Here is a 56,435-nt window from a genome sequence, read left to right on the forward strand (position 1 = left end):
GAACAGAGATCGCGCAAGGCCGGCAGATCCTTCACAGGACAACCCCCAACCGAGAGCGTCAGCATCCTTCCGGGCCAGACCCTCCACAACCTCCATCCACACACATCATCATCACTGCGTCCTTCAGCGCGGCCAACGCACTGATGGCGTCCTTCAGCTCATTTGCCGGACAGTTCGGCGACGACCGGAGCGAAGCTTTCCAACGCCGGTTCGAACACGGTGATGTAGGAGAAGCCGTAGCGTTCGCGCCGCGCGACGAGCTGCTCGACGATCTCGTCGACGGTGCCGAGCAGCAACTGTGGTGCCTCCAGTAGTTCGTCGACGCCGAGGTTGAGCCACGGGATGTCGGCCGCCCACGCCGCGGCGGCCGCGCGCCGGTCGTCGGTCACGGTCACCTTCTGTACGAGCATGTTGGCCTCGACCTCGCGGCCCACCGCCCCGGTGCGAAAATGGCCGACGCGCTCGTCCATCGTGGCGGCGTCGTCGAGGACGAACGTGCCCGGCGGCTTGCCCGGCGCCTGGCGCAGACCCGCGAACCCGACGATGTCGGCGTGGGCCGCGGCGAGGTCGAGGACGCCGTCGCTGTTGCCCGCGATGAGCAGCGGCGGGGCCTCCACGCCCTCGTCCTCGAAGTGTTTCTCCAGCGCACCAAGGCTTTCGCCGAGGTAGGCGATGCGTTCGCGGGCGGGGCTCCACGGCAGCCCGGCGTCGTCGAACTCGTGCTTCATGTGCCCGGCGCCGAGCCCGAGGTCGAGCCTGCCGCCGGTGAGCTTGACCGTGGTCGAGACCTCGCGGGCGAAGAGGCCGAGGTTGTAGAACGGCACGTTGGACACCAGCGGCCCGAGGCGGATCCGTTCGGTGACCGCCGCCGCGGCCGTGAGCGCCGGGAACGGCGCCATCCGGCCCGTGCCGAGGTGGTCGGGGACGGTGATGGCGCCGTACCCGAGGGCCTCGGCCCGGCGGCACTTCGCGATCCACTCGTCCTGGTTTTCCAGCGTCCGCAGGCCGATTCCGAACCTGAATTTCCCCATGCCGCAGACGTTAGCGGCCCATGATCCCGGGGTGGCGGGATTTCGCGCCCAGCGGACGTGTCCACAGTGGACTCAGTGGTCCGTGAATGCCACATTGAGGGACTCAGAGTCCCTCAATGTGGCATTCACGGACCGGCGAAAACCTACGCGGCGCCGTCGAACAGTGAAGTCACCGAGCCGTCCTCGAAGACCTGCTGGATGGCCTCGGCCAGCATCGGCGCGATCGAGAGCACGGTCAGGCCGGGGAAATGCTTCTCCGGCGGGATCGGCAGCGAGTTGGTGACGATGACCTCGCGCGCCTTGCAGTTCGAGAGCCGCTCGGTCGCCGGGTCGGACAGGATGCCGTGCGTGGTCGCGATGACGACGTCGGCGGCGCCCTCGGCGAGCAGCGCGTCGGTGGCCTTGACGATCGTGCCGCCGGTGTCGATCATGTCGTCGACCAGCACGCACAGCTTGCCGCTGACCTGCCCGACCACGCGGTTGGCGACGGCCTGGTTCGGCTTGTCGGGGTCGCGGGTCTTGTGGATGAACGCGATCGGCCGGTCGCCCAGCTGCTGGGCCCACTTCTCGGCCAGCCGCACGCGGCCCGAGTCCGGCGAGACCACCGCGATGTCGGAGCCGCCGTAGGTCTTCTTGATGTGCTCGGCCAGCACATTCTGCGCCATCAGGTGATCGACGGGGCCGTCGAAGAAGCCCTGGATCTGCGCGGTGTGCAGGTCGACGGTCATGATCCGGTCGGCGCCCGCGGTCTTGAACATGTCCGCGATGAGCCGCGCCGAGATCGGCTCGCGGCCCTTGTGCTTCTTGTCCTGCCGCGCGTACGGGTAGAACGGCATGACCACGGTGATCCGCTTGGCGCTCGCCCGCTTGAGCGCGTCCACCATGATCAGCTGCTCCATCACGAACTCGTTGATGGGCGTGGTGTGGCTCTGGATGACGAACGCGTCGCAGCCGCGCACCGACTCCTCGAACCGCACGAACAGCTCGCCGTTGGCGAAGGTGTGCGCGGTCTGCGGCGTGATGCTCACGTCGAGGTACTTGGCGACCTCGTCCGCGAGATCCTTGTGCGCGCGGCCGGAGAAGAGCATCAAGTTCTTCTTCGGCGTACCGGACTTCTGACTCATGCTGGCGACTCCCCGTCGTTTCCTGCTACTGGATCGGACACAACGGTGGTGTCCTGCTGTGCGGCGAGCGCGGCTTCCGCCGCCTCGGCCGCGGGCGTGCCCGGCCTGCGCCGGATCGCCCAGCCTTCGATGTTGCGCTGCGGTCCCGCGGACACCGCGAGCGTGCCCGGCGGCACGTCCTCGCGAATCACCGCCCCCGCCCCGCTGTAGGCGCCGTCACCCACCTTGACCGGCGCGACGAACGTGTTGTCCGCGCCCAGCCGCACGTAGGAGCCGATTTCGGTCCGGTGCTTGTTGACCCCGTCGTAGTTGACGAACACGCTCGAGCACCCGATGTTGCTGTGCTCGCCGATGACCGCGTCGCCGACGTAGGTCAGGTGCGGCACCTTCGTCCCGGTGCCGATGTCGGCGTTCTTGGTCTCCACGAACGCGCCGAGCTTCCCCTGCTCGCCCAGCTTCGTGCCCGGCCGCAGATAGGTGAACGGCCCGACCTTGACGCCGTCGCCCAGTTCGGAGTCCGAACCGTGCGTCCGCACCACCGACGCGCCCGCGCCGACGGTGACGTTCTCCAGCGTGCTGTCCGGGCCGACCGTGGCGCCCTCGCCGACCGACGTCGTCCCCTTGAGCTGTACGCCCGGCTCGACGACGACGTCGCGGGAGAGCGTCACGCCCGCGTCGATCCACGTGCTGCCCGGGTCCACGACGGTGACCCCGGAACGCTGCCACCCTCTGATGATCCGGCGGTTCAGCTCGGCGCCCAGCGTCGCCAGCTGGACCCGGTCGTTGATCCCCTCGGTCACCCACGGGTCGTCGACCACCAGCGCCCCGACGCCCTTGCCGTCGCCACGCGCGATGGCCAGCACGTCGGTCAGGTACAGCTCGCCCTGCGCGTTGTCGGTGGACAGCCGGGACAGCCCGTCGGCCAGCACCGACGCGTCGAAGGCGTACACCCCGGAGTTGATCTCGGTGATCTCGTGCTGCTCCGGCGTCGCGTCCTTCTGCTCGACGATCGCGGTCACCCCGCCGTCGGCGTCCCGCAGGATGCGGCCGTATCCGGTCGGGTCGGCGACGACCGCGGTCAGCACGGTCACCGAGTTGCCCGCGCCGGTGTGCTCGGCCAGCAGCGCGGACAGCGTCTCGGTGTCCAGCAGCGGCACGTCGCCGTAGCTGACGATCACCGTGCCGGTCAGCCCGTCGGGCAGCTCGGCGAGCGCGCACGAGACGGCGTGCCCGGTGCCCTTCTGCTCGGTCTGGACGGCGGTGGTCACCCCGCGCCCGAGCGTGTCGCCGATGCGGTCCAGTTCCGCGCCGACGGCCGCGCGGCCGTGTCCGATCACCACCACCAGATGTTCCGGTTCGAGCCCCGCCGCCGCCCGGACGGCGTGCTCGACCAGGGGCCGTCCCGCGATCGGGTGCAGCACCTTCGGGGTGGCGGATCGCATACGGGTGCCCTCACCCGCGGCGAGGATCAACGTGCTCAGCGGGCCGGTCACGACACTCCCAACAGTTCACCAACACATGCTCTGTCGGGGCCCGATCCTACGTGGGCTCTTCAGCGCCCCACGCGGGGTCGGTCGGAGCTTCCTCACCAGGCCAGCCCGTGGCCGGTTCGGCGGTCATCGAGTTCGCCGAGGCGACCTGGTTGCCGCCGCCGCGCTTCGCCTCGTACATCGCCGCGTCGGCCCGCGCGAGCACCTGCTCGGCACGCTCCTGCGGGCGCAGCGAGACGAGCCCGATGGACAGCGTCACCCCGTGCGAAAGGTGATGCGGGAGCTGCGCGACGGACTTCACCGCGCGGCCGAGCGCCATCTTCGCCGCCGACGCCGGTGCGCCCGGCAGCAGCACGATGAACTCGTCCCCGCCGTAGCGCGCGACGACGTCGTCGCCGCGCAACGCGTCACGCAGGGTGCTCGCGACGACCCGCAGCACGTTGTCGCCCTCGGCGTGCGACTGCTGGTCGTTGACGCCCTTGAAGCCGTCGAGGTCGACGAGCGCGACGGCCAGTGGCTGCGCGTCCGCCGACGAGGACAGCATGCGGAGCTTCTCGTCCAGCGCGCGGCGGTTGGGCAGGCCGGTGAGCGGATCCTGCAGCGCTTGCTGGGTGATCGCGCCGTGCTCGGCCGAGAGCCGTTCGTGTTCGCGGCGCGCGTTGAGCGTGGCGATCTGCGATTCGCGCAGGGTCCACATCTCCGCTTCCAGCGTCGTCGCGTAGTCGATCAGCGACTGGCTCGCGCCGGACGCGTAGTCCGGGGTGGTGTCCAGCCGGGCCAGCTCGCGGGAGACGTTGAGCCGCATGGTCGGCTGCGAGATGTCCTCGGCCATGGCCTTCTTCGTGGCGCGCAGGATCTCCAGCGCCTCCTCGCGGCGGCCCGCCTTGTCCAGGCAGCGCGCCAGCGCGATGGCCACGACCTCCCGCTCGTACGGGAAACCGAGCCCGGAGTACAGCTGTTCGAGGCGTTCGAGGTGCTGTTCGCCCGGTTCGTGCAGCGCGAGCGCGGCGGCGAGCGCGCCGACCTGGTCGACCGCGGGCACCCCGGCCCGGCGCGGGAACAGCGATTCGGCGAACGGCCCCTCCGCGGCCTCGGCCATCGACGCGGCGACGCGGAACTTCTCCGCGCTCGCCTCGTACTGCTCGACGCGTTCGAGCCGCAGGCCCCAGCCGAGCAGCATCTTGACGCGGTTGAACAGCTGGAGGGTGATCTCGTGCGGGCTGGCGCTCTCGCGGATGGCCTGGTGGGCGCGGCCGATGACTTCCTCGGCGGCCTCGTACACGCCGAGCTGGTTGAGCACGATCCAGCAGTCGATCAGCGCGGTCGACTGCATCCGGTTCCAGTTGCGGACGCCGACGCCGCGGTCCGGGATCGTCGAATCGTCCAGGATGGCCAGTGCCCGCGCGATCTCGGTGAGCGCGGCGTCCTCCTGCTCGGCCAGCACGAGCCGGCGCCCGCGCAGCGCGTGCGCGTCCGCGCGCAGCAGCGCGAGCCCGTGGCGCCGGGTGTGCGCGAGCATCTCGTCGAGCCGGGGCTCCGCCTCCGCGGCGAGCCCCCTGGTGAGCAACCTGGCCAGCGCGGACGCGCGCAGCAACTGGGCGACCAGCAGCGGTTCGCCGCGGCGCTGCGTCTCGTCGAGCAGTTCGTCCATCGTGGCGACGATCTCGAGCTGCTGCGGGTGTTCCAGCCGCTGGACCGCGGCCGTCAGCTCGCGGGCGCGGCCGACCAGCCAGGCGTCGGACATCTCGACCAGGGTCGGCCGCCTGGCACTGCCTGTGAAGCCGTCGATCGTCGTCTCGTCGCTCAGCCGCGCTCACCCCCGCTGCTCGCTGTTCGCCTCGCGCTGCTCCGCCGCCAGGATTCGAACCTGAACTGTCAGAACCAAAATCTGAAGTGCTGCCGATTACACTACGGCGGATCGTTCCTGGTCAGGATAGCGACGATCGGGGCGGCCCCGTGCGGGAGGGTGCTGCCCGCGCCGCGTGACCGCGCGCACACCGCTCCCCGGCGTGCCCCATGCCGTCGTTCGCCTCTCCCCAGCCGCCAAAACCTCCTGTACCGTAACTTACGGCATCGTAGGTTAGGTCACCCTTCGCAGGGATCCACGTAGGAAGAAGTGAACTGCATGACGGCAACGCTCGACCGTTCCCAGCCCACCGGGGAGCCCCCTGCCCCGAAGGGCCCCAAGCCCATCCACGGTGCGCAGCGCGCCATGAGCGTCCACATTTCGGTCTACATCGGCATGATCGCGCCGCTCGTCGCCCTGCTCGTCGCCGTTCCGTTCGCCTGGGGCTGGGGGCTGACCTGGGTCGACGTCGCGCTGTTCGTCGCGTTCTACGCCATCAGCGGGCTCGGCGTCACCGTCGCCTTCCACCGCTACTTCACGCACGGGTCGTTCAAGGCCAAGCCGTGGCTGCGGGTCGTGATGGCGATCGCGGGCAGCATCGCGCTGCAGGGCCCGGTGATCACCTGGGTCGCCGACCACCGTCGGCACCACGCCTTCTCCGACCGCGACGGCGACCCGCACTCGCCGTGGGCCTACGGCACCTCGCCGGTGGCCATCGCCAAGGGTTTCTGGCACGCGCACATGGGCTGGCTGTTCGAGCGCGACACCACCAACCAGGACCGGTTCGCGCCGGATCTGGTCAAGGACCGCGCGATCAAGAAGGTGGACAGCCTGTTCTGGCTGTGGGCGCTGGTGAGCCTGGTCGGCCCCGGGATCCTCGGCGGGCTGATCACCTGGTCGCTGTGGGGCGGGGTGACCGCGTTCTTCTGGGCCGGGCTGGTGCGGGTCTGCGTGCTGCACCACGTGACGTGGTCGGTGAACTCGATCTGCCACATGATCGGCGAGCGCCCGTTCGCCGCGCGTGACCGGTCGGCGAACTTCTGGCCGCTGGCGATCTTCTCCTTCGGCGAGTCGTGGCACAACCTGCACCACGCCGACCCGACGTCCGCGCGGCACGGCGTCAAGCGCGGCCAGATCGACATCTCGGCCCGGCTCATCTGGTTCTTCGAGAAGTTCGGCTGGGTGCACGACGTGCGCTGGCCGACCCCGCAGCGCCTGGCGCGGATCGCTACCGAAAGTAAATAAATCGCCTGCCTCGGCTACAGTGCCGTGGTGGCGGCACGAAGGCGGGGAAAGCGTGAACCGGTCACCGGGGCGAGGCCCGCGGCCCCGGTGACCAGGGTGCGGATGACCGGGACCGAACGCAGGCAGCAGCTACTGAACGTGGCACGCGCCCTGTTCGCGGAAAAGGGTTTCGACGGGACGTCGATCGAGGAGATCGCGCACCGGGCGAACGTGTCCAAACCGGTGGTGTACGAGCATTTCGGCGGGAAAGAGGGGATCTACGCGGTCGTCGTCGACCGCGAAACCCAGCTCCTGCTCGACCGGATGGTGTCCACCCTGCACGGCGGGCACCCGAGGGTGATGCTCGAACAGGCGGCGGTGGCGTTGCTCAGCTATGTCGAGCACTCCCATGACGGTTTCCGCATCCTGGTGCGGGATTCGCCGGTGGCCAGCTCGACTGGGACGTTTTCCACGGTGCTGAACGACATCGCCAGCCAGGTCGAACACATTCTCGCGCAACAGTTCGCGGCGCGGGGCTACGACGAGAAACTGGCCGCGCTCTACGCACAGGCGCTCGTCGGCATGGTCGCGCTGACCGGGCAGTGGTGGCTCGACGCGCGCAAGCCCAAACGCGACGAGGTCGCCGCGCACCTGGTGAACCTGGCGTGGAACGGACTGTCCCATCTGGAGCACAAGCCGAAGCTGCGGCTGGGCTGACGTCGATGATTTTCCCACCGCGCGTCGTTTGGGCGATTCGGGTGATGGCGGGCCGGGCCGGGCAACCCGGTTCCTGAAGCGGGCGTTCGTGGTGTGACATCCGAACGGCTCTTGGGGAGGCCGCGTGTTGCACACCGAACATGACCAGGCGGGAAAAAGATCGAGAGCGGGCGCCCTCGCCCGAGTGGGCGCGGTCGCGCTGCTGATGGCGGGGCTGCTCGTCGCCGTCGCCGGGCAGCACGTCGCGGGAGCCGTCGGTCACGCGGCGCCGATGTCCCGCTGGACCCAGGTGAACGAGCGCGAGCCCGACCGCTCGTACTGGGACTCCGCGCGCGACGCCGCGCGGGTCGGCCGCTCCGCGGATCCGAAGGGCGTGTTCCGTTCGTTCTTCCGGATCGACACGTCGAAGGCGAACGGATCGCGGATCCACCGGGCCGAGTTCGACGTCTCGGTGGACACCGCGCGGCCGTGCTCGCCGACGACACTGGAGCTGTGGGCGGTGCGGCCCATCGACTCCGCGCGGCCGGTGACCTGGCGTAACTCGCGGGACGCGTGGCTCGGCGGCGCGCCGCTGGCCACCACGTCCGCCGACGCCTGTGGCGGCGGGACGCTCCGGCTGGAATTCGCGAGCGACGCGCTGAAAGCGCTTGCGCAGCGGGCCGCGGACGAACGCAGCGGGTTCGTCACCCTGGGCTTGAAGCTGCGGAACGAGCAGCTGCCGAAGGGGATGGCACTCAAGCCGGAAAGCGCTTTCCTCAGTCTGGAGTACAACAATCCGCCGACCGTGACGCGGGTTTCCACCTCCTATCCCTCGCCGTGTGGCACCGCGGAGGCGCCCACTCCGCTCAACGACGGGAGGGTGCGGCAGTTCTCCGGCGCCACCGCCGACCCCGAGTCCTCGGACAGCGTCACGACCCGGCTGGAGATCCTCCGCGCGGACGGCACCCTCGCGTACGCGAGCGAGGTCGGACCGATCGGCGCCGGCGCGTTCTCCTGGTCGCAGATCCCCGAGGGCGTGCTCGTGGCCGGGCAGACCTACCACTACCACGCACAGGCGAGGGACGCGCTCGACACCCGTCCGTCCACAACGGACTGTTTCTTCACGGTCGACGCCGTCCGGCCAGGAGTACCGCGGATCTCCTCCACCGACTTCCCGGACGGTGAACCGGTGCTTCCCGCCAGGACCACCGGGACGGTGACGCTGCGGGCGGCCGCGGCCGACACCGACGTCGCGGAGTTCATGTACGGCTTCCAGGCCGAGCGCGTCACCCGCCGGATCAAGGCCGCGCCGGACGGGAGCGCGGTGCTCCCGGTCACCGTGTTCGAGGACCCGATCACCCACGTCGCGTCGGCACGGCTCTACGTCCGCGCCGTCGACCGGGCGGGCAACGTCAGCGACCTCACCCCGTCCTGGGATCTGGCCGCGCTGGCGAACCCGGCACCACCCTCGCACGTGCCCGAGGACATGAACGGGGACGGCCGCGCCGACGTCACGCTGTTCATGGACCACGACTTCGGTGGCAGGAGGATCTGGAACGTCACCGCCCGCGACGGCGGCTTCCACCAGGGCACGGTCGTGATGGACGCCGGAGTGACCATGGGCGGCCCCGGGCCACTGCGGTACGTCCGCGGCGACTTCGACGGGGACGGCCGCACGGACGTCGCGACGCTCACCCAGGCTTTCGGCGACCGGGCGCAGTTGTCGGTCTATCCCTCGGACGGCCATGGCTACGCGGGCCGCAACACCTGGGACAGCGGCGCCGAGGCGTGGCCGCTGAGCGGGCTGCGCGTGTTCGCGGGTGACTTCACCGGCGACGGCAAGGCCGACGTCGCGGTGCAGCGGCCTGCCGAGGGCGGCTGGCAGGTGACGGTGTTCCCCGGCGGCGCGCTGAACGCCCCGGTCACCTGGTACACCTCGCCCGGTGACCCGGCCAGGGCGAACCTGGTGGCCGGCGACTTCGACGGCGACGGGCGCGCCGACCTGGCCGAACTCCGCGACGGTGGCGACTGCCGGGCGAGCCTGACCGTGCACCGCTCCACCGGCTCCGCCTTCGAAGCCGGAGTGTCCACATGGGAGGGCCCGTTCCGCGCCGACCGGAGCACCCCGGTGGCCGCGGACATCGACGGCGACGGCAAGGCCGATCTCGTCGCGATGTACGACCACGGGGGCGGCGACACGGCGATGGTCGTGTTCGGCTCCGCGAACGGCTTCGCCCCGCGTGACTGGTGGCGGCGCACCGGGGAGCTCGACCCCGCGAAGTCCGTGCTCACCACGGGGGATTTCGACAGGGACGGAAAGGCCGACGTCGCGGTGGTCACCGCGAACGCCCCCGGCGACACTCAACTGTGGACACTGCGCTCCGACGGCACCGCGTTCGGTGACCGTGTCCTCGGCTGGCAGGAGGCCACCGGCGGCGTGCCCGTCCGTCCCAACGGCTGAGGCCCGGGACTCTGAAGGCCACCTTGAGGGAACTCAGGTCCCTCAAGGTGGCCTTCAGAGCGTCCGGGGGAGCTGTGGGGCCGGGCACATTTCGTCCGGAAGGCGGGAAAGGCCGTAACGTTCCCGGGTGGCCGGTGGATGACATCACGCATCCGCGCGACGCGGTGTCATCGGCTAGGGGGAACGTCATGGACAAGCTGCCGTCGAGCCCGGCGGAGTTCGGGAGCGAACTGCCCAAGGCACCGCCGATCATCGTGGACAAGCCGCGTGGGCGCGGGCTGAAGATCGCGTTGTTCACCGGGATCCCGGTGCTCGCGGCGTTCCTCATCGGTTTCCTGGTGGTCGTGGTGGCGCCGAAGCTCGGTAAGTCCGCGATGGACGTCGGTTCCTGCGTGCGGGGGCAGGTCGACGACGCCGAGAGCATCCATTCCATGGAGTGCGGGCCGGACGCCAAGTACAAGGTCGTGGGCAAGGTGGGGGACCAGACGCAGCTCGCGCTCCGGATCTCCGCCTCGGTGTGCGACCCGTTCCCGACCGCGGACGCGGTCTTCTGGCAGGGGGTGCGCGGCGGCAACGGCACCGCGTTCTGCCTGGAGGACCTGAAGACGCCGGGCGAGCGGATGCCGCTGGTCGGTGAGTGCCTCAAGGCCGACGTGGTCGAGTCGCAGAAGACCGTGAAGGTGCCCTGCGGTGAGGCCGGGTACAAGGTCGTCGCCATCGAGCCGGGGTCGGCGTTCGGTTTCGGCGGCGACGCCTGCGTCCAGGCACCCACCGCGGGCGCGGCGGTCCGGTGGAAGCGGTCCGGGGCCTCGGTGCTGCCGCAGGAAAAGGTGCTCTGCCTGGAGGATGTCAAGAACCCCGGCAACCGCAGGCCGGTGGTCGGTGGCTGCCTGAACCTGACCGGGAAGAGCCTGACGGTGCTCGACTGCGGTGCGGGCGCGAAGTACAAGGTCGTCGGCAAGGTCGACGGCGTCACGCAGATCGACGGGCTCACCGACCCGGTCGCGAAGAACTGCCCGTCGATGCCCACCGCCACCGAGGCCGTCTGGTACGGCATGGGCAACGTGCTCAGCGGAACGCGGTACTGCCTGGAGCAACTCCGGCACTAGGGTCGGGCGCACGCCTATCGACGGGAGGGCGCCCGACGCGGCGAGTCAGGCGGGGGTGACGCGGAGCAGTTTGTCGTCGGTGCCGTTCGACGTGGTCAGGTACAACGCGCCGTCCGGGCCGCTCCGCGCCGCGCGCAGCCGCCCGAACCGGTCGTCGAACTCCGGCGGCAGCGAGACGTCCTTCACCCTGCCCACCGCGTCGAGGTGGAACAGCAGCAGCTTCTGGCCCTTCAGCGCGACCACGGCCAGCGCGCCCTCGTTCGAGCCCCAGCGGGAGCCGGTCAGGAAGGCGTCGGCGCAGATCGCCTCGGTGATCTTCCCCGTTGTCCACAGTGGAGGGACGGCGTCCGGGAACCGTTTCGTGTCGGTCATCGGGACGCTCTCGTCGTAACTGGTCTCGGTGTCGCCCTTCGACGGGTCCCAGCCGTAGTTCGCCCCGGCGCGCAGCAGGTTCACCTCGTCGTCGAAGTCCGGCCCGTGCTCGGCGGTGATGATCTGGTTCGTGCCAGGACGCACCGCCACGCCCTGTACGTTCCGGTGCCCGTAGGTGTAGATCCGCCGCTCGTGCGGATCGGCCGAGCCGATGAAAGGGTTGTCCGGCAAGGGCTCCCCGGTCTTCGGATCGACACGCAGCACCTTGCCGCCGAGGCTGTGCCGGTCCTGCGCGATCGAGGGCTGTGCGGTGTCCCCGGTGCCGACGTAGAGCGCTCCATCCGGGCCGAGCGCCGGACGGCAGCCGGAGTGTCGCCCGCTCGGGTTCACCGGCAGCCCGGTCAGGAGATCCCGCACCCGCGTCGCGCTCGCGTCGTCCTCGGCGAGCTTCCACGTGACCAGCCGGACATCGACGGCGCGGGTGCCCTCCCGGTGGGTCTGGCAGGTGGTGAACTCGCGTGACGTCGCGAAGTCCGCGCTCACCGAGAGGCCCAGCAGCCCGCCCTCGCCGTTGACGAGCACGTCGGCGAAGTCCGCCGCGACGTTCGTGGTGCGGCCGTCCTTGACCAGCGCCAGTCTCCCCGGCCGCTGGGTGACGAGCACGGCGCCGCCGGGCAGGAAACCGAGGTCCCAGCCGTGTTCCAGCCCGGCCGCGACCTGCTCGACCCGGAACGCCCCGGCAGCGGGCCGGGTGGTGGCCGGGGCCGGGCCCGAGGGCAGGCCCGACGCCCCCGAACAGGCCGTGACCAGCGCCGTCACCGCGGTGAGCCCGGCCAGGACAGCTGCGCGCATGCCTCCAGGATGCCCCGCCGCCCGATCCGGCGCCACGGTCAGCCGCCGGGGCGGACCAGCCCGCTCTCGTAGGCGAACACCACCGCGTGCACCCGATCCCGCAACCCGAGCTTTCCGAGGATGCGGCCGACGTGCGTTTTCACCGTGGTCTCGCCGATGTAGAGCTTCCCGGCGATCTCGGCGTTGGACAGACCCCGCGCGATCAACCCGAGGACGTCCTTCTCCCGCTCGGTCAGCGAGTCCAGTTTGGACACATCGGCGGGGGCACGGTCGTCGGCGAGGTAGCGGTCGAGCAGCCGCCGGGTCACCGACGGCGACACCATCGCGTCACCGCGCAGGACCCCGCGCACGGCCACCAGCATCTCGTCCGAAGGGGCGTCCTTGACCAGGAAGCCGCTCGCCCCGGCCCGCAGCGCGGAGTACGCGTACTCGTCCAGATCGAACGTGGTGATCACCAGCACCCGGACGCCGGGGAACTCGGCGCAGATCCGTTCGGTCGCGGCGACGCCGTCCAGCACCGGCATCCGGACGTCCATCAGCACCAGGTCCGGGGTCAGCGCGCGGGCCGAGGCGATCGCCTCCTCGCCGTTGACGGCCTCGCCGCACACGGTCAGGTCCGGCTGGCTGTCGATGATCATCCGCAACCCGACCCGCACCAGCTCCTGGTCGTCGCAGATCAGTACGCGGATCACGCCGCGTCCTCCAGTACGAGCGTCGCGCTCACCCGGTAACCCCCGTCCTCCGTCGGCCCGGCGTCCAGTTCGCCGTGGTACATCTCGACCCGCTGCGCCATCCCCGCCAGCCCCCGTCCCGACGACGGCAGTTCGGGGGCCGGGCGTTCCGTGCCCCCGGAGTTGACGACCTCGATCCGGACCTCGCGCCGCGCGCCATCCTGCCCGAAGCCGACCTCGACCCGGCCGGTGGCGTCGGCGGGCGCGTGCTTGATCATGTTGGTCAGTGCCTCCTGGACGATGCGGTACACCTGCAGCGCCGCGCTCGCGGGCAGTGCGCCGGGATCGCCGGTGACGACCAGGTCGAGGTCGCGGCCCCCGGTGCTCACCTGGTCGACCAGCGCGCGCAGTTCGGTGACCGTCGGCTGTGGACTGCGGCCCGCTTCGCCCGCGTGCAGCACTTCGAGCAGCCTGCGCAGCTCGCCGAGCGCGTCCCGGCCGGTGCGGCTGATGGTGTCGAGCGTCCGGTCGACGGATTCGGGGTCCTGGTGCCGCATGAGCTTCGCGCCCTCGGCGTTGAGCACGATGACGCTCATGCTGTGCGCGAGCACGTCGTGCAGCTCGCGCGCGATGCGGGTGCGTTCCTCGGCGACCGCGGCCCTCGCCCGCGCCTTCTCCTCCGACGCCGCCAGTTCCGCGCGGGCTCCTTCCTCCTCGGTGAGCTTTTCCCTGGCATGGAAGAACTCGCCGAGTGCCCACGCCGCGATGTTCAGGGGCACGCTGGCGAGGAAGGCCGTCACGGAGAACTGCCAGGACGCGCCCCAGACGAAGGCCCAGCTGATCTCGAGCGCGAGGATGCAGCCCGCGACCGCCGCGGCGAACCGGCGATCGCCCCGCTTGACCAGGTTGAATAGCACGACGGCCAATGCGAGGTCGCCGCGGCCGCGATCGGAGGCCCAGATTTCGGTGGAGTACTGGGCGATCACCCCGGCGATGATCAGCACCGCGGTGACCCGCGGATAACGCCGCCGCCAGAACAGGGGCAGCAGGAAGAGGTAGGGAATCAGCAGCACCGCGTAGGGCAGGTAGTCGCTGCGGCCTCTCGGCCACAGGACCACGAACACCGCGTACAGCGGTAGATCCCACACCCACGGGTGGGCGCGGAGCCAGACGTTCAGCCGGTACACGCGTCGAACGTAGCCCGGATCGCGGTGCGCGTGCGTCGTCCCGCGGTACCGGCCGGGTCCTCCCGGGGGAGGACCGAACCGCGCCTGCCCGGCCGACGCCGGGCCACAAGACCCGTTCCTAGCTTGAAAACATGTCGATCACCAGGGAATTCCTCCGCCATCCGGTGCGCACCGGCGCCATCGCGGCGAGCTCGCCGGCGCTCGCCGAAGCGATGACCGCGGGACTCGGTCTGGAGCGCGCGGCCACCGTCGTCGAACTCGGGCCCGGCACCGGGGTGTTCACCCGTGCCGTGCTCGACCGGCTCCCGCCCGGCGCGCGGATGACCGTCGTCGAGATCAACCCGCGGCTCGCCGCCGACCTGCGGCGCCGCTTCGCACACGACCCCGTCGAAGTCGTCGAAGACTCCGCCGAGACGCTGGCCGCGCGGGTCACCCGCCCGGTGGACGCCGTGGTGTCCGGTCTGCCGTGGACGGTCATGTCCGACGCGCTCCAGGCCCGGATCCTCGACGCGGTGACCGCCGTGCTCGCGCCGGAAGGGCGGTTCAGCACCTTCGCCTACGCGCACGTGGCGTGGACGCCGCCCGCGCGCCGGTTCGCCGCGGCGGTGCGTGCCCGCTTCTCGGTGGTCGAACGCAGCCCGGTGGTGTGGGCGAACCTGCCGCCCGCCTTCGTCCACCGCGCCGCGCTGCCGGTCGCTTCTCGAACGGAACAGCGTCGTGGACAGTCTGCTACGGCCACTTCTTGACGCCCCGGCGCCGCTGGTCTACCTCGTCTGCGCGCTGCTCGTCACCGCGGAAACGGCGCTGCTGCCCGGAATCGTCCTGCCCACACTGTCCACTTTGCTCCTGATGGGTTTCCTCGCGCAGCGGGGCACCCTCGACCTCGGCCTCGCACTGGGGGTGGCCGTCGCGGCCGCGGTGCTCGGGGATCAGGTCGCGTACCTGGAAGGAAGGTACTGGGGGCCGAAACTGCGCTCGTCCCGCATGGGGCGCCGGATCGGCGCGCACCGCTGGGAACGGGCGGAAACGACGGTGGCCCGCTACGGCGTCCCGGCGGTGATCGCCGGACGCTGCCTCGCGGGCGTGCGGACACTGGTGCCGCGTGTCGCGGGGTCGGCGGCGATGCCGTACCGGCGGTTCGTCGCGGGGAGCGTGTGCGCCGCGGTGCTGTGGGCGAGCGTGGAGATCCTGCTGGGCCGGGCGGGCGCGTCGGTGTCCGGCTGACGTCCACAAAGGACTTCCCGATGCGGCCTGTGTGGTGGGTGCGGTAGGCGCGGCGGGTGCGGCGGTGTCGCGGTGTCCCGAACGGTCCGTTCGCGACGCTCAACGACGCTGGTGGCGTGTTCTGGCGGCCGGGTGTGCTGAAGGACGCCATCGGTGCGCTCAGTGCACTGAAAGCGTCCTTCAGCGCGGCCAACGCACTGAAAGCGTCCTTCAGCACCCAACTTGTCCCGGGGAAAGCCAACAGCATCGCTCACCGTCCCCAACGCTCCGTTCGCGACACCGCACCACCGCCGACGGTCCGTGAATGCCACATTGAGGGACTCAGAGTCCCTCAATGTGGCATTGACGGACTCGCCGTGCACCCGAGGCGGGTTGTCCACAACCGCTCCCGTTGTCCACAGATTTCCCGCGTCACCCCTTCGAGCCCCAGGGTCCCGATAGGCTGGTTGGAGGGGTGCCCCCGGGACGGGAGGGGGCTGCCTACCCCGATGGAGCGGTCCGCTCGGCTTGTTCGAAGATTCGCCGGAGATTCGTTCGGTGACTTGCCCGGAGATTCGTCCGGGAGATTCGTTCGGTGACTCGGTCGCCAGGCGGTCGACGACGCGGGGAGACATGCCGCGTACGGGCGCCCGCGTTGTCCCGGCATGGGCACCCGCACGGCCACCCCTGGCCCAGCAGCCCGTCCCCGCAGCCCATCCCGCGGCACCCACCCGCAGCCCACCTGGGCGATGAGCAGGCGATGTGCGCGGGAGAGTCGGCGGTGTCCGCCGCCTTGTCGGGGGTGGCACGTAGGCTGGAACGGTGACCGACGCTCCACTGTCCGGACTCCTCCACACCATCCTTCCCGACCCGGCCCTGCGCGGGGTGGCCGAGCGCGCCGGCGCCCCGCTGCTCGAGCTCCAGGGCCCGACGGCGGCGCGCCAGCTCGTCGCCGCCACGCTGGCCACCGGAGACGGCGGCGAGGCGGGCCGTCCCGTCCTCGCGGTGACGGCCACCGGCCGCGAGGCCGACGAGCTGACCGCCGCGCTCGGCGCGCTGCTCGGCCCCGGGGCCGTCGCCGACTTCCCCTCGTGGGAGACGCTGCCGCACGAGCGGCTGTCCCCGCGCGCGGACACCGTCGGCCGCCGTCTCGAGGTGCTGCACCGCCTCGCCACCGGCGACGAGCGGCTCCGCGTCGTCGTCGCGACGGTCCGCAGCCTCATTCAGCCGATGGCCCCCGGCCTCGGCGCGCTCATGCCGATCGACCTCACGGTCGGCGAGGAACACGACTTCGAGGGCCTGCTCGAAAGGCTGGTCGAGCTCGCCTACACCCGCGTCGACATGGTCGAGAAGCGCGGTGAGTTCGCCGTCCGCGGCGGCATCCTCGACCTGTTCGGGCCCACCGCGCAGCATCCCGTCCGCGTCGAGTTCTGGGGCGACGAGGTCAGCGAGATCCGCGCGTTCGCGGTCTCCGACCAGCGGTCCCTGCCCGGCGAGATCACCCACGTCAGCGCGCCGCCCTGCCGCGAGCTGCTGCTCACCGAACCGGTCAAGGCCAAGGCCGCCGAACTGGCCACGACCTACGAGGCCGACGCACACCTCGCCGAAATGCTCACCAAGCTCGCCGGCGGCATCCCGGTCGAGGGCATGGAGGCGCTCATCCCCGTCCTCTGCGAGGGCGATCTGGAGCTGCTCACCGACGCGATGCCCGCGGGCACCCACGTCCTGCTGGCGGACCCGGAGAAGATCCGGGCCCGCGCCGCGGATCTCGTCCGCACCGGCCAGGAGTTCCTGGAGGCCTCCTGGACCACCGCCGCCGCGGGCGGCCAGGCCCCGATCGACCTCGGCGCCTCGGCCTACCGCGACCTCGCCGAGATCGCCAAGCACGCACAGGAGACCAAGCGCCCCTGGTGGACGCTCACCCAGCTGACCAGCGAGGACCCGGATGTCTACCGGGTCGCGATCGAGCCGGCCCCCGGCTACCGAGGCGAGCTGGAACGCGCGATGACGGATCTGCGCGCGCACGTCGCGTCCGGTGGCACGGCCGTCCTCGTCGTCGCCGGGCACGGCACCGCCGCCCGCGCCGTCGAGCAGCTGTCCGCCGCCGAGATCCCCGCGACGCTCGCCACCGAGGGCCTCGCCGAGACACCCGCGGCGGGCCTCGTCACGGTCACCTGCGGCGGTCTCGCCGAGGGGTTCGTCTCCCCGGAACGCGCGCTCGTCGTGTTGTCCGAGTCGGACCTCACCGGGCGCGGCGCCACCGCCGGTCAGTCCACAAAGGACCTCAACACCAAGATGCCGTCCCGGCGGCGCAACGCGGTCGACCCGCTCGCGCTCCGGCAGGGCGACTACGTCGTGCACGACCAGCACGGCATCGGCCGGTTCGTCGAGATGGTGCAGCGCACCGTCGCGGGCGCCACCCGCGAGTACCTGCTGCTGGAGTACGCCTCCTCCAAGCGCGGCCAGCCCGGCGACCGGCTGTTCGTGCCCACCGACCAGCTCGACGAGGTCTCCCGCTACGTCGGCGGCGAACTGCCCACGCTCAACAAGCTCGGCGGCTCCGACTGGAAGAACACCAAGGCCAAGGCCAAAAAGGCGGTCAAGGAGATCGCCGCCGAGCTGGTCCAGCTCTACGCCGCCCGCCAGGCCGCGCCCGGCCACGCGTTCGGGGCCGACACCCCCTGGCAGTCCGAGCTGGAGGACGCCTTCCCGTTCACCGAGACCAAGGACCAGCTCGCCGCCATCGACGAGGTCAAGTCGGACATGGAGCGCGGCGTCCCGATGGACCGCGTCATCTGCGGCGACGTCGGCTACGGCAAAACCGAGATCGCCGTGCGCGCCGCGTTCAAGGCGGTGCAGGACGGCAAGCAGGTCGCCGTGCTCGTACCGACCACGCTGCTCGCCCAGCAGCACCTCAGCACGTTCATCGAACGCATGCGCTCGTTCCCGGTCACCATCAAGGGGCTGTCCCGGTTCACCAGCAAGACCGAGTCCGACGCGATCCTCGAACAGCTCGCCGCCGGCGAGATCGACATCGTCATCGGCACGCACCGCCTGCTGCAGACCGGGATCCGCTACAAGGACCTCGGCCTCGTGATCGTCGACGAGGAGCAGCGGTTCGGCGTCGAGCACAAGGAACACATCAAGGCGCTGCGCACCCACGTCGACGTGCTCACCATGTCCGCGACGCCGATCCCGCGCACGCTGGAGATGTCCATGGCGGGCATCCGCGAGATGTCCACGATCCTCACCCCGCCCGAGGACCGGCACCCGATCCTCACCTACGTCGGCGCCTACGACGACAAGCAGGTCGGCGCCGCGATCCGGCGCGAGCTGCTGCGTGACGGCCAGGTTTTCTACGTCCACAACAGGGTTTCCTCGATCGAGAAGGCCGCCAAGCGCATCCGCGAGCTGGTGCCGGAGGCCCGCGTCGTCACCGCGCACGGCCAGATGAACGAGGAGAAGCTCGAAAAGATCATCCAGGGCTTCTGGGAGAACGAGTACGACGTCCTCGTGTGCACCACGATCGTCGAAACCGGGCTCGACATCTCCAACGCCAACACCCTGCTCGTCGAGCGCGGCGACCTGCTCGGCCTCGCCCAGCTGCACCAGCTACGCGGCCGCGTCGGACGTGGCCGCGAGCGCGGGTACGCGTACTTCCTGTACCCGCCGGAGGCACCGCTCACCGAGACCGCGCACGACCGGCTCGCCACCATCGCGCAGAACACCGAACTCGGCGCTGGCATGGCCGTCGCGATGAAGGACCTGGAGATCCGCGGCGCGGGCAACATCCTCGGCGCCGAGCAGTCCGGGCACATCGCGGGCGTCGGCTTCGACCTGTACGTGCGCCTCGTCGGCGAGGCGGTCGAGGCGTTCCGCAAACACGCGGGCGCGGAGCCCTCCGAAGAGGAGGAGCTGGCCGAGGTCCGCGTCGACCTCCCGGTGGACGCGCACATCCCGCACGACTACGTGCCCGGCGAGCGGCTGCGGCTGGAGGCCTACCGCAAGATCGCCGCCGCCCCGGACACCGAAGGGCTCGACGCGGTCCGCGAGGAACTCGTCGACCGCTACGGCCAGCCGCCCGCCCCGGTACAGCGACTCCTTGCCGTCGCGGCGTTCCGCCACACCTGCCGCGCCGCGGGCGTGACCGAGGTGGCCGTGCAGGGCAACACCATCCGGTTCGCGCCCCTGCCGTTGCTGGATTCGCAGCTGGTGCGGCTGAAGCGCCTTTATCCGAAGGCGGTGTACAAGGCCGTCACGAACACCGTGTCGGTGCCGAAGCCGACCGAGGGCCCGGCGGGCGGTCGCATCGGCGCGCCGATGCTGCGCGACGAAGCCCTGCTCGACTGGTGCGCGAAACTCCTGACGCACCTGACGAAAAGCCCGGCACCGGCTTGATTCTCCGGCGGGGTGCGCCCCGCCGGAGAACTCGCTTACACGCCCTGCGTGACCGGCGGTTCCGATTCCGCCAGCAGGGTGTACCGCTCCTCCTGCGGCACGGGCAGCGCACCCGCGCCCGCCATCGGCAACGGCCGCGGCCCGCGCGGGACCCGTGAGCCCGAGCCACCGCCACGCCCCGGATAGACGAGCAGGCCGCGTTCGGGGTCCGGCACGGCGTCGAGTGCCGCGGTCACCGCGGGCAAACGCCGGAAGCGGTCACGTCGTTCGTCGTCGGCGAATTCGATTTCGAGAAGTACGCCCCAGTGATGCTGGTGCCACGTCCAGTGTTCGGCGCCGTTCGTGATGGCGGCTTCCGTGAGGTGGTCACCCAGGGACCGGCGCCAGTCACTCGCCGGGAACGTCCCGTCGAGTACTTCGATGGTGAGCCAGTGGTCCATGAACCGAGGCTACGCCGCCGAAGGTGCCCGCCCATCGGCCAAAAGACGGAAGGGGCCCGCCGGCCGCGCCGCTCGTCCGGCGGGCCCCGTGGAGAACTGTCCTTGCTGGTGACCCGGCCGCGCGAGTCCCTTTTCCGGGACCCCCGGATTGGTAACGGAAGGGCACGACACGCACGAACTCGCGCATGACCCGGTTCTCGTTGTCGGTGTCGTGTGAGAGGGTGTGCCTGTGATGCGGATCATGGGGCGCCCTCGCGGGCTGATCGCTGTCCTTGCCGGCGCACTCCTGCTCACCGGGTGCGGTGCCGGGCCGAGCCAGGTCGGCGCGGCGGTGATCGTCGGTGACCGGTCGACCTCGATCGACCAGGTGCAGAACCTGATCGACAAGGCGGTCCGGGAACAGCCGGTCGCCCAGCAGCTGGCGAGCCAGCACAAGGCGGATCTGCTCGGGCGCGAGGTGGTCCGCCAGCTCGTCGTGCACGAGCTGATCACCAAGGCCGCCAAGCAGGAGGGCCTGACCGTCGACGAGACGGAGGTCGCCAAGGCGCTGCAACGGGATCCGCTGGCCGGCCCCGCCGCCCCGGAGGCCCAGGACCCCTCCTCCGCCGTGGGGGACGTGGTCAGCCGCGTCCGTGACCACCGCGAGGCGCTCACCGACAACTATCTTCTCCAGCAGCTCGCGGTGAAGTACCTGCCGAAGATGGCGATCACGGCGGACTTCGCGCTCCCGGTCGTCGACCGCGAAATGACCGCGGACGCGGCCCGCGCGCGGGCCGTCGCGGTGGCCAAGGAGGTCGCCGCCGACCCCGCCGCCGCGCGCGCGGTCTTCACCAGGGAGAAGCAGGCGAACGGCACCAAGTCCGGCTCCGACAAGTTCGTCGCGTTGCAGTACGCGGGCACGCCGCTGTCGGCCCTGTTCGGAGCTCCGGTCGGCAGCGTCATCGCGGTGCAGACCAGCCCGAGCAGCGTCACGGGCTGGGCCGTCCTCGTCGTGCGGCAGCGCGAGACCGACAAGCCGCAGTCGGTCGACCAGAGCGTCCAGCCCACCCCCGCGCTGCTCTCGGCGTTCGGGCGCAGCCTGCTCGCCCCGTACCTCGGCCAGCTCGACCTGCGTGTCAACCCGCGCTACGGCGTGTGGGATGTTGTGAGCATGGATCTCGCGCCGAACGAGGCGGCCACCAAGGGAGTCGTCCTGCTCCCGCACGGTGCCGCCACCGTGCAGCAGTGACGACGTCGGTCGTCGTGGTCGCCCGCGGGGCGACACTCCCGGCCGCCGCGCTCCCGTTCCTGCGTTCCCAGGCCGTGTACGCGGCTTCCGATGTCGACCCCGCCGCCTTCGGCGTGCCGTCCGTGGCGGAGGCGCCCGGCGCGCGCGGCATCGTCCTGATCACCGCGTCGCGCGCCGAACCGGCCGCGGCGGCGCTGGTCGCGGCCGGGGCGGAGGTGATCGAGACGCCGGTGCCGCCACTGGCCGAGGCCGTCGAGGTGTTCGATCGCCTGCGTTCGCCGGGCGGCTGCCCGTGGGACGCGGTGCAGACCCACGAGTCGCTGGTGCAGTACCTGGTCGAGGAAACCTACGAACTGCTCGACGCCATCGAGGAAGGCGACCGGACGGCGCTGCGCGAGGAGCTCGGCGACGTGCTGTTGCAGGTGCTGTTCCACGCGCGTGTCGCCGCCGAGCACGGGGACGACCCGTTCGACATCGACGACGTCGCGCGCGGGCTCGTCGACAAGCTCGTCGGTCGTCACCCACACATCTTCGGCGACGGCCCCAAGGTGGAGAGTGCCGAGCACCAGCAGGTCAAGTGGGAAGAGCTGAAGCAGGCCGAAAAGCGCCGTGAGTCCATTGTGGACGGCGTGGCGCTCGGCCAGCCCGCCACCGCCCTCGCGGGCAAGCTCGGCCAGCGGACCGGACGCGCGGGCATCCCGCTCGACCTCTTCCCACAGGGCGGCGACACCGCCGCACAGCTCTTCCGCGTCGCCGCCACCGCCCGCCGCGCCGGGATCGACCCGGAAGGCGAACTACGCGCGCTGGCGAAACAGTTCGCCAAGGACGTCCGCGCCGCCGAACAGGCCGCCCGCGCCGCCGGACTCGAACCGGCCACCCTGGAAGCCGACGGCTGGCGCAAGTTCTGGCCCTCCGCCTGAGTGGTCCGTGAATGCCACATTGAGGGAATCAGAGTCCCTCAATGTGGCATTCACGGACTTGCACCGTCCACACCGGACAGACGGCACGGTCAGGAGAGCGCGGAGCCGGTGCTCACGCGGGTGGGGCGACGATGGCGCCCTCGACGCCGTGCCGCCGTAACGCCTCCGCCACGAAACCGCTCGCCTTCATCTCCTCCACGAACCCGGCCAGCACCGCCTGTGCCTTGGCACCGCGTCCCGACGGCGTCCCCATCGCCTGCTGGATCACCATGAACCGGCCCGGCAGCACCCGGACCTCCGGCGACCGGCCGGCTTCTCCCTCCAGCACCTGGCGAATCCCCGCCGCCACCTCGACCGTCCCCTCGCGCAGCGCGGCCAGCGCACCCGCCGCGCCCGGGAGCCGGACGATCTCCGCGTGCCGGATCTCCCGCGTCAGGAACAGGTCGTACGCGCTCCCGGAGCCGACCGATATCCGCTGCCCGGCGGCGTCGACCTGCGCGTTCTCGGTCAGCGGCGACGAGTCCGGCACCAGATACGCACCCTCGATGAGCACGTACGGCGCGGTGAACAGCAGCCCCTCGCTCCGCGCCGGGTCGATCGCGAAGAACCCGAGGTCCGCCTGCTCACCGCGTACCGCCTCGACCGAGGCCGCCGCCTTCTCGAACACCACGAGCTCGACATCCACCCCGAGCCGCGCGCCGAACTCGCGGGCCAGGTCCACCGACACCCCGGCAGGCGCGCCGCTCGCGTCCCGGCCCGCGAGGATCGGGTTGCCCAGGTTGATCGAGGCGCGCAGGGTACCGGTGGGCGCGAACGTCGACACGAGATCGGAAGTGGTCATGGGCGGAGCCTACGCATCCCCGCGGCGCTGTGACGGAGCACACGTCCGGGTGAGAACCTCGCGCCGGATCCCGGCGTCTTGCCTGATGTGAAGCGTGCACTCGGCGAGCTGGACGAGGAGAAGCTGATCCGGCTCACCGCCAAAGGTGACCGGACGGCGTTCGAGGAGTTCTACCGCCGCACCTCGCCGTGGCTCATCGTGCGCCTGCGGCGCCGGTGCGCCGACGAGCAGGTCGTCGCCGACGTCCTCCAGGACACCTACCTCGCGGTGTGGCGTGCCGCCGGATCGTTCGCGGGCAGCGTGACCGGCGGCAGCGCCGTCGGCTGGGTCTGGACCATCGCCGCGCGCCGCCTCGTCGACGCCTTCCGCCGCCGGGCGCACCACGCCCAGCCGCCACCCGAGATGATGGCAGCCGAACTCGCGCCGGCGGCGGAGGAGGAAGCGCTGGCCACCACGGTCGGCGACGAGGTCGGCGACGCGCTGCGCCGCCTCGCCCCCGAACTCCGCGCCGTACTGCAGGCGATGGTCCTGGACGGGCTGACCGTCCGGGAGACGTCGATCCTGCTCGGACTGCCGGAAGGAACCGTCAAAACCCGTGCACGCAGGGCGCGGATCGCCATGCGGGAGGCCATGTCATGAACGCCGAACACGCGTCGGCCGCACTGATCACCAGATACGTCCGCGGCGAAGACCTCGCCGACGACGTCGTCTGGGCACTGGAATCCCACCTCGAAACCTGCGCCGCCTGCCGGGGCGCGCTGGCCGAGGTCGACACCCCGGGAACACTCTCGGCGCTGGAGAGCGTCTGGACCCGGCTGGAACCCGAACTCGCGCAGACGGCGCCCGCGCCACGCCGCCGGGCGGCCTGGCTGCGCACCTGGGTGACCCCGGTGATGCTGCCGTGGCTGCTGATGGCCCTGTTGGTGATCGTCGCGGCCGTGGCCATGGACCGGATGTGGCGCGGCGACGGCGGGATCTCGTTCGTGCGGCTCTGCGCGCCGGTCCTGCCGGTGCTCGGGGTCGCGGCCGCGTGGACCCGGGGCGTCGACCCGGCCTACGAGCTGATCGCCGCCACCCCGAAGGCGGGCCTGTACCTGGTGCTCAGGCGGACGACCGCGGTGCTGGCCGTGGTGTTCCCGCTGCTCCTGATCGCCCAGTGGCTGACCGGGAGCGCCATCGCGATGACCCTGCTGCCCGGCCTGGCCTTCACCTCCGGGACGCTGGCGCTCGGCGGGATCATCGGCATGGCGCGGGCGGCGTACACGCTGATCGGCCTTTGGGCCGCCATCGTGGTCCTGCCGACGGTGGCCTTCCAGCGCGAGGCGTCCCTGCTCGGCGAGCAATGGGTGCCGCTGTGGGCCACGGTCCTGGCCGTCACGGCCGTCATCGTCGTGCTGCGGCGCGGTGCTTTCACCCGACTCAGCGCGCGGCGCTGGTAACCAGAGGGGAAGATGGGATGCGCCCGGTGAGTGCCGCGGAAGTCGCTCCGGCGACCTACGCGCAGGAGATCCACGCCGAGGGACTCCAGGTCAGGGTCGGCAGGCGCAAGCTCGCCGTCGACGGACTGGATCTCACGCTGGGCGTGGGAGTACACGGTCTGCTCGGCCCGAACGGGGCCGGGAAGACCACGCTGATCAGGGCACTGGCGACGGTGCTCCGGCCGGCAGGCGGCAGGCTGGTGTTGCTCGGTGCGTCGATCGGGGGACGCATCGACCAACGCGGCCTCCGTCGCCGGATCGGCTACCTTCCCCAGGACTTCGGCTTCTACAAGCACTTCACCGTGCGCGAGTTCGTCGAATACCTCGCCTGGCTCAAGGACATGTCCAAAAAGGACATCCCGGGCGCCGTGCAACGCGCGATCGACCGCGTCGGCCTCACCGACCGCGCCGACGACCGGATGAAAACGCTGTCCGGCGGCATGGTGCGGCGGGCGGGCATCGCGCAGGCGATCGTGAACGACCCGGACATCCTGCTGCTCGACGAACCGACCGCGGGCCTCGACCCGTTGCAGCGCGTCCGGTTCCGCGAACTCCTCCAGGAGATCGGCCGCGACGCCTGCGTCGTCGTCTCGACCCACCTCGTCGAGGACGTCGCGGCGGCCTGCACCGACGTCGTCCTGTTCGCCAAGGGCAACCGTGTCTTCCAGGGCACCCCCGCGGAGCTCGTCGCCGCGGGCGGGCCCGACGACATCGGCGACAGCCCGATCGAGCGCGGCTACTCCGCGATCCTCGGCAAGGGAAAGGGAAACTGGTGAGCGTTCTGCGCATCGAGCTGCGCCGCACGATCGCGCCGTGGACGGCTCTCGTCCTCCTCGCCATCGCGATCTTCTATCTGTACGGGCTGAGCGGCCCGATCCGGAAGGCACCGGCTCCCTGGGGCGAGGACTGGGTCCCGTCCGCCCTGTGGACCCGGATGCTGCTGGTGTTCCTGATCCCGGTCGTCATCGGCGCCGGGACGATCCAGGGCATGCGGGACAAGCGGTCCGGGACCGAAGAACTCTTCGGCACGGCTTCGCGGCCCGCCTGGCATCGCGCGGCGAAACTGGCCGGAGTGTTCGCCGGGCTTTCGTTCCTCGCTTACACGGTGGTGTTCGGCATCGCCGCGGTGCAGGCCATCGCCGGTGGTGAGTACTTCTCGCTCGCCTGGCTCCCGGTCTTCCTCGTCGGCGGGCTGTCGGTCATCGCCTCGGCCTGTCTCGGTCTCGGCATCGGCCGCGCGCTGCCCTTTCCGGTCATCGCGCCGGTCGCCGCGATCGCGTCCTTCGTGGCCGTGGTGGCGATGTACCTGTCGATGATGAACAGCGCCTTCGGCGAAGGGTTCCTGCCCAACCGCGTGTCCCTGCTGGCACCGGCGTTCGAGAACCTGCGAAGCGTCTTCGCCACCACCGCCGCCTCTGTCGACATCGGACAGACGTTGTGGTTCCTCGGCGTCGCCGTCACCGGTTTCCTGTTGCTGGCGGTGAAATCGGTCCGGGCAAGGCTCCTCGCGTTCGCGCCGATCGCGCTCGGCGCGCTGATCGCGATCCCGCTGTTCCCGGCCTCGCCGCACGACAACCTGGTCCTCGACCGGGCCGCCGCCGAGCTGGTGTGCGACGGGCCCGTCTGCGTGACGCGGCTGCACCAGGACAAGCTCGCCGAACTGGCGGTCTCCGGCCGGGAAGCACTGGGACTGCTGGCGAAACTGCCGGACGCGCCGACCAGGGTGGTGGAGTCGAGCGCGCCCGCGGGGTACGGCGGCGTGCCGGAGGAGCGTGCCCCCGGCACGGTCTTCACCGAGTTCGAGAGCTTTCAGGCCAAGCGCCGGTCCCCGGCCGACCTGACCAAGGCGCTGGTCGCCGGGGCGGGCGTGCCCGCGTGCAACGAAAAGTACGGCGACTGGCTGCGGGAAGAGGCCGCGCGCGCCGTCGCCGCCGCCTGGCTCACCGGGGACCAGCGGCCGGACTGGAAGTCCTACTCGCTCGTCAGTGGCGCACCGACCGCCGAAACGGCCTGGAACGCGCTGCGTGCGCGTCCGGAGCCGGAACAGCGGGCCTGGATCCTGGCGCAGCGGCAGGCGCTGCTCACCTGTCACGGCGACCCGATGAACGGCCTCATCCCGGATACACGCAGGTAGCCGCCACTCCTCAGACGTCTGAGGACTTCTGTTAGGCTCGTCTCCGACAACGGCCGACGGCGCGCGGTCGAGCGCCCCAATGTGGCATTGGGTGCTCCACCCTTGCCCCCGCCACCACCCTCAACGGAGACGCTGCGCGTCCGGTCTTGAATCGGCAGCGAATGTGGCGTTCGGTGCGTTGGACGCACCGAACGCCACATTGGGGCGCATGGGCCCGGGCGGATACGGGAGGCGAGATGGCGGGACTGACGCACGGGCCGGTGGTGCCCCAGGTCGAACGCCTGCTGCGCGAGATGCTGCGTGAGCAGCGCTGGGGCGCGGGCGGGCGGCTGCCGAACGAGGTCCGGCTCGCGGCCGAGCTCGGCGTCGGCCGGTCGTCGGTGCGGGAGGCGATCCGGCTGCTCGCCCACGACGGCTGGGTCGAGGTCCGGCACGGCGCGGGCACCTTCGCCGCGCGGGAGATCCCGGTCGACGTCGGCCGGATGCTGCGCCGCGCGGAGCTGCTGGAACTGCACGAGGTCCGGCGCGCGCTGGAGGTCGAGGCCGCCCGGCTCGCCGCGCGGCGCATCCGGCGCGAGGACGTCGCCGGGCTGGCGGCACGGCTGGCCGGACGGCAGGAACACCTCGGCGGCGGCCCGGCCGCGTTCGTCGACGCCGACCTCGAATTCCACCGCCGCGTCGTCGAACTGTCCGGAAACGCCGTGCTGCTGGGTCTTTTCGACTCCGTCCGGCCCCGCCTGCGCGAAGCGCTGATCGACATGGTTGCCCACGAGGCGGGCCTTCCCGATCAGTCGTGTGCCCACGCCGAGCTGCTGACCGCGCTCGAACACCGCGACCCGGAGGCCGCGATCGCGGCCACGGTGTCCAATGTGGACTCGATAATGAACTTTCTCCGCTCGCAACAAGGGGATGATCAATGACCGCCGTGCTGCGGATCGACGACGTCGATTTCGTCCGCGACGGAAACTACCTGCTCGACAGCGTCTCGCTGACCGTCGAAGCGGGGGAGCACTGGGCACTGCTCGGCGCCAACGGCGCGGGCAAGAGCACGCTGCTGAGCCTCGCGGGCGCCGTCGCGCATCCGACGCGGGGCGTCGTCGAGGTGCTGGGCCACCGGCTCGGCCGGGTCGACATGCGCGAGCTGCGCTCGTACCTCGGGCACGTCAATCCCCGGCATCCACTGCGGACCCCGCTGACCGTAAGGGAAGTGGTGCTCACCGGGCTGACCAACACCACCGAGCTCGTCCCGCGCTGGGCGCCCTCGGCCGAGCAGGCCGAGCACGCGGACGCGCTCATCGGCCTGCTCGGCCTGGACCGGCGCGCCGCTACCCCCTGGCCGGTCCTTTCCCAGGGCGAGCGCGGCAGGGCGCTGATCGCCCGCGCGCTCATGCCCGAGCCTCGGCTCCTGCTGCTCGACGAACCCGCGACCGGGCTCGACCTCGCGGCCCGCGAACAGTTGCTGACCGCCATCGACCGGCTGCGCGGTGAGCATCCGGCACTGGCGACCGTGCTGGTCACCCACCACCTCGAAGAGCTGCCCGCGACCACCACCCACGCGTTGCTGCTGCGGGAAGGGCGCTGCCTGGCCTCGGGTGCCGTCGACGACGTGCTGACCACCGACCAGGTGAGCAAATGCTTCGATCACCCGGTGCGGATCAGCAGGCACGAGGGCCGCTGGGCGGCGCGGGCCTAGACGTCGCGGTTGTTCGGGACGAGGTCGAGCGGATCGTGGTCCCCGTCGTCGACGCCAAGGCTGATGATCCGCGTCGGGTGGATGCGGATCACCGCGCCGTCGAGGTGGCCGTCCGGGGTGAACGCGCCGGGGACCACCTCGCCGCGGCCGCGGATCTCCAGGCAGCGGACGCGCATCGGCTCCAGTGACGGCCGGTCGTCGACCACGAACGCGACCTGGCCGTTGGCCGCGACGTTGCGGTACTTCCGGCTCTTCGTCAGGTTGTAGCCGGTGACGTCGATCGTCTTCGCCTCGGGATTCCAGGTGAAGGCGACCGGGCTGACCTGCAACGTGCCGTCCGGCTGCGCGGTCGCGATGCGGCCGAGCGGCTGGGTGGTCAGGTACTCGATTTCGGCTTCGGTGAACATGTGGTCAGCCTCCAACTTCAAGTTCCCTTGAAGTCAAGCCGTCACCCGAACAGCCCCTCGCCCCAGTAGCCCTTCTCCGACACGCCGGGCGGGATGGCGAAGTGTGCCGAGCCGGTGTGCTGGATGTACTCCATCATCGCGTCCTTTGTGGACAAAGCCTGCTGCATCGGGACGAACTGCCTGCGGCTGTCCCGGTTGAACGCCAGGAAGAACAGACCGGCCTCCAGATGCCCGACGCCGTCCGAGCCGTCGACGAAGTTGTAGCCGCGACGCAGGATCCGCGCCCCGTTCAACGTCTCGTGCGACGCGAGCCGGATGTGCGAGTCCTCGGGGATCAGCGGCTTCCCGTCCTTCCCGCCGACGTGCAGGTCGACCGGGTCGAACTCGGCGGCCTGCCCGAGCGCCGCGCCGTCGCCCTTCTTGCGCCCGATGATCTCCTCCTGGCCGGTGAGCCGCTCCCGGTCCCAGGTCTCGATGTGCATCCGGATCCGGCGCGCCACCAGGTAGGTGCCGCCCGCCATCCAGGGCTGGCCGTCCGCGGCGTCGGCCCACACCTGCTCGCGCAGCACGTCGGTGTCCTCGGCCTTGATGTTGTTCGTGCCGTCCTTGAAGCCGAACAGGTTCCGCGGCGTGGTCTGCGTCCGCGAGGTCGAGGAACTGCGGCCGAACCCGAGCTGCGACCAGCGGACCTCGGTGACGCCGAACCCGAGCCGGACGAGGTTGCGCACCGCGTGCACGGCGACCTGCGGGTCGTTCGCACACGCCTGGACGCACAGGTCGCCGCCGCCGCGGGCCGGGTCGAGCTTGTCCTTAGGGAACAACGGCAGGTCGATCAGCTGCTCGGGACGTTTCGCCGCGAGGCCGAACCGGTCGTCGAACAGCGACGGCCCGAAGCCGACGGTCAGGGTGAGCGAGGACGCGGGCAGGTCGAGCGCTTCGCCGGTGTCTCCCGGCGGGGCCTCGGCGCCGCCACCGATGGCGCCGTTCGCGACGACCTCCTGGCCCGCGGTCATCCGGCGCGCGGCCTCGGTCCACGTACGCAGCAGTTTGACCAGCTTCGCACGGTCCTTTGTGGTCACATTGAGCGCGGCGAAGTGCAGGTTCTGCTGCGTCGGCGTGACGATGCCCGCCTGGTGCGCGCCGTGGAAGTCCACGGTGGTGACCGCCGCCTGCGCGGTGTTCTCCCCGCCCAGCCTGTCGATTCCGATTCCCGCGGCCACCCCGGCTCCCGCCAGGGCGGCGCCCGCTCCCGCCAGGCCGAACAGCCTGCGACGAGAGACGGCGCCGTCGTCAGTCCCCGTTTGTGGTGTCACCGTGACACGACCTCCGCGACCTTGCTCAGCGGCTCGCTCAGCGCGTCCACCGCCGAGGCGAACTGCTTGACCTTGTCCTTGGCGAGCTCGGTGTAGGACCGGAACCCGTCCCCGCTGCGCTGCTCGTCGAGCTGCTTCTGCACGTTCCCGAACTCCTTGTCCAAAGTGGCCAGCAGCGCGGCGTCATTCTGCTGCAGGATCGGGCGCAGCGCGTTGATCGCCGCCTTCGAACCGTCCACATTGGCCTGGAAGTCCCAGAGGTCGGTGTGCGAGAAGGTCTCCTCCTCGCCGGAGATCTTCTTCGTCGCGACCTCGTCGAGCAGCTCCTTCGCGCCGTTGGCGAGGTCGAGCGCGGTCAGCTGCAGTCCCTTGGTCTTGCCGATCAGATCCTTGACGTCGGTGAGCAGCTTGTCGGCGATGGCCCCGCTGTCGGGCTGCAGGCCGGACTTCCACAGATCCTTCTCCAGCCGGTGGAAGCCGGTGAACTGCTTGCCTTCCTCGACATCGGCCTCGCGGGCGTCGATCGCCGGGTCGAGGTCGCCGAACTTCTCGGCCACCGGCTCGATCCGCTCGTAGAAGACCCGCGTCGACGCGTACGCGGTCTTCGCCTCGTCGACCTTGCCCGCCTTGACCGCGTTGACGAACTTGGTCGTGCCCTCTTCCAGCGCGGCGGCGTTGTTAGCGACGTAGTCCGCGTAGCTCTTGGTGGCCTGTGCCTTGAGGGCGTTCGTGTCGCCCTGCTTCGGGGCGCCGCCGGTGACGGTGAAGTCGGTGCGGATGCCGTTGCCGGTCATCCCCGGCTTGCAGGCCGCCTGGTACTTGCCCGCGTCGGCGACCTCGACGATCAGCTTGCGGTTCAGGCCCGGCGCGATGTTCTCGACCTCGCCCATGATCCGGTCGCCCTCGGCGTAGAGGTAGAACTCGGTGACCTTGGTGCCCTTGTTGGTGACCTCGAAGGTCAGGTTCCCGGCGCCTGCCTTGTTCGCCGACACCGTGCACGCGGTGTCGGTGGCCTCCACCCTGATCGGGCCGGCGGCGCCCGCGGTGTCCTCCTTGCCGCCGCAGGCGGTGAGTGCCACCAGGACACCGGCACCGAGTACGGCCAGCGGGAATCGTCGGGTGTTGCGCACGGTCACTCCTTAGCGGTGGCCACGGCGGACGCCGGGGCGGTCTTCTTGCCGGCCTTGACCGGCCTGAGGAACAGGGGCAGCACGATGACGACGTAGGCGGCCCAGGCGACGGCCTGCAGCACGGTCGTCTGCTGCGAGTAGTTGAAGATCCCCTTGAGCAGCGCGCCGTACCAGGACGTCTCGGGCAGCGCGTTCGACGCGTCGAACGCGAGCGTGCCGATGCCGGGCAGGAAACCGGCCTCCTGCAGGTCGTGCAGGCCGTAGCCGAGGACCCCGGCGGCGACGAACACCAGCAGGACGCCGGTGATCAGGAAGAACTTGCCGAGGTCGAACCGCACCGCGCCGCGGTAGAGCAGATAGGCCAGCACGATCGCGGCGGCGATGCCGATCGCGAACCCGATCAGCGGCTGGACGGTGTCCGACTGCGCGGTCTGCACGGCGGAGTAGAAGAACACCGCGGTTTCCAGGCCCTCGCGCCCGACGGCGAGGAACGACAGCACCAGCACGGCGAGCGGGCCGACCTTGAGCGCCTCGTCCATTCTCCCGCGCAGTTCCGCGGCGATGCTGCGGGAAGCCTTGCGCATCCAGAAGATCATCGCGGTGACGAACACGACCGCGACGATGGACAGGCTGCCGCCGAGCAGCTCCTGGTGCTCGAAGCTCAGCTGCGCGGTGGTGTAGGTGAGGATCGCGCCGACCGCGACGCTCAGCAGCACCGCCGCGCCGATCCCCGGCCACACCCAGCGCAGCGCGGCCCGCCGGTCGGTCTTGACCAGGAACGCGACCAGGATGCTGACCACCAGCGCGGCTTCCAGACCTTCGCGCAATCCGATCAGTGCGCTCGAGAACAACACCGCTCCGCCTCCTCGCGTCCCGCATTCGACTTGACGGTTTTAGGTAAGGCTCACCTGTAAGTCCAGTAGAGGGTAAGCCTTACCTAATCCAGTGAACCGGGCAAAAGGGAGGAGTGCGCGGTGTTAGGTTAGGGTAACCGCAGGTCAGCGAGGTGTGGCGCGGTTCGGTAACGAAATATGTGAGCTGCGTTCCGGTCCTCGATTTTTTACCTTCGGCTTGCCGGGGGTGTCTTTCCGGGTCCCCCGCGTGGGGGGCCACGTACCCTGAACGGGTGGCCGAACCGACCCAGCCGATCGCCGCCCCTCCGCTCCCGCCACCCCACCTTCCCCCGCCCCGGCGTTCGCTCGGCAAGGTGCTGCTGGTGCTCGGGCTCGTGGCGACGGGGGTGGTGCTGCTCGTGACCGTCGGGCTGGACCGCCCGCCCGCCGAGCCGCCGCCGAAGCCCGCGTTCACCGTCGAGGAGCAGCGCCCGAAGCCGGGCGAGGGCGTCCCGCGGCCGGGCCTCGCGGCTCCGCCGGACCGGCCCGAGGTCTCGGACCAGGCGGAGCTCGACGCCTGGGCCGCGCGGGTTGCGGACAAGACGCAGGTCTCCGCGCGGGTGCTCGCCGCGTACGGGCGGGCCGAGATGTGGATGGCGGGACAGAAACCGTCGTGTCACCTGTCGTGGACGTTCCTCGCCGGGATCGGCAGGGTCGAATCGCGGCACGGCCGGTTCGGTGGCGCCGAGATCGGCGCGGACGGGCGGGTCACCAAGCCGATCATCGGCCCGGCGCTCGACGGTTCGCCGGGCGTGCAGGCGGTCAAGGACAGCGACGGCGGCAAGCTGGACGGCGACACGACCTGGGACCGCGCCGTCGGCCCGATGCAGTTCGTGCCCACGACATGGCGGAAGTACGCCGCGCGCGCCAGCAGCGACGGCGCCGAGCCGGACCCGCAGAACATCGACGACGCCGCCTTCACCGCCGCGCGCTACCTGTGCTCGGCCGGGGACGATCTGGCGACACCGGCGGGCTGGTGGCGGGCGGTGCTGTTCTACAACCAGGCCGTGACCTACGGGCAGGACGTGTTCAGCGGCGCCGACGCCTACGCGGCCGCCAGCCTCCAGCCGTAGTTCGCGCGGGGTCCGGCCACGCGGGACGCCCTGGTCCGTGAATGCCACATTGAGGGACTCTGAGTCCCTCAATGTGGCATTCACGGACCGCTGAAGGAATGAACGGAAGATTCAGGACACCCCGAGGCCCCCTTGCCGAACACGGTACGGACAGGCAGCGACAGAACGTGGGTGGCCGGCTCCTGCGGTGCTGCGGCCGATGTCCCGAACGCGCCGTTGGGGGCGATCAGCGTCCCGAACGACGCTTTCGGGACATCTGAGCGCGGGGGTCACCAGCCCGGTGCGCTCCGTGGATCCCTTGCGGACTCCAGTGCGCCCCAATGTGGCGTTCGGTGCGTCCAGCGCAGCGAATGTGGCGTTCGGTGCGTCTGACGCACCCAATGCCACATTGGGGCGCTTGAGGAGCGCGCCTCACTGGCTCGGGGCTCTCGCACGGTTGTGGTCCGGGCCGGGCGCGTCACTGACTCGGGGGCGTCGATCGGCCGGTGCGGCGTTCTCGTGCTTCGAGCCGCCTCGCGAGCCGGGAAAGCGCGTGGTTGACCAGGAAATAGCCGAGCGTGAGCACCAGGTAGGTCTGGATCAGCAGATGGTTGTAGGCGGCCAGGGTCTTGCCGCGGAACACCAGATCCGCGTAGCTGACGAGGTAGCCGAACGCGGTGTCCTTCACGATCCCGGCGAGCTGTCCCACCAGCGACGGCGTCACCCGGCGCAACGCCTGCGGGAACACCACGTGCCGCAGCGCGCCCGTCCTGGTCATCCCGAGCGCCAGCGCCGCCTCGCCCTGGCCACGGTCCAAAGAAAGGATGCCGCTACGGAAGATCTCGCCGAACTGCGTCGCCCGGTACACCGTGATCGCCGTGACGATCATCCACAGTGGACTCAACCGCACCCCGAGCGGCGGCAGCGCGAAGAGCACGACGTAGATCAGCAGCAGGCCGGGCAGTACCCGGATCACCTCCTGGTAGGCCCTGGCGAGGAAGGCGACCGGACGCGGCCCGGAAACCCTGGCGAACGCGAGCAGCAGGCCGGACACCCCGGCGAGCACGGTGGACAGCGCGGCGGCGAGCGCGGTGCCGCCGAGGCCGTGCAGCAGGTAGCGCAGGACCGGCCAGGTGCCGAACGGGCGCCACCGGCCGGACGCGAGCTGGCCGTGGTCCGAGAACTTCAGCAGTGCCACCGCGAGCACCGCGACACCGAGCAGGATCGACGCCACGGTGGCGATCCTGATCCGCCGCCGCGTCTTCGGGCCCGGAACGTCGAAAAGCGCGTCGCTCACCGGTGGATCACCAGCCGTCGCTCCAGTCTGCCGCCGATCGTGGAGATCAGCACCGCCAGCGCCGCGTAGCAGAGCCCGGCGCCGGTGTAGACGAGAATCGGCTCCGCGGTGCGGAAGGTGATCCGGTTCGCCGCCTCGGTCAGGTCGAGCAGGCCGACGGTCGCGGCGAGCGCGGTCTCCAGCACGAGCGTGATCGTGACGTTGGTCAGCGGCTGGACGGTGGCGCGAAACGCCTGGGGCAGCACGATTTCGGTGAGCAGCCGCCGGGTGCCCAGCCCCAGTGCGCGCGCGGCCTCCGCCTGTCCCCTCGGTACCGAGTTCACCCCGGACCGGATCGCTTCGGCGTAGTAGGAGCCCTGGTACAGCGAGGAAGCCAGCACGACGCTGGCGAACGCGCCGAACTCGACACCGATCTCCGGCAGCGCGAAGAACACCAACGCGAGCCACAGCAGCAGCGGGACGCTCTGGAACACCTCGACGTAGGCGGCGCCGAACATCCGCAGCGGCCGCACCGGGACGATCCGGCAGGTGACCACGACGACGGCCACCGCCGCCGCGCCGAGGAAGGAGGCGCCGGCGAGCTCCACGGTGGTCAGCACACCCCTGCCGAATTCGCCGAGGGACTCGGTCAGCGGGCTCATCTCTGCTCGGCGCGCGTCAGATTCCGGGGACGTCCCCGATCCTCGGCGGTTCCGGCACGTCCGGCAGCGCCTTGCCGAAGGTCGCCCGATAGGCCTCGTGCCAGAGCTTCGCGTCCTCGATCTTCTTCAGCCAGTCGTTGACGAACTTCTTGAACGTCTCGTCCCCGTGCCGGATGCCGATGCCCTCGGCCTCGGGCACGAACACCCGCGAATCGGCGACCTTGATCCGGTTCTCCGCGTACGCGGCACCGGCGAGGGCGACGAGGTCGCTGGCGAACGCGTCACCCCGGCCCTGCACGAGGGCCTGCACGGCCTCCTGGGTACTCGGGAACTGCTGGACGCTCGCGGTGCCCGGCGCGACGGTCTTGAGTTCGTCGACCGCGCTCGATCCGGAAAGGACAAGGACGTTCTTGCCGTTGAGGTCCGCGGCACCGGTGATGTCGTTCCTGCTCTTGAGCGTGGCGATCGCGGTGCCGGAGGTGAAGTACGGCCCGGCGAAGCCGACCTTCGCGGCGCGTTCCGGTTTGATGCCGTATGCCATGAAGACGGTGTCGACGGTTCCGTTGCTCAGCAGCGCTTCGCGGGTCTGTGGCGTGCCGTTGACGATCCTGCGGTCCGGGGTGCCGAGGATGTACTTGGCGAGCAACTGGCTCAACAGCGCGTCGAAACCCTCGGCCTCGCCGGTGGCCGGGTTCTGCTGCGACAGCAGCGGGGTGTCCAGCACGCTGCCGACGAGCAGTTCGCCACGCTTCTTGATTGCCTGGGCCGTCGGGCTCGCGGCCAGTTCGGCCTCGGTGGCGACCGGGGCGCGGTCGAGGATGCCGCGCGTGGCCTGCCCGCCGCCGGTGCCGCCGGGTACCGCGGTTTCGCCGCCGGAACAGGCGGATCCCGCCCCGAGGGCGAGCACCGCCGCGCACACCGCGATCTTCCGGCGCGTCGACGACACCTGGCTCATGGGTCCCCCGCCCTTTCCGCGCCGGGAACCGGAGAACGCCGATTTTGCCGCTGTGCCAAGGGTTTCCCGACGCTCGCGGCGCACCCGGCAACCGGACCGGCGGTGATCGGCTGACGTGATCGTGGCCTTTTCGCAGAATGGACCAGTCCACTGGGCGGCGTCAAGCCCGCGCGGTCACCCGGATTTCCGGTGTGGGCGCGGGAGTTTCGAGCCGGCTCGAAAGGTGCTTGTCGAGCGGGTTCAGGCAGCGGCCCGTACGGTGCCGCGCGTCGCCGCTGCCGGGCGGGCGGCCTTGGTGACGGCGGGGCGGCGGTGCCGGACCGGGAAGCGCTGGGCGAGGTCGACCACCGCGGGCGTCACCGCCATGAGCACCAGCAGGAACAGTCCGGCGAAAGCGCCGATCGTCGTGAAGATCGTCATGATGTCCTCCTCCAGGACCCCGGTCCGGCCGCCACCCCGGCGACCTGGAACCAGCATCGCCGTTCGGGGCCCCCGTGCGGATCGGCCGCTCGGCCGGTGCGCACCGGCCGACCGGTCATGCGCCGATGGCCGATCGGCCGAGAACGGGCAGGGCTCAGCGGTTGGCGGGGACGTAGCGGGGCCCGTCGCCGCCGGGGAGCACGTAGCCGTCCCAGCGTTCGGCCGGGAGCCCGCCGGCGAGATCGGCCGATTCCACTACGTCCGGTTCGAAACCGAGCACGGCCAGCCGGAACGGGACCCGGCCGAACAGCGCGATCGCGAGCCCGGCGAGCCAGCCGTCCAGCTCATTTCGCCAGGTCAGGGAGCCTTCCCCGCCTGACGGGCCGAACGGGAAACCGCCGATCCGGCGGTCGGTGCGGGCCAGCGCGCCCAGCGGGAGGTAGAAGTCCAGCCGGTCCGGCCCGTCCTCGCCGCGGGACACGAAACAACCGCACACGACCGTGGCGCCGCCGGGCAGCCGGATCGTCGAGTACAGGTGGTTGGACTCCGCGAAGGCCGCCAGCGTGACGGGGACGGGCGTCTGGTCGGCCGGTTCGCGGTCCTTACTGGCGTACCAGCGTTCGACACCGCTGACCTGGCAAAGCGCCGACAAGGCCCGTTCGAGCCGCGCGTCGTCGGGCGCGCCGAGTTCGATGTCCAGTTCGTAGAAGCCGCCGCACCAGTTTCTTTCGTCGGTGAACGCGGCGAAGCGGGGCTGTCCGTCCATGTGGGAGTCAGGAACCGCCCAGCGCGATGCGGGCGTTGACCTCGCTGATCGCCTCGAGATACTCCGGCACCGGGTTCATCGCCGAGGCCATGCGCAACTGCGCGAGCGCCTCGGCCAATCGGCCGAGGCGCTGCAGGGTCCGGCCGAGCACGAACCGCGCGTAGTGATCGGTCGGGTCGAGCTCCAGCACCCGGGTGAAGGCGCGCTCGGCGCGTCGTAACTGCGCGGAATGGAAGTACGCGCGACCGGCGAGCAACTGGACGCTGGGTTTGTCCGGTTCGTCGTCCAGCAGGGGTTCGAGCGCTTTCAGCGCGTCCAGCGGTCTGCGTTGCCCGATGAGGGTTTCGGCCTGTCGGAAGGCATAAAAGTTGGACTCGCCGGAGGGCTCGGGTAGTGCAGCGGCGTCCGTCATAGTCACTCTCACGATACTCGGTGAACGGGGTGTTTCTCGACCGTTGGACGGCGCGTGATGGACTGTCGCGTCATGAGCACGGACCGGACTGATGGCTATCTCGGCCTCGCGCCGTATCTGTACTACGCGGACGCGACCACCGCGCTGGCCTGGCTGACCAGGGTGTTCGGGTTCACCGAGGAGGTCAGGTTCACCGACTCGGCCGGCGAGGTCTTCCAGGCCACGCTGAACGCGGGCGGGTGCCGGATCCAGCTGGCGGGCGTCGGCGACGAGTACTGGTCGGCGAAGGGCGTCGACGGTCCCGTCGGGCAGCTCAACATCCTCTACGTGGCCGACGTCGACGCTCACTACGAACGGATCAGGGGCATCCTCGGCGACGACGCGGAGATCGATCCGCCGCAGGACCAGCCGTACGGCGCGCGGGTGTTCACCGTCGCGGACATCGGCGGCAACAGCTGGACGTTCTGGCAGCAGGTGTCCGACACCGTCGACCTGCCGCCGGGGTGGAGCGCGGTGCGGGCGGATCCGGAGCAGACCGGCCGTGCCTCCAACGGGTGAACCACGCGGACGGCTACGCTGAGCGCGTCACCGCAGGCACGACCCCATGAGGAGCAGGTGTGGCTCTCATCGAGCAGGTAGGCGCGCGTGAGATTCTCGACTCGCGTGGCAACCCGACCGTCGAGGTGGAGGTGGCCCTTGACGACGGCACGCTGGCACGGGCCGCGGTCCCGTCCGGCGCGTCCACCGGCGAACACGAGGCGGTCGAGCTTCGCGACGGCGACACCGGCCGCTACAACGGCAAGGGCGTGGAGCGCGCGGTAGCCGCCGTGCTCGACGAGATCGGCCCCGACCTGGTCGGCACCGACGCCGTCGACCAGCGCATCGTGGACCAGAAGCTGGTCGACCTCGACGGCACCCCGGCGAAGTCCCGGCTCGGCGCGAACGCGATCCTCGGCGCCTCGCTCGCGGTGGCCAAGGCCGCCGCGGAGTCCTCGGAGCTGGAGCTGTTCCGCTACCTCGGCGGGCCGAACGCGCACGTGCTGCCGGTGCCGATGCTGAACATCCTCAACGGTGGTTCGCACGCCGACAGCAACGTCGACATCCAGGAGTTCATGATCGCGCCGATCGGCGCGGAGTCCTTCCGGGAGGCGCTGCGCTGGGGCGCCGAGGTCTACCACTCGCTGAAGTCGGTGCTGAAGGGCCGCGGCCTGGCGACCGGTCTCGGCGACGAGGGCGGCTTCGCCCCCAACCTCGGCAACAACCGCGAGGCGCTGGACCTGATCCTGCAGGCCATCGAGAAGGCCGGGTACACCCCGGGCCGCGACGTCGCGCTGGCGCTCGACGTCGCCGCGACCGAGTTCTTCGGTGACGGTGCCTACACGTTCGAGGGCACCAAGAAGAGCGCCGAGCAGATGTCCGAGTACTACGGGCAGCTCGTCCGGGACTACCCGCTGGTGTCCATCGAGGACCCGCTGAGCGAGGACGACTGGGACGGCTGGGTCACGCTGACCGCGCAGCTCGGCGACAAGATCCAGATCGTCGGCGACGACCTGTTCGTCACCAACCCGGACCGGCTGGAGGAGGGCATCTCCCGCCGCGCCGCCAACGCGCTGCTGGTCAAGGTCAACCAGATCGGCACGCTGTCGGAGACGCTGGACGCGGTGTCGCTGGCGACGTCCTACGGCTACAAGTCGATGATGAGCCACCGGTCCGGTGAGACCGAGGACACGTTCATCGCCGACCTCGCGGTCGCGACCGGTGTCGGGCAGATCAAGACCGGTGCCCCGGCCCGCGGCGAGCGGATCGCGAAGTACAACCAGCTGCTGCGCATCGAGGAGACCCTCGCCGACGCCGCCCGGTACGCGGGCGACCTGGCGTTCCCCCGGTTCAGCGCGGAGTCCTGATCCCGGATGGCTGACCGGGGGAGGGCACGCAGCCGTCGTGGCGGCCGCGCCAACGGCTCCGCCGGGAGCGGGTCCACCCGCGCCCGGCGGCCCGAGGCCGCCCGCCGCCGGACCGGCAAGTCCGAGAACACCAGGACCCGGCTGCGCCGGGGACTGGCGGCGAAACGGGCCTCCGGTGCGGCGAAGGTGCTCGGCATGTCCACCACCCGCCGGGCGGCGGTGGTGGCGATCGTGGTGTGCGCGCTGGCGTTCACCATCGCCGTGCCGCTGCGGACCTACCTCAGCCAGAAGTCCGAGGTCAACGACCAGCAGGTGCAGCAGACCGAACTGCAGCGGCAGGTCGCTCAGCTCGAGGCGCGCAAGTCCGAGCTGAGCGATCCCGCGCAGATCGAGGCCGAGGCGCGGCGGAGGCTGCGCATGGTCAAACCGGGCGAAACGCCCTACATCGTGCAGCTCCCCGAGGACAAGGCGCCGGCACAGCAGCCGCAGCCGACCGGGCAGCAGCCGGTGCCGGAAGGTTCCTGGTACGAGAAGCTCTGGTCCCAGATCACCGGCTGATATTCGCTCGCGGACGTGCTGTGAAGGCCCCCTTACCGGCGCTCAACGCCGTGAAGGGGGCCTTCACGGCTTTTCGCCGGGCGGTGGTGGTCGGCGCGGCGTGCCCTCCCGGCTAACCTGCTAGACGTGAACAGCACGGAAAAACACCGGTTCGAGCCCGTCACCGACGCCGACCGGGAGGTCATCGCGGAGCAGCTCGGCCGGACGCCCCGTGCGCTGCGGGCGGTCGCCGCGCGCTGCCCGAGCGGGCACCCGTCGGTCGTCCAGACCAGCCCGCGCCTGGAGAACGGCACCCCGTTCCCGACCCTGTACTACCTGACCTGCCCCCGGCTGACCTCGATGGTCGGCACGCTGGAGGCGTCGGGGCTGATGAAGGAGATGACCGACCGGCTCGCGACGGACCCGGAACTCGCGGCGGCCTACCAGCGCACGCACGAGCTGTACCTGGCCGAGCGTGACGCGATCGAGCCGCTCGGGCACGAGGTGACCGCGGGGGGCATGCCCGGCCGGGTGAAGTGCCTGCACGTCCACCTCGCCCACACGCTCGCGGTGGGTCCCGGGGTGAACCCATTCGGTGACGAAACGCTCGCCCTGCTGCGTGAGAAGGGGTGGCCCTCCGGCGACTGCGCGGGGTAACGCCGCCTCCCCGGGTAGAGATAGTTGGTCTGGGTGGGCGAATCCGTGGTCCGGTCCGGTGTGATCGGCCCGAAGTGCTGAAATCCGGTTCCGGCTTGGGGCAGGCTGGCAACAGAGTCCTTACACGGGGTGGGCGAGTATCGGGTTCTGTGGGAACCCGTCTGGGAGGACAAGGGGTATGCGTCTCGGCCTGCGAAGATCGGCGGGGTTCCGTGCCCGGCACCGGACCCTGTTCGCCATCGCGGGCGGCATCCTCGGCGTGGTGCCCGCGGTACTCGCCGGTACCGGCGTCACCGCGTGGCTCGCGGCCTCGGAGACGGTGCCGACGAAGCACGTCGCGCTGAACGGCGGATACGACCCGCGCAGTCCGCTGGCGTTGCAGATCTCCGTGGACGGCAGTCTCCCGAACGGGACCGTCCCACTCCCGCTTCCCGCCTACGAACTCCCGAACGGCCCGCTCGGCATCCCGGCCACCGCGCTCGACGCGTACCGGAAGTCCGCCGACATCCTGGGCCGGGAACAGCCGCGCTGCCACATCGACTGGGCACTGATCGCGAGTATCGGCCGCATCGAGTCCAACCACGCGCGCGGCGGCTACGTCGACGCGCACGGCACGACGCTGGAACGCATCCTCGGCCCGCAGCTCAACGGTTCCGGCGGGTTCGCCGCGATCCCGGACACCGACGGCGGCCGCTACGACGGCGACCCGGTGTGGGATCACGCGGTCGGCCCGATGCAGTTCATTCCCTCGACCTGGCTCGGCTACGCCGCCGACGGCAACGGGGACGGCGTCGCCGACCCGAACAACATCTACGACGCCTCGCTGGGGACCGGCCGCTACCTCTGTTCCGGTGGTCTCGACCTCGCCAACCCGGAGCAGCTGAGCGCCTCGATCCACCGCTACAACAACTCCGACACGTATGTGAACACGGTCATCCTGTGGGCCGAGGCGTACCGGAAGGGCGTGCTGCCGACCGAGGACAGCAAGATCCCGGTCGGCGCGCCGAACGCGGCCGCGGCCCCGCCGCCGCCCGCCGTGCCGCCGCCACCGGTCCCGCCGTCGCCGCCCGGCTCGCCCTCCGCGCCGCCGCCGTCGACGACGCTACCGGGCACGTCCACGCCGACGACCCCGACGAAGCCGTCGACGCCCACCCCGCCGACCTGCGTCTCGCCGACGACCACCACCACGACCACGACGGTGACGACGAGCACCAGTCCCACGTCGACCACCACGCCCACCCCGCCGCCGCCGACCTGCGGTGCCACCGTCACCTCGACCACCACGACGACGACCACCCCGTCGGGCACGACCAAGCGCTGAGCGAAGGTCCGTGGGGGCCTCCTTGAGGGAGCTGAGGTCCCTCAAGGAGGCCCCCACGGACCGACGTCACCAGGAACAGCCGGGCCGGACTGGTTAGGGTGGGGTCCATGCCTCGTGTTGCCGCGATCGACTGTGGGACCAACTCCATCCGTCTGCTCGTCGCCGAGCTGACCCCGCGCCATGACGGCACGGTCGACCTGCGCGACCTGCACCGCGAGATGCGCATCGTCCGGCTCGGCCAGGGCGTCGACGCCACCGGCAGGCTCGCGCCGGAGGCGCTGGAGCGCACCAGGGCCGCGCTGGCCGACTACACGGTCGCCGCGCGCCGCAAGGGCGTGGAGAAGGTCCGCATGGTCGCGACGTCGGCGACGCGGGACGCGAGCAACCGCGACGAGTTCTTCGCGATGACCCGCGAGGTACTGGGCACCGAGGCCGAGGTGATCAGCGGCGACGAGGAGGCGCGCCTGTCGTTCACCGGCGCGGTCGGCGAGCAGGACCCGGACGACGGTCCGTTCGTCGTGGTCGACGTCGGCGGTGGTTCGACGGAGCTGGTGCTCGGCACGTGGAACGGCCGCGAGGCCGAGGTGCTGGCCGCCAAGTCCGTCGACATCGGCTGCGTCCGGATCACCGAGCGCGCGCTCAAGGGCGACCCGCCCACCGACGCCGAGATCGCCGAAGCGCGGGATCTCGCGACGAAGATCCTCACCGAGGCGTTCGAGGTCGTCGACGTCTCGCGCGCCAGGACCTGGATCGGTGTCGCCGGGACGGTGACGACGTTGTCCGCGGTCTCCCAGGAGCTGCCCGAGTACGACACCGAGCGGGTGCACCTGTCGCGGCTCTCGCACGCGGACATCGACCGTCTCACCCGGACACTGCTCGCGGCCGATCACGCCACCAGGGCGGCCAATCCGGTGATCCACCCCGGCCGCGTCGACGTGATCGGCGGCGGCGCCGTGGTCGTGCAGGTGCTGGCCGAGCAGCTGGCCGCCCGCGGTGGTCCGGACGAGCTGATCGTGAGTGAGCACGACATCCTGGACGGCATCGCCCTTTCGCTCGCCTGAAAGGGAATTGAAAGCACCGAGAAGACGCTTTCGAAAAAACACGAGACTGGCCGGGGCCCTTGACCGGATCCCGGCGGTGTCGTGTGCCCGCCGATCCGCGAAGAAAACCGCGTGCCGGAAGGAAAATACCGGCACCGGACACTCGGTGAGCGTGCCGTGACCAGTTGTCCTCATTGGTCTGTTCGGCCCAGCGGGATTCCAACGAACGTTGTGCTCTAACCGGGTGATCCCACCTTGCCGTCACTCATTTGCAACATGTGGGTCCTGTGGCCTGGTTCACTCCGCCGCTAACGTGCGTCTCACCTTTCGGGCCGGAGCGGCACAACCGCGCCGGCGGCACACGAGTTGGAGGGGACATGCGTCGATCGCGCAGGCTCTGGGGATCCACCGTGGTGGTGACAACCTTGTCACTCGCGCTGGCCGCGTGCGGCGGTGGCGCGGGGTCCAAGGCCGGTGCCGGGGATGTCGATCCGGACGGCTCGGTCTCGGTGTACGGCACGGAGCCGCAGAACTCGCTGATCCCCACCAACACCAACGAACTGGGCGGCACCAAGGCCGTGCAGCCCATGTTCGCCGCACTCGTCGGCTTCAAGGGCGACAGTGCCCAGCCGTACAACCTGATGGCGGATTCGATCACCTCGGCCGATTCCAAGGTCTACGACATCAAGATCAAACAGGGCTGGAAGTTCCACGACGGCACCGAGGTCAAGGCCAAGAACTTCGTCGAGGCATGGAACTACGGCGCCAACGCGGCGAACGGCCAGCTCAACTCCGACTTCTTCTCCCAGATCGAGGGCTTCGACCAGGTCAACCCCGGTAAGGGCAAGAAGCCGACCGCGGAGAAGATGTCCGGCCTCGTCACCAAGGGCGACTACGAGTTCCAGGTGACGCTCACGGCGCCGTTCTCGGTGTTCTCGACGAAGATCGGGTACACCGCGTTCGCGCCGCTTCCGGACGTGTTCTTCAAGGACCCGCAGGGTTTCGGGGATCACCCGATCGGCAACGGCCCGATGAAGTTCGTCTCCCGTGCGGCGGGCCAGAACATCAAGCTCACCCGGTACGACGAGTACAAGGGTGAGGACAAGGTCCACTTCAAGAACCTGGACATCAAGATCTACGCCGTCCAGGAAACGGCCTACCAGGACCTGCTGAGCGGGAAGCTCGACTTCATCGAGACGCTGCCGCCGTCGGCGATCGCGGGCGGCAAGTACAAGAGCGACCTCAAGGAAAACCTGGTCAACGGACACCTGCTCGGGATCAGCACCATCGCGGTGCCCTACTACGTGCCCGGCTACAACAATCCCGACCTGCGCAAGGCGATCTCGCTGGCCATCGACCGCGACCAGATCACCAAGAAGGTCATGAACGACACCTACGTCCCGGCCGACGGCTATGTCTCGCAGGGCATCCCCGGCTACCGCCCCGGCGTGTGCAAGCTCTGCCACTTCGACCCGGACCAGGCCAAGGAGTACTTCAAGAAGTCCGGATTCACGGGCAAGCTGACCATCGCCTCGAACGCCGACGGCGGGCGCAAGGAGCCGCTGGTCGCCGCGTGCAACAGCATCCAGAACGTGCTCGGCGTCCCGTGCGACTTCGTCCCGGCCACCGACTTCGGGCAGTGGCGCAGCATCGTGACCGGCAAGAAGCTGACCGGGATGGGGCGGTCGGACTGGTCGGCGGACTATCCCTCCATCGAGGACTTCCTCAACCCGATCTACAAGACCGGCGCCTCCTCCAACGACTCGAGCTACAGCAACCCCGCCGTGGACAAGAAGCTCGAAGAGGCGGACGGCACCGCCGACAAGGACGCCGCGATCAAGATGTACCAGCAGGCCGAGGACCTCGTGGCCCAGGACCTGCCCTCGATCCCGGTGTGGGACGAGAAGGGTGTCGCCGCGAAGTCGAAGAACCTCAAGACCGGCGGTCTCGACTTCCGCCGGCTGGGCGACTACCAGTCCTTCCAGGTGCTCAAGAAGTGACGCGCTGACCGCTCCCACCACTCACGGCTTCGTGCGTGCCGCGCGCTCGCGCGGCGGCACGCACGAAGCCCGGCGCGCACGAGGAACCACCCATGACTCGGTACATCCTGCGACGGCTGTTGCAGCTGATCCCGGTGTTCTTCGGGACCACCTTTCTCATCTACGTGCTGGTCTGGGCCGTCCCCGGCGACCCGTTCGCCGGGAAGTGCGGCCAGGCCGCGTGCCCGCAGGCCTACGTCGACCTGATGACACAGAAGTTCCACCTGGACGACAACATCTTCGTCCAGTACTTCAAGTACCTCGGGGACCTGTTCACCGGTGACTGGGGCGAGACCTTCAACGGTAACTCCGTCGGCGAACTGATCGGGAACTCCTATCCGATCACGCTGCGCCTCGCGGTCGTCGCGGTGGCGATCGAGGCGGTGATCGGACTCACCGCCGGTGTGCTGACCGGCCTGCGGGGCAAGGGATTCCTCGACAACCTGGTCCTGGTGTCGACCACCTTCCTGATCTCGCTCCCGGTGTTCGTCACCGCCATCGTGCTGCAACTCGTGCTTGGTACCGAACTGGGCATCATCGACATCAGCGTCTCGGACAACCCCGGCTTCGGCGAGCTGATCGTGCCGGGGATCGCGCTGGGCAGCCTTTCGATGGCTTATGTGGCAAGGCTTTCGCGGACCTCCATCGCGGAGAACCGGCACGCGGACTACGTCCGGACCGCGATCGCCAAGGGGCAGCCGCGCAGCCGCGTCGTCGGGGTGCACCTGCTGCGCAACTCGGTGATCCCGGTGCTGACCTTCCTCGGTACCGACCTCGGCACGCTGATGGGCGGTGCGATCGTCACCGAGGGCGTGTTCAACATCAACGGCCTCGGCGGGCTCATCTTCCGCGGCATCCAGAACCGGGAAAGCGCCACCGTCACCGGGGTCGTGGTCCTGCTGGTGCTGGTGTACCTGCTGATGAGCCTGATCGTCGACCTGCTCTACGCCGTTCTCGACCCGAGGATCCGCTATGACTGACCCGAATCTCGTCGGTGGCGGCGGCGTCGACGCGGCCGAACTGTCCCGTGTGGACGATTCGGCCGCCGGGCCGCGCAAGCCGCGCAGCCTGTGGAACGACGCCTGGCGGCAGCTGCGCCGCAAGCCCGCGTTCGTCATCTCGGTGCTGATCATCCTGGTCATCGCCCTCATCGCGATCGCGCCGGGCCTGTTCAGCTCGCGGCCCGCGGAGTTCAGCGATCTGGCCCACGCCAACGAAGGCCCGTCCGCCGACGCCTGGTTCGGCTACGACAACCAGGGCTACGACGTCTACGCCAGGACGATCTACGGCACCCGTGCCTCGCTGCTCGTCGGGGTGTTCTCCACGCTGCTGACCGTCCTCATCGGATCGATCGTCGGGATTCTCGCGGGGTACTACGGCCGGCTGGTCGACTCCGTGCTCTCGCGGTTCGGCGACATCTTCGCCGGTCTGCCGTTCGTGCTGGGCGCGATCATCATCCTGACCACCTTCAACGCGCCGGGGAGCAGTCCGGGCGCGGTGACCATCATCGTGCAGGTCGTCGTCTCGATCGCGGTGCTGAGCTGGCCGGTGGCGATGCGCATCATGCGCTCGGCGACGCTGGTGGCCAAACAGCTCGACTACGTCAAGGCGGCGCGCGGTCTCGGCGCGAGCACGCCGAGGATCATCTTCCGGCACCTGCTGCCCAACACGATCGCGCCGGTGCTGGTCTACGCGACCATCGCGCTCGGCGCGTTCATCGGCGCCGAGGCGACACTGGCCTACCTCGGGATCGGCGTCCGGCCGCCGGTGGTGTCCTGGGGCGTGATGATCAGCGACGCCAGGGACTACTTCCGCAACGCCCCGCACATGCTGTTGTTCCCCGGGGCGTTCGTCACCTTCACCGTGCTCGCGTTCGTCATGCTCGGTGACGGGATCCGCGACGCGCTCGATCCGAAGTCGAGGTAGCCGATGTCCGTGGAGAACGAGCTGCTGCTCGAAGTCGAGGACCTGCGTGTCGAGTTCCGGACGTCGGAAGGCGTCGCGAACGTGCTCAACGGCGTCAGCTATTCCGTGCACGCCGGGGAAACCCTGGCCGTGCTCGGGGAGTCCGGCTCGGGCAAGAGCGTCACCGCGCAGACGGTGATGGGCATTCTCGACACCCCGCCGGGCGTGGTCACCGGCGGCGCGATCCGGTTCCGTGGCGAGGACCTGCTCACCGCGTCCGAGGAGCGGCGTATGCAGGTGCGTGGCGGGGAGATCGCGATGATCTTCCAGGACGCGCTGTCCGCGCTGAACCCGGTCTTCACCGTCGGTTTCCAGATCGAGGAACAGCTGCGGGTCCGGCTCGGTATGTCCAGAAAGGACGCTCGGCGCCGCGCGGTCGAACTGCTCGACACCGTACGCATCCCGGCGGCGGAACGGCGGGTGCGGGAGTACCCGCACCAGTTCTCCGGCGGGATGCGGCAGCGGGCGATGATCGCGATGTCGCTCGCGCTCGACCCGGACCTGCTGATCGCCGACGAGCCGACCACCGCGCTGGACGTCACCGTGCAGGCGCAGATCATGGACCTGCTCGCGGAGATCCAGGCCGAGCGGCAGATGGGCCTCGTCCTCATCACCCACGACCTCGGGGTGGTCGCCGAGGTCGCCGACCGGATCGCGGTGATGTACGCCGGGCGCATCGTCGAGCAGGCCGACGTCGGCGAGCTCTTCCGCGCGCCTGGGCATCCCTACACCGCGGCGCTGATGGACTCCCTGCCGCGGCTGGACCTCAAAGGACAGACGCTGGAGACGATCAAGGGGCTGCCGCCGAGCCTGCTCGACATCCCGCCGGGCTGTCCGTTCCATCCTCGCTGCAAGCGGGCCGAGGATCGGTGCGCGACCGAACTGCCGCGCAGTCAGAGCCTCGGCTTCGGCCGGACCAGTACCTGTCACTTCGCCGAAGAGGTGGTGAACTCCCGTGGCTGAGCCGATCCTGCGGGTCGACTCGCTGGTCAAGCACTTCCCGGTGCGGGTCGGCGTGCTGATCAAACGCACCATCGGGCACGTGAAGGCCGTCGACGGTGTCTCGTTCGACCTCATGCCGGGGGAAACCCTTGGTGTGGTTGGCGAATCCGGCTGCGGGAAGTCCACACTGGCCCAGGTGCTGATGCGGCTGGAGGAACCGACGGGTGGCACCGCGACCTTCGAGGGCAAGGACATCTTCGCGATGCGCGGGGCCGAGCTGCGCCGGTTGCGCCGCGAGATCCAGATCGTCCTCCAGGACCCGTACACCTCGCTGAACCCCCGGATGACCGTGGGCGACATCGTCGGCGAACCGTTCGAGATCCACCCGGACGTCGCGCCCAAGGGATCGCGGGCGCACAAGGTGCGGGAGCTGCTGGAGGTGGTCGGGCTGAACCCCGAGCACCTCAACCGGTACCCGCACCAGTTCTCCGGCGGCCAGCGTCAGCGCATCGGGATCGCGCGGGCGCTCGCGCTGCGGCCCAAGGTGATCATCTGCGACGAGCCGGTGTCCGCATTGGACGTTTCGATCCAGGCGCAGGTGATGAACCTCCTCGGTGACCTGCAGACGGAGTTCGGACTGTCCTATGTGTTCATCGCGCATGACCTTTCGGTGGTGCGGCACCTGTCGAACCGGATCGCGGTGATGTACCTCGGCAAGATCGTGGAGCTCGGCACCGAGGAGGAGATCTACGAACGGCCGTCGCACCCCTACACCCAGGCGCTGCTTTCGGCCGTGCCCGTCGCCGATCCGGCGGTGCGCGGGCAGCGGCAGGTGATCCGGCTGGAGGGCGACGTGCCCAGCCCGCTGGACCCGCCGTCCGGCTGCCGGTTCCGCACCCGGTGCTGGAAGGCGCAGGACGTCTGCGCGAACGACGAGCCCGAGCTGATCGGCAGGACCGACGGTCACCTCTCGGCCTGCCACTTCGCGGAGCAGAAAACCGTGGTCCCGTAAGGAGAAACGATGAGAAAAAGATCCAGGACGCTCGCCGTCGCCTGCGCGGTGCCGTTGTTCGGCGCGCTGTCGGCGTTCGCCGTCCCGGTGGCCTCGGCCCAGTCGGCGCCGTCCGGGCCGGCGACCGAGTTCACCGTGCTCGCCCGCGACTGGTCGAACGTCGCGGCGGCGCAGCGGGCCGTGCGGGAGGCGGGCGGCACGGTCGTCACCACCAACACCGCGGTCGGCCTGATCACCGCCAGCGCGCCCTCGAACGGTTTCGCCGAAAGGGTTTCCGGCGACCGCGCGGTGTTCGGCGCGGCGAAGACGAAGCCGATCGGCGCGGCGCCCAAGGACGGTGCCCGCGGCGTGAAGCCGGACGTGGTCGAGAAGGAAGGACAGGGCGGCGGCAGGGCCGCGCCCACCGCCTCCGCGCGGCGCGCGGACCCGATCAGGACCGACCCGCTGGACGAGCAGCTCTGGGGTCAGCGGGCCGTCCGCGCCGATCTCGCGCACACGGTGACGAGGGGCGGCAAGAAGGTCAAGGTCGGCATCATCGACACCGGCGTCGACGGGACGCACCCGGACATCGCGCCGAACTTCGACCGGGCGGGTTCGCGGAACTTCACCAAGGACATCCCCACCGACGTCAACGGCGCCGTGGTCGACGGGCCCTGCGAGTACCGCGGCTGCGTCGATCCGGTCGACCACGACGACAACGGGCACGGCACACACGTCGCGGGCATCATCGGCGCGGCGCTGAACGACTTCGGCGTCTCCGGGGTCGCGCCCGACGTGTCGCTGGTGAACATCCGCGCGGGCCAGGACTCGGGCTTCTTCTTCCTCCAGTCCGCCGTCGATGCGCTCACCTACGCCGGTGACGCCGGGATCGACGTCGTCAACATGAGCTTCTACGTCGATCCGTGGCTGTACAACTGCGCCGCGAACCCGGCGGACAGCCCCGCGCAGCAGGCCGAGCAGCGGACGATCATCGAGGCGATGACCCGCGCGATGAACTACGCGCACGGCAAGGGCGTCGCCCAGGTGGTCGCGCTGGGCAACCAGCACGACGAGCTCGCCGCGCCGCACGACGACGTCAAGAGCCCCGGATTCCCGAGCAACAGCACGCATCCGCGCAAGATCGACAACGCGACCTGCCTCTCGCTGCCGGTCGAAGGACCGCACGCCATCAGCGTCGGCTCGTTCGGCCCGTCACAGGCGAAGGCAGACTACTCGAACTACGGCACCGAACGGATTTCGGTGTCCGCGCCCGGCGGGTACTTCCGCGACGGCTACGGCACGCCGTGGTTCAACACCCTGCAGAACGAGATCCTCTCGACCTACCCGAAGAACGTCGGCGTGGCGTCGGGGAAGATCGACGCCGCGGGGAACGTGACGCCCGCCGGGGAGACCGCGGGCATCCAGAAGGCGACCGCCCCGGACGGCCGCGTCGGCTACTACCAGTGGCTGCAGGGCACCTCGATGGCCGCTCCGCACGCGACCGGTGTCGCCGCGCTGATCATCTCGCGGTACGGCAAGCCGTTGCCGCACGGTGGTTTCGGGATGGACCCGGACGCGGTGAAGCGCGTCCTCGAAGGCACCGCCTCGCCGATCGCCTGCCCGGTGCCCAGGACGGTGGACTACCTCAAGGAGGGCCGCGACGCGTCGTTCACCGCGACCTGCCTCGGTGACCCGTCGTTCAACGGCTTCTACGGCCACGGCGCCGTCGACGCCTACGCCGCCGTCACCCGCGGCGCCGCCTTCCTCCGCCCCTAGCCGTTGTTCAGCGAAGGTCCGTGAATGCCACATTGAGGGACTCAGAGTCCCTCAATGTGGCATTCACGGACCGAGGCCCCCGGGAAGATCAGTCGCGGTTCGAGGCCTTCTTGACGAACTTGGCCAGGTCCTTCGACTGCTGGACCCGGGTCGGCTCGTGGACGTACATCATGTGCCCGGCCGGGTAGTACGCGGTGTCGATGTTGTCCCGCAGCTCCTCCGGGATCTGGAGGCTGGCCAGTACGTGCTCGGCGGCGAAGTGCGGGGTGGCGCCGTCGTAGTGGCCGAACGCGACGTGCACCTTCAGATGCGGGTTGGCGCGCATGGCGGCGGCGAGCGAGTCCACAACGGACACCGAGCGGCCCTCGAAGTCCGCGTAGGACCACGCCTTGAACGTGTCGATCGAGAGGATCTCGTACGGCAGGTCGTTCCGGTAGTCGAGCTCGGCGCGGACGTAGTGGTTGAAACCCGCGGAGTACGCGCCGATGATCCGTGAGATCGACGGGTCGTCGCTCGCGTGCTCGCGGCCGCCGTCGGGCTCCCAGGTGGTGAACCGGCCGTCCATGCGGCCGACCACGAGGCCGCGGTCGCGCAGCAGCTCGGTGAAGAACCGCACGTGCTCGATCCGCAGCCCGACCCGGTCCACATAGGACTCGCTGAGCCCGGTCAGCGAGGCGAGGGTGGCGACGGTCTCCGCGCGGTCCTGTGTGGACAGCCGGGCGCCGCGGGCGAGCGCCCACGGCAGTTCCTTCGCGGCGAAGTCCTCGGCGTCGGCGAGTACGTCGTCGAGCGGCCGGTCGCCGTGCAGGCCGTGATAGTGCGCGATCGCGGCGTAGGTGGGCACGTACAACGAGTACGGCAGGTCGTTGCCCTCGGTGAACCGCAGGGTGCCCAGATCGAGCACGGACGAGATGAGCAGCAGCCCGTTGAGGTAGAGGCCGTGCCGTTCCTGCAGGTGCGCGGCCAGCCCGGCCGCGCGCAGCGTCCCGTACGACTCACCGGCGAGGAACTTGGGGGACAGCCAGCGTTCGTTGCGGGACACCCACAGCCGGATGATCTCGCCGACGGACTCGATGTCGCCCTTGAACCCGTGGAAGTCCTTGGTGGTCTCGCCGTCGGTGGCCCGGGAGTAGCCGGTCGCGACCGGGTCGATGAACACCAGGTCGCTGTGTGCCAGCAGGCTTTCCGGGTTGTCGGCCAGCCCGTACGGGGGCGCCGCCGGGTTGTCGACGTCCCCGGAGAGCACCCGCCGCGGCCCGAGCAGTCCGAGGTGCAGCCAGATGCTGGACGAGCCGGGCCCGCCGTTGAACGCGAACGTCACCGGGCGCGTGCCGGGGTCGGCGTCGTCGAGCGTGTAAGCGGTGACGAAGACCTCCGCCTTCGGCTTGTGTCCCTCGGCCTTGCCGTCGGTCACGACCTCCTTGCGCAGCACGATCCGCCCGGTCTGCGCGGTGTAGGCGAGCTTGCGCCGCTTCACCGTCAGCGTGTGGTGGGTCGTGACGAGGTCGTCCGCCGGCTCGGGAGCCTCGGCCTTCGCGGGCTCCGCCGGTTCCGCTGGTTTCTCTTCAGAGGTCGTTTCCGCCATGGAACCAACCTAGTGCCGGGGGTGCACGACCTTCGGCGGTCGCGCGGCTGTGGCATGGTGACCTGGTGCACATCCGCCCGCGTTCGCTGGCCGAACTGGACGCCGAGGTGATCGGGTGCCGCGCCTGTCCGCGGCTGGTCGCCTGGCGAGAGCAGGCCGCGCGCACGAAACGCCCGGCCTTCGCGGATCAGGAGTACTGGGCGCGCCCGGTCCCCGGATTCGGGCCCGCCGACGCCGCGCTGGCGATCGTCGGCCTCGCCCCCTCGGCGCACGGCGCGAACCGCACCGGCCGGATGTTCACCGGTGACCCGTCCGGCGACTTCCTCTTCCGCGCACTGCACGAGGTCGGGCTGGCCTCGCAGCCGACGTCGACCGCGATCGGCGACGGGCTCAGCCTGATCGGGACCAGGATGGTCGCGCCGGTGCGCTGCGCGCCGCCGGAGAACAAGCCGACCCCGGCCGAACGGAACACCTGCCGGCACTGGCTGGCGGCCGAGCTCGACCTGCTGCGTCCCACCCTGCGCGCGGTCGTCGTGCTCGGCGCGTTCGGCTGGCAGGCGCTCCTGCCGGTGCTCGCGGACGCCGGGTGGCCGGTCCCGTCCCCGCGGCCCGCCTTCGGGCACGGGGCCGTGCTCCAGCTCGACGACCTGCGGGTTTTCGGCTGTTACCACGTGTCCCCACGCAATGTCCAGACGCATCGGGTGACTCACGCGATGGTGTGCGAGGTGCTGACCTCGGCCGCCAAGGTGACAGGGCTCTTCTGAATCGGTGCCGAAGAGGTGGCGACGCTGGTCACAGCCGGGTGGGGTCCCCGAGCGATACGCGCGCGTGAGTGCGACTATAGGTACATGGCTGCTAAGTCGGAACCGACTCGGATCCTCGTGCTCGGTGGTGGGTACGTCGGGCTGTACACCGCGTACGGCCTCCAGAAAATGCTTCGGGCCAATGAGGCGTCCGTGACGGTCGTTGACCCCCAGCCGCACATGACCTACGCCCCGTTCCTGCCGGAGGCGGCGGCGGGCGCGATCGAGCCGCGGCACGTGGTCGTGCCGCTGCGGCGCGTGCTCAAGCGCTGCCACGTGCTCACCGCGCGGGTCACCAAGATCGAGCAGGCGCAGAAGTCCGTCACGGTCGAGGCCGCGGACGGCCACGTCGAGCAGCTGGGCTACGACATCCTCGTGGTCGCGCTCGGCGCCGTCGCCCGGGTACTGCCGATCCCCGGCCTGGTCGAGGAGGGCATCGCCTTCAAGACCATCGGCGAGGCGATCTACCTGCGCAACCACGTCATGACCAAGCTGGACGAGGCGGCCAGCACGCTCGACCCCGAGCTGCGCAAGCGTTTGCTGACCTTCACCGTCGTGGGTGGCGGGTTCGCCGGTATCGAGGCGCTGGCGGAGCTGGAGGACATGACCCGCTTCGCCACGAACTACTACCCGAACATCCAGCCGGAGGACATCCGCTGGGTGCTGGTCGAGGCCGCCGGGCGCATCCTGCCCGAGGTCCGCGAGACCCTGGGCGTGTACACCGTCCAGCAGCTCGAGAAGCGTGGCATCGAGGTCTACCTGTCGACCGCGGCGAAGTCGTTCGAGAACGGGCACGTCGTGCTTTCGGACGGCACCGAGTTCGACACCGACACGATCATCTGGACCGCCGGGGTGAAGGCCAACCCGGTGCTGGCCAACTCGGATCTGCCGCTCGACAAGCGCGGCAGGCTCGAGGCGACCGCCGGCCTGCAGGTCGTCGGTCACCCGGACGTCTGGACCGCGGGCGACAACGCCGCCGTGCCGGACCTCTCGCGCACCGAGGCCGACCCGACCGCGACCTGCCCGCCGAACGCGCAGCACGCCGTCCGGCAGGCGCGGCACCTGGCGAAGAACATCATCCGGGTCGTCCGCGGCGGCAAGCCGAAGGACTACTACCACAAGAACCTCGGCGCCGTCGCCAGCCTCGGCCTGCACAAGGGCGTCGCGGACGCCATGGGCATGAAGATCAAGGGCTTCCCGGCCTGGCTGTTCCACCGCGCCTACCACCTCAAGGCGATGCCGACCTGGAACCGCCGGGTGCGCATCCTCTTCGACTGGATGCTCGGCGGCCTGTTCCGCCGCGAGATCATCTCGTTGGGGCAGATCAACAACCCGAAGGAAGACTTCGCGCGGGTCTCGAAGTCCTGACCCGGCCGGGACTACTGCCGAGAGGTGAAAGCCTCTCGGCAGTGCCCTTTCGCCGTGGTTCCGGCGGACCGACGCCCCGGGGTGACGCGCATCGCCTAGGCTGAGCGGTGCCCCCGTAGCCCAACTGGCAGAGGCAGTCGACTTAAAATCGACCCAGTGCGGGTTCGAACCCCGTCGGGGGCACTCCTTGCGCACCGGACAAGCAGACGGCAGCCGCCCTCGCCGGTGTCTGGGTCAACGGCGAGGACGGCTACCGGGTGGAAGCCCGGCCGGCGATTCATGGGGGAGAAAGCACCGGCCGGGCGGCCTCAGCCGACGTGTGACCCAGGCGTGTGAAACGTCGGCTGAGGAAACTGGGGAACAGGACTTCTACCGCGGAGAATTCGGGGCAGCGGCGAGTGCGCTGCCGATGCTGGCGATCGTCGCGGCGGCGGGTTTCTTCCGGAAGATCAGGCTGACCTGCTGCACCAGCGCGCTGTCCTCCCAGCGCCGGTAGGTCGCCACGACCATGGTGGTTTTCGGGAACCGATCGTCGAAAACGAGGCTGTTGTCGCCGTCGCGCTCGTCCACGACGCAGTCGGAGCGCGCGCGGGAGGTCACCTTCACCGCGAACGGGTTCTGGGCAGGACCCGGGGTACTTCCTTGGTAGAACCGGTAGACCACCGCTGTGCCGGGGAACACGATCCCGGAGAACCTGAGGATCGTTCCCGGCGGATAAGCCGGACCCGGAACGCCCGTCCCGTCCGGCGCGTCGCCGGAGTAGACGGAATGCGATGGCTGGTTGCCGGTGGTCGGTACGCCGATGGCGGTGCCCCGGGCGAACGGGGCGGCCAGTGCACCGAGCCCGACGGTCAGGCCCGCCACGCTGAAGATCCGTTTCGTGCGCATGACTGCTTCCCTCCGGACACCGTTCCGTGGCGCCGGCCCGCTCGCCGAGCCGGAGGACCCAGCGTGAACCAGCGCCCTGACTCGGCGTTGAACCAGACCTGAATTACGGCACCGTTCGTTCGAGTGGCTTTGTGCCCAGCGCGAGGAGGTGTCGAGGACACGGGCTCGGCGCTAGGCTGCCGGGGAGACGGCGCGTGGCCGGGGAGGCTGATGCGGTTTCGGGTGCTCGGCCCGGTACAGATCTGGGACGGCGAGGATTGGGCTGCTGTTCGCGCGGCCCAGCCGCGTTCCGTGCTGGCGCTCCTGCTCGTCGATGCGGGCCGGGTGGTCGCCACCGACCGGCTCGTCGACGAACTGTGGGGCGTCCGCCCGCCGAGGACCGCGTTGAACACGGTCCAGGTCTATGTGAACCGCTTGCGGCGCTTGCTCGGCGAGGACGCGCACGAGCTGCTGGCCACCACCGGCCGCGGGTACCGGCTCACGGTCGCCGATGGCGAACTGGACGCGTGGGTGTTCCAGAGCCTTGTCGAATCCGGGCAACGCGAACTGGCCGAGGGACGGGCCGAGGCGGCGGCGACGACGCTGGCCGCGGCACTGGCGTTGTGGCGTGGGCCGGCATTCTCCGAGGTGTCGGCCGGAACCACCGTGGTCGAAGCCGAGCGGCTGGACCAGCTCAGGCTGACCGCGCTGGAGGCACGGCTCGACGCGGATCTGCGGCTGGGCAAGCATGCCGAGGTCGTGGACGAGGTGCAGGGCTGGGTCCTGCGGCATCCCTTGCGTGAGCGGTTGCTGCACCACCTCATGCTGGCGCTGTACCGGTGCGGCCGCCGGGCGGAGGCGCTCCAGGCCTACCGGCGCGGCCGCGCGAGCCTGGTCGCCGAGCTGGGGCTGGAGCCGGGGCCCGCCCTCCGGGAACTGGAACACGCCGTGCTGTC

At 70.2% G+C, this 56,435-nt stretch carries 52 protein-coding genes and 2 tRNA genes (1 of these 54 running past the window's edge); 32 read left to right on the top strand and 22 right to left on the bottom strand.

Annotated elements, in window-relative coordinates; translation table 11 throughout:
• Window positions 1-158: 158 nt before the first annotated feature.
• From ABD987_RS25835 to ABD987_RS25855, 5 genes are all read right to left on the bottom strand, one after another.
• Window positions 159-1,031, bottom strand: coding sequence for a TIGR03621 family F420-dependent LLM class oxidoreductase (locus ABD987_RS25835; protein ID WP_345398881.1), 873 nt, complete (start codon window positions 1,029-1,031; stop codon window positions 159-161).
• Window positions 1,032-1,174: 143 nt separating this feature from the next.
• On the bottom strand, window positions 1,175-2,155 hold the full coding sequence (locus ABD987_RS25840) for a ribose-phosphate diphosphokinase (protein WP_345398884.1): 981 nt from the start codon (window positions 2,153-2,155) through the stop codon (window positions 1,175-1,177).
• Window positions 2,152-3,648: a bifunctional UDP-N-acetylglucosamine diphosphorylase/glucosamine-1-phosphate N-acetyltransferase GlmU gene (gene glmU, locus ABD987_RS25845; protein WP_345398887.1), complete on the bottom strand. Its 1,497-nt coding sequence runs from the start codon at window positions 3,646-3,648 to the stop codon at window positions 2,152-2,154. Before glmU ends, ABD987_RS25840 begins: the two co-directional genes overlap by 4 nt.
• Before the next feature lie 46 nt (window positions 3,649-3,694).
• Complete coding sequence (locus ABD987_RS25850; protein WP_345398889.1) at window positions 3,695-5,389, bottom strand: GGDEF domain-containing protein; 1,695 nt, start codon at window positions 5,387-5,389, stop codon at window positions 3,695-3,697.
• Between the two features lie 102 nt (window positions 5,390-5,491).
• Window positions 5,492-5,563, bottom strand: a tRNA-Gln gene (locus tag ABD987_RS25855).
• 207 nt (window positions 5,564-5,770) lie between these two features.
• On the opposite strand from ABD987_RS25855, the gene ABD987_RS25860 reads away from it, so the two are divergent.
• The 4 genes from ABD987_RS25860 to ABD987_RS25875 all read left to right on the top strand — a co-directional run bounded on the left by ABD987_RS25860 (window position 5,771) and on the right by ABD987_RS25875 (window position 10,981).
• On the top strand, window positions 5,771-6,736 hold the full coding sequence (locus tag ABD987_RS25860; protein ID WP_345398891.1) for an acyl-CoA desaturase: 966 nt from the start codon (window positions 5,771-5,773) through the stop codon (window positions 6,734-6,736).
• Between the two features lie 102 nt (window positions 6,737-6,838).
• Window positions 6,839-7,432: a TetR family transcriptional regulator gene (locus ABD987_RS25865; RefSeq protein ID WP_345399946.1), complete on the top strand. Its 594-nt coding sequence runs from the start codon at window positions 6,839-6,841 to the stop codon at window positions 7,430-7,432.
• 124 nt (window positions 7,433-7,556) lie between these two features.
• On the top strand, window positions 7,557-9,872 hold the full coding sequence (locus ABD987_RS25870) for an FG-GAP repeat domain-containing protein (RefSeq protein ID WP_345398893.1): 2,316 nt from the start codon (window positions 7,557-7,559) through the stop codon (window positions 9,870-9,872).
• 188 nt (window positions 9,873-10,060) lie between these two features.
• Window positions 10,061-10,981: an LppU/SCO3897 family protein gene (locus ABD987_RS25875; protein ID WP_345398896.1), complete on the top strand. Its 921-nt coding sequence runs from the start codon at window positions 10,061-10,063 to the stop codon at window positions 10,979-10,981.
• 45 nt (window positions 10,982-11,026) lie between these two features.
• On the opposite strand, the gene ABD987_RS25880 is transcribed toward ABD987_RS25875, so the two are convergent.
• Genes ABD987_RS25880 through ABD987_RS25890 form a run of 3 tightly spaced genes read right to left on the bottom strand, consistent with a single transcriptional unit; the run spans window position 11,027 to window position 14,063 of the window.
• Window positions 11,027-12,205 (bottom strand): PQQ-dependent sugar dehydrogenase, encoded by a 1,179-nt coding sequence (locus ABD987_RS25880; protein WP_345398899.1) that lies wholly within the window; start codon window positions 12,203-12,205, stop codon window positions 11,027-11,029.
• 38 nt (window positions 12,206-12,243) lie between these two features.
• Window positions 12,244-12,897 carry a response regulator gene (locus ABD987_RS25885; protein ID WP_345398902.1) on the bottom strand — a complete coding sequence of 218 codons (654 nt, stop codon included), beginning with the start codon at window positions 12,895-12,897 and terminating at the stop codon, window positions 12,244-12,246.
• Entirely contained in the window at window positions 12,894-14,063 is a 1,170-nt protein-coding gene (locus tag ABD987_RS25890) for a sensor histidine kinase (RefSeq protein WP_345398905.1), read from the bottom strand. Before ABD987_RS25890 ends, ABD987_RS25885 begins: the two co-directional genes overlap by 4 nt.
• A gap of 131 nt (window positions 14,064-14,194) precedes the next feature.
• Here ABD987_RS25890 and ABD987_RS25895 point away from each other — a divergent pair, with 131 nt between their 5' ends.
• The 3 genes from ABD987_RS25895 to mfd all read left to right on the top strand — a co-directional run bounded on the left by ABD987_RS25895 (window position 14,195) and on the right by mfd (window position 19,664).
• Window positions 14,195-14,809 (top strand): class I SAM-dependent methyltransferase, encoded by a 615-nt coding sequence (locus ABD987_RS25895; protein ID WP_345398908.1) that lies wholly within the window; start codon window positions 14,195-14,197, stop codon window positions 14,807-14,809.
• Complete coding sequence (locus ABD987_RS25900; RefSeq protein WP_345398911.1) at window positions 14,781-15,287, top strand: DedA family protein; 507 nt, start codon at window positions 14,781-14,783, stop codon at window positions 15,285-15,287. The genes ABD987_RS25895 and ABD987_RS25900 overlap by 29 nt, the downstream gene beginning before the upstream one ends.
• Window positions 15,288-16,103: 816 nt before the next feature.
• Window positions 16,104-19,664 (top strand): transcription-repair coupling factor, encoded by a 3,561-nt coding sequence (gene mfd, locus ABD987_RS25905; RefSeq protein WP_345399949.1) that lies wholly within the window; start codon window positions 16,104-16,106, stop codon window positions 19,662-19,664.
• Window positions 19,665-19,699: 35 nt separating this feature from the next.
• On the opposite strand, the gene ABD987_RS25910 is transcribed toward mfd, so the two are convergent.
• Window positions 19,700-20,104 (bottom strand): hypothetical protein, encoded by a 405-nt coding sequence (locus tag ABD987_RS25910; RefSeq protein WP_345398914.1) that lies wholly within the window; start codon window positions 20,102-20,104, stop codon window positions 19,700-19,702.
• Window positions 20,105-20,336: 232 nt separating this feature from the next.
• Between ABD987_RS25910 and ABD987_RS25915 the strand changes: the two genes are divergently transcribed.
• Entirely contained in the window at window positions 20,337-21,332 is a 996-nt protein-coding gene (locus ABD987_RS25915) for a SurA N-terminal domain-containing protein (protein WP_345398918.1), read from the top strand.
• Entirely contained in the window at window positions 21,329-22,252 is a 924-nt protein-coding gene (locus ABD987_RS25920; protein ID WP_345398921.1) for a nucleoside triphosphate pyrophosphohydrolase, read from the top strand. The genes ABD987_RS25915 and ABD987_RS25920 overlap by 4 nt, the downstream gene beginning before the upstream one ends.
• Window positions 22,253-22,364: 112 nt before the next feature.
• On the opposite strand, the gene ABD987_RS25925 is transcribed toward ABD987_RS25920, so the two are convergent.
• Complete coding sequence (locus ABD987_RS25925) at window positions 22,365-23,093, bottom strand: transporter substrate-binding domain-containing protein (protein ID WP_345398924.1); 729 nt, start codon at window positions 23,091-23,093, stop codon at window positions 22,365-22,367.
• 87 nt (window positions 23,094-23,180) lie between these two features.
• Between ABD987_RS25925 and ABD987_RS25930 the strand changes: the two genes are divergently transcribed.
• The 6 genes from ABD987_RS25930 (at window position 23,181) to ABD987_RS25955 (ending at window position 28,398) form a co-directional block, all read left to right on the top strand.
• Window positions 23,181-23,732 carry an RNA polymerase sigma factor gene (locus ABD987_RS25930; protein WP_345398927.1) on the top strand — a complete coding sequence of 184 codons (552 nt, stop codon included), beginning with the start codon at window positions 23,181-23,183 and terminating at the stop codon, window positions 23,730-23,732.
• Window positions 23,729-24,532 (top strand): zf-HC2 domain-containing protein, encoded by an 804-nt coding sequence (locus ABD987_RS25935; protein WP_345398930.1) that lies wholly within the window; start codon window positions 23,729-23,731, stop codon window positions 24,530-24,532. The genes ABD987_RS25930 and ABD987_RS25935 overlap by 4 nt, the downstream gene beginning before the upstream one ends.
• A 17-nt stretch (window positions 24,533-24,549) precedes the next feature.
• On the top strand, window positions 24,550-25,347 hold the full coding sequence (locus ABD987_RS25940) for an ABC transporter ATP-binding protein (protein WP_345398933.1): 798 nt from the start codon (window positions 24,550-24,552) through the stop codon (window positions 25,345-25,347).
• Entirely contained in the window at window positions 25,344-26,705 is a 1,362-nt protein-coding gene (locus tag ABD987_RS25945; protein ID WP_345398936.1) for a hypothetical protein, read from the top strand. The genes ABD987_RS25940 and ABD987_RS25945 overlap by 4 nt, the downstream gene beginning before the upstream one ends.
• A gap of 236 nt (window positions 26,706-26,941) precedes the next feature.
• Window positions 26,942-27,625 carry a FadR/GntR family transcriptional regulator gene (locus ABD987_RS25950; RefSeq protein WP_345398939.1) on the top strand — a complete coding sequence of 228 codons (684 nt, stop codon included), beginning with the start codon at window positions 26,942-26,944 and terminating at the stop codon, window positions 27,623-27,625.
• Window positions 27,622-28,398, top strand: coding sequence for an ABC transporter ATP-binding protein (locus ABD987_RS25955; protein ID WP_345398942.1), 777 nt, complete (start codon window positions 27,622-27,624; stop codon window positions 28,396-28,398). Before ABD987_RS25950 ends, ABD987_RS25955 begins: the two co-directional genes overlap by 4 nt.
• Here the strand turns inward: ABD987_RS25955 and ABD987_RS25960 are convergent.
• The 4 genes from ABD987_RS25960 to efeU are packed head-to-tail and all read right to left on the bottom strand — an operon-like array spanning window position 28,395 to window position 32,102.
• Window positions 28,395-28,805, bottom strand: a complete 411-nt coding sequence (locus tag ABD987_RS25960) for a PPOX class F420-dependent oxidoreductase (RefSeq protein ID WP_345398945.1) — start codon at window positions 28,803-28,805, stop codon at window positions 28,395-28,397. The genes ABD987_RS25955 and ABD987_RS25960 overlap by 4 nt on opposite strands.
• 41 nt (window positions 28,806-28,846) lie before the next feature.
• Window positions 28,847-30,118: an iron uptake transporter deferrochelatase/peroxidase subunit gene (gene efeB, locus ABD987_RS25965; protein WP_345398948.1), complete on the bottom strand. Its 1,272-nt coding sequence runs from the start codon at window positions 30,116-30,118 to the stop codon at window positions 28,847-28,849.
• Window positions 30,115-31,254, bottom strand: a complete 1,140-nt coding sequence (gene efeO, locus ABD987_RS25970) for an iron uptake system protein EfeO (protein WP_345398951.1) — start codon at window positions 31,252-31,254, stop codon at window positions 30,115-30,117. Before efeO ends, efeB begins: the two co-directional genes overlap by 4 nt.
• Window positions 31,251-32,102 (bottom strand): iron uptake transporter permease EfeU, encoded by an 852-nt coding sequence (gene efeU / locus ABD987_RS25975; protein ID WP_345398954.1) that lies wholly within the window; start codon window positions 32,100-32,102, stop codon window positions 31,251-31,253. Before efeU ends, efeO begins: the two co-directional genes overlap by 4 nt.
• Before the next feature lie 374 nt (window positions 32,103-32,476).
• On the opposite strand from efeU, the gene ABD987_RS25980 reads away from it, so the two are divergent.
• A complete protein-coding gene (locus tag ABD987_RS25980; RefSeq protein WP_345399951.1) occupies window positions 32,477-33,214 on the top strand; it encodes a lysozyme family protein in 738 nt (245 codons plus the stop codon).
• Window positions 33,215-33,671: 457 nt separating this feature from the next.
• Here the strand turns inward: ABD987_RS25980 and ABD987_RS25985 are convergent, their stop codons facing one another.
• The 6 genes from ABD987_RS25985 to ABD987_RS26010 all read right to left on the bottom strand — a co-directional run bounded on the left by ABD987_RS25985 (window position 33,672) and on the right by ABD987_RS26010 (window position 37,684).
• Complete coding sequence (locus ABD987_RS25985; RefSeq protein WP_345398957.1) at window positions 33,672-34,490, bottom strand: amino acid ABC transporter permease; 819 nt, start codon at window positions 34,488-34,490, stop codon at window positions 33,672-33,674.
• The gene (locus ABD987_RS25990; protein ID WP_345398960.1) at window positions 34,487-35,131 is read right to left on the bottom strand and encodes an amino acid ABC transporter permease; all 645 of its coding nucleotides are present in this window, start codon (window positions 35,129-35,131) and stop codon (window positions 34,487-34,489) included. The genes ABD987_RS25985 and ABD987_RS25990 overlap by 4 nt, the downstream gene beginning before the upstream one ends.
• A 16-nt stretch (window positions 35,132-35,147) precedes the next feature.
• Entirely contained in the window at window positions 35,148-36,086 is a 939-nt protein-coding gene (locus ABD987_RS25995) for a transporter substrate-binding domain-containing protein (protein ID WP_345398963.1), read from the bottom strand.
• A gap of 240 nt (window positions 36,087-36,326) precedes the next feature.
• Window positions 36,327-36,506, bottom strand: coding sequence for a hypothetical protein (locus tag ABD987_RS26000; protein ID WP_345398966.1), 180 nt, complete (start codon window positions 36,504-36,506; stop codon window positions 36,327-36,329).
• A gap of 154 nt (window positions 36,507-36,660) precedes the next feature.
• Complete coding sequence (locus ABD987_RS26005; RefSeq protein WP_345398969.1) at window positions 36,661-37,272, bottom strand: hypothetical protein; 612 nt, start codon at window positions 37,270-37,272, stop codon at window positions 36,661-36,663.
• Window positions 37,273-37,279: 7 nt separating this feature from the next.
• Window positions 37,280-37,684, bottom strand: coding sequence for a tetratricopeptide repeat protein (locus tag ABD987_RS26010; RefSeq protein WP_345398972.1), 405 nt, complete (start codon window positions 37,682-37,684; stop codon window positions 37,280-37,282).
• A 72-nt stretch (window positions 37,685-37,756) separates the two neighbouring features.
• On the opposite strand from ABD987_RS26010, the gene ABD987_RS26015 reads away from it, so the two are divergent.
• The 12 genes from ABD987_RS26015 (at window position 37,757) to ABD987_RS26070 (ending at window position 50,856) form a co-directional block, all read left to right on the top strand.
• Window positions 37,757-38,242 carry a VOC family protein gene (locus ABD987_RS26015; RefSeq protein WP_345398975.1) on the top strand — a complete coding sequence of 162 codons (486 nt, stop codon included), beginning with the start codon at window positions 37,757-37,759 and terminating at the stop codon, window positions 38,240-38,242.
• Between the two features lie 59 nt (window positions 38,243-38,301).
• Window positions 38,302-39,588, top strand: a complete 1,287-nt coding sequence (gene eno, locus ABD987_RS26020; protein ID WP_345398978.1) for a phosphopyruvate hydratase — start codon at window positions 38,302-38,304, stop codon at window positions 39,586-39,588.
• A gap of 195 nt (window positions 39,589-39,783) precedes the next feature.
• Window positions 39,784-40,146, top strand: coding sequence for an FtsB family cell division protein (locus ABD987_RS26025; RefSeq protein WP_345399954.1), 363 nt, complete (start codon window positions 39,784-39,786; stop codon window positions 40,144-40,146).
• Window positions 40,147-40,272: 126 nt separating this feature from the next.
• Complete coding sequence (locus ABD987_RS26030) at window positions 40,273-40,782, top strand: DUF501 domain-containing protein (RefSeq protein WP_345398981.1); 510 nt, start codon at window positions 40,273-40,275, stop codon at window positions 40,780-40,782.
• 178 nt (window positions 40,783-40,960) lie between these two features.
• Window positions 40,961-42,103, top strand: a complete 1,143-nt coding sequence (locus ABD987_RS26035) for a lytic transglycosylase domain-containing protein (RefSeq protein WP_345398984.1) — start codon at window positions 40,961-40,963, stop codon at window positions 42,101-42,103.
• Between the two features lie 107 nt (window positions 42,104-42,210).
• Window positions 42,211-43,164 carry a Ppx/GppA phosphatase family protein gene (locus tag ABD987_RS26040; protein WP_345398987.1) on the top strand — a complete coding sequence of 318 codons (954 nt, stop codon included), beginning with the start codon at window positions 42,211-42,213 and terminating at the stop codon, window positions 43,162-43,164.
• Between the two features lie 356 nt (window positions 43,165-43,520).
• Complete coding sequence (locus ABD987_RS26045) at window positions 43,521-45,143, top strand: peptide ABC transporter substrate-binding protein (protein ID WP_345398990.1); 1,623 nt, start codon at window positions 43,521-43,523, stop codon at window positions 45,141-45,143.
• A 92-nt stretch (window positions 45,144-45,235) separates the two neighbouring features.
• A complete protein-coding gene (locus ABD987_RS26050) occupies window positions 45,236-46,162 on the top strand; it encodes an ABC transporter permease (protein WP_345398993.1) in 927 nt (308 codons plus the stop codon).
• Window positions 46,155-47,108, top strand: a complete 954-nt coding sequence (locus tag ABD987_RS26055) for an ABC transporter permease (protein ID WP_345398996.1) — start codon at window positions 46,155-46,157, stop codon at window positions 47,106-47,108. Before ABD987_RS26050 ends, ABD987_RS26055 begins: the two co-directional genes overlap by 8 nt.
• Before the next feature lie 3 nt (window positions 47,109-47,111).
• Window positions 47,112-48,110 carry an ABC transporter ATP-binding protein gene (locus tag ABD987_RS26060; protein ID WP_345398999.1) on the top strand — a complete coding sequence of 333 codons (999 nt, stop codon included), beginning with the start codon at window positions 47,112-47,114 and terminating at the stop codon, window positions 48,108-48,110.
• Window positions 48,103-49,101 carry an ABC transporter ATP-binding protein gene (locus ABD987_RS26065; protein ID WP_345399002.1) on the top strand — a complete coding sequence of 333 codons (999 nt, stop codon included), beginning with the start codon at window positions 48,103-48,105 and terminating at the stop codon, window positions 49,099-49,101. The genes ABD987_RS26060 and ABD987_RS26065 overlap by 8 nt, the downstream gene beginning before the upstream one ends.
• A gap of 9 nt (window positions 49,102-49,110) precedes the next feature.
• Window positions 49,111-50,856, top strand: coding sequence for a S8 family serine peptidase (locus ABD987_RS26070; protein WP_345399005.1), 1,746 nt, complete (start codon window positions 49,111-49,113; stop codon window positions 50,854-50,856).
• A gap of 88 nt (window positions 50,857-50,944) precedes the next feature.
• On the opposite strand, the gene ABD987_RS26075 is transcribed toward ABD987_RS26070, so the two are convergent.
• Entirely contained in the window at window positions 50,945-52,441 is a 1,497-nt protein-coding gene (locus ABD987_RS26075; RefSeq protein ID WP_345399008.1) for a S10 family peptidase, read from the bottom strand.
• A gap of 71 nt (window positions 52,442-52,512) precedes the next feature.
• Between ABD987_RS26075 and ABD987_RS26080 the strand changes: the two genes are divergently transcribed.
• From ABD987_RS26080 to ABD987_RS26090, 3 genes are all read left to right on the top strand, one after another.
• Entirely contained in the window at window positions 52,513-53,205 is a 693-nt protein-coding gene (locus ABD987_RS26080; protein ID WP_345399957.1) for a uracil-DNA glycosylase, read from the top strand.
• 84 nt (window positions 53,206-53,289) lie between these two features.
• Window positions 53,290-54,612: an NAD(P)/FAD-dependent oxidoreductase gene (locus ABD987_RS26085; protein WP_345399011.1), complete on the top strand. Its 1,323-nt coding sequence runs from the start codon at window positions 53,290-53,292 to the stop codon at window positions 54,610-54,612.
• 109 nt (window positions 54,613-54,721) lie between these two features.
• A tRNA-Leu gene (locus ABD987_RS26090) sits at window positions 54,722-54,795 on the top strand.
• 186 nt (window positions 54,796-54,981) lie between these two features.
• On the opposite strand, the gene ABD987_RS26095 is transcribed toward ABD987_RS26090, so the two are convergent.
• On the bottom strand, window positions 54,982-55,500 hold the full coding sequence (locus ABD987_RS26095) for a hypothetical protein (protein WP_345399014.1): 519 nt from the start codon (window positions 55,498-55,500) through the stop codon (window positions 54,982-54,984).
• 210 nt (window positions 55,501-55,710) lie between these two features.
• On the opposite strand from ABD987_RS26095, the gene ABD987_RS26100 reads away from it, so the two are divergent.
• Window positions 55,711-56,435: the beginning of an AfsR/SARP family transcriptional regulator gene (locus ABD987_RS26100; protein WP_345399017.1), read on the top strand. The gene runs 2,491 nt beyond the window's last position; only the first 725 of its 3,216 coding nucleotides appear in the window; the start codon lies at window positions 55,711-55,713; the stop codon falls past the right edge of the window.

This window comes from Amycolatopsis samaneae, assembly GCF_039541975.1.
Classification (GTDB): Bacteria; Actinomycetota; Actinomycetes; order Mycobacteriales; family Pseudonocardiaceae; genus Amycolatopsis; species Amycolatopsis samaneae.

What these genes read in the sequence shown, in the direction of transcription:
- ABD987_RS25835 (WP_345398881.1), bottom strand. Translation starts at nt 1,031, where the DNA reads ATGGGGAAATTCAGGTTCGGAATCGGCCTGCGGACGCTGGAAAACCAG.
- ABD987_RS25840 (WP_345398884.1), bottom strand. Translation starts at nt 2,155, where the DNA reads ATGAGTCAGAAGTCCGGTACGCCGAAGAAGAACTTGATGCTCTTCTCC.
- ABD987_RS25850 (WP_345398889.1), bottom strand. Translation starts at nt 5,389, where the DNA reads ATGTCCGACGCCTGGCTGGTCGGCCGCGCCCGCGAGCTGACGGCCGCG.
- ABD987_RS25860 (WP_345398891.1), top strand. Translation starts at nt 5,771, where the DNA reads ATGACGGCAACGCTCGACCGTTCCCAGCCCACCGGGGAGCCCCCTGCC.
- ABD987_RS25865 (WP_345399946.1), top strand. Translation starts at nt 6,839, where the DNA reads ATGACCGGGACCGAACGCAGGCAGCAGCTACTGAACGTGGCACGCGCC.
- ABD987_RS25875 (WP_345398896.1), top strand. Translation starts at nt 10,061, where the DNA reads ATGGACAAGCTGCCGTCGAGCCCGGCGGAGTTCGGGAGCGAACTGCCC.
- ABD987_RS25880 (WP_345398899.1), bottom strand. Translation starts at nt 12,205, where the DNA reads ATGCGCGCAGCTGTCCTGGCCGGGCTCACCGCGGTGACGGCGCTGGTC.
- ABD987_RS25895 (WP_345398908.1), top strand. Translation starts at nt 14,195, where the DNA reads ATGTCGATCACCAGGGAATTCCTCCGCCATCCGGTGCGCACCGGCGCC.
- ABD987_RS25910 (WP_345398914.1), bottom strand. Translation starts at nt 20,104, where the DNA reads ATGGACCACTGGCTCACCATCGAAGTACTCGACGGGACGTTCCCGGCG.
- ABD987_RS25915 (WP_345398918.1), top strand. Translation starts at nt 20,337, where the DNA reads ATGCGGATCATGGGGCGCCCTCGCGGGCTGATCGCTGTCCTTGCCGGC.
- ABD987_RS25925 (WP_345398924.1), bottom strand. Translation starts at nt 23,093, where the DNA reads ATGACCACTTCCGATCTCGTGTCGACGTTCGCGCCCACCGGTACCCTG.
- ABD987_RS25935 (WP_345398930.1), top strand. Translation starts at nt 23,729, where the DNA reads ATGAACGCCGAACACGCGTCGGCCGCACTGATCACCAGATACGTCCGC.
- ABD987_RS25940 (WP_345398933.1), top strand. Translation starts at nt 24,550, where the DNA reads ATGCGCCCGGTGAGTGCCGCGGAAGTCGCTCCGGCGACCTACGCGCAG.
- ABD987_RS25950 (WP_345398939.1), top strand. Translation starts at nt 26,942, where the DNA reads ATGGCGGGACTGACGCACGGGCCGGTGGTGCCCCAGGTCGAACGCCTG.
- ABD987_RS25955 (WP_345398942.1), top strand. Translation starts at nt 27,622, where the DNA reads ATGACCGCCGTGCTGCGGATCGACGACGTCGATTTCGTCCGCGACGGA.
- ABD987_RS25960 (WP_345398945.1), bottom strand. Translation starts at nt 28,805, where the DNA reads ATGTTCACCGAAGCCGAAATCGAGTACCTGACCACCCAGCCGCTCGGC.
- ABD987_RS25990 (WP_345398960.1), bottom strand. Translation starts at nt 35,131, where the DNA reads ATGAGCCCGCTGACCGAGTCCCTCGGCGAATTCGGCAGGGGTGTGCTG.
- ABD987_RS25995 (WP_345398963.1), bottom strand. Translation starts at nt 36,086, where the DNA reads ATGAGCCAGGTGTCGTCGACGCGCCGGAAGATCGCGGTGTGCGCGGCG.
- ABD987_RS26000 (WP_345398966.1), bottom strand. Translation starts at nt 36,506, where the DNA reads ATGACGATCTTCACGACGATCGGCGCTTTCGCCGGACTGTTCCTGCTG.
- ABD987_RS26005 (WP_345398969.1), bottom strand. Translation starts at nt 37,272, where the DNA reads ATGGACGGACAGCCCCGCTTCGCCGCGTTCACCGACGAAAGAAACTGG.
- ABD987_RS26010 (WP_345398972.1), bottom strand. Translation starts at nt 37,684, where the DNA reads ATGACGGACGCCGCTGCACTACCCGAGCCCTCCGGCGAGTCCAACTTT.
- ABD987_RS26015 (WP_345398975.1), top strand. Translation starts at nt 37,757, where the DNA reads ATGAGCACGGACCGGACTGATGGCTATCTCGGCCTCGCGCCGTATCTG.
- ABD987_RS26025 (WP_345399954.1), top strand. Translation starts at nt 39,784, where the DNA reads ATGTCCACCACCCGCCGGGCGGCGGTGGTGGCGATCGTGGTGTGCGCG.
- ABD987_RS26035 (WP_345398984.1), top strand. Translation starts at nt 40,961, where the DNA reads ATGCGTCTCGGCCTGCGAAGATCGGCGGGGTTCCGTGCCCGGCACCGG.
- ABD987_RS26040 (WP_345398987.1), top strand. Translation starts at nt 42,211, where the DNA reads ATGCCTCGTGTTGCCGCGATCGACTGTGGGACCAACTCCATCCGTCTG.
- ABD987_RS26045 (WP_345398990.1), top strand. Translation starts at nt 43,521, where the DNA reads ATGCGTCGATCGCGCAGGCTCTGGGGATCCACCGTGGTGGTGACAACC.
- ABD987_RS26050 (WP_345398993.1), top strand. Translation starts at nt 45,236, where the DNA reads ATGACTCGGTACATCCTGCGACGGCTGTTGCAGCTGATCCCGGTGTTC.
- ABD987_RS26055 (WP_345398996.1), top strand. Translation starts at nt 46,155, where the DNA reads ATGACTGACCCGAATCTCGTCGGTGGCGGCGGCGTCGACGCGGCCGAA.
- ABD987_RS26060 (WP_345398999.1), top strand. Translation starts at nt 47,112, where the DNA reads ATGTCCGTGGAGAACGAGCTGCTGCTCGAAGTCGAGGACCTGCGTGTC.
- ABD987_RS26070 (WP_345399005.1), top strand. Translation starts at nt 49,111, where the DNA reads ATGAGAAAAAGATCCAGGACGCTCGCCGTCGCCTGCGCGGTGCCGTTG.
- ABD987_RS26075 (WP_345399008.1), bottom strand. Translation starts at nt 52,441, where the DNA reads ATGGCGGAAACGACCTCTGAAGAGAAACCAGCGGAACCGGCGGAGCCC.
- ABD987_RS26085 (WP_345399011.1), top strand. Translation starts at nt 53,290, where the DNA reads ATGGCTGCTAAGTCGGAACCGACTCGGATCCTCGTGCTCGGTGGTGGG.
- ABD987_RS26095 (WP_345399014.1), bottom strand. Translation starts at nt 55,500, where the DNA reads ATGCGCACGAAACGGATCTTCAGCGTGGCGGGCCTGACCGTCGGGCTC.